This is a genomic window from Aeromonas finlandensis (genome assembly GCF_000764645.1).
Classification (GTDB): domain Bacteria; phylum Pseudomonadota; class Gammaproteobacteria; order Enterobacterales; family Aeromonadaceae; genus Aeromonas; species Aeromonas finlandensis.
In genome coordinates this window covers 1-57671 of record NZ_JRGK01000011.1, presented here as the reverse complement: position 1 = coordinate 57671, position 57671 = coordinate 1, and the positions used below count along the sequence as shown (strand labels likewise).

General features: G+C 59.6%; 52 protein-coding genes and 1 pseudogene (1 of these 53 running past the window's edge). 14 read left to right on the top strand and 39 right to left on the bottom strand.

The window, feature by feature from the left end:
• Positions 1-3, bottom strand: the 5' portion of a protein-coding gene (locus tag LD28_RS0100495) for a hypothetical protein (protein ID WP_033135077.1). The gene continues 420 nt to the left of window position 1, outside the view; 3 of the gene's 423 nt are visible here — the first part of the coding sequence; its start codon is at positions 1-3; its stop codon lies off the left edge, out of view.
• Positions 4-91: 88 nt separating this feature from the next.
• On the opposite strand from LD28_RS0100495, the gene LD28_RS0100490 reads away from it, so the two are divergent.
• A complete protein-coding gene (locus LD28_RS0100490; protein WP_033135076.1) occupies positions 92-760 on the top strand; it encodes a response regulator transcription factor in 669 nt (222 codons plus the stop codon).
• Positions 757-1986, top strand: coding sequence for a sensor histidine kinase (locus tag LD28_RS0100485; protein ID WP_033135075.1), 1230 nt, complete (start codon positions 757-759; stop codon positions 1984-1986). The genes LD28_RS0100490 and LD28_RS0100485 overlap by 4 nt, the downstream gene beginning before the upstream one ends.
• Before the next feature lie 141 nt (positions 1987-2127).
• Here LD28_RS0100485 and rimK read toward each other — a convergent pair whose 3' ends face one another.
• From rimK to metH, 3 genes are all read right to left on the bottom strand, one after another.
• Positions 2128-3024 carry a 30S ribosomal protein S6--L-glutamate ligase gene (rimK, locus tag LD28_RS0100480; protein WP_033135074.1) on the bottom strand — a complete coding sequence of 299 codons (897 nt, stop codon included), beginning with the start codon at positions 3022-3024 and terminating at the stop codon, positions 2128-2130.
• A 113-nt stretch (positions 3025-3137) separates the two neighbouring features.
• The gene (locus LD28_RS0100475; RefSeq protein WP_033135073.1) at positions 3138-4253 is read right to left on the bottom strand and encodes a Gfo/Idh/MocA family oxidoreductase; all 1116 of its coding nucleotides are present in this window, start codon (positions 4251-4253) and stop codon (positions 3138-3140) included.
• Between the two features lie 7 nt (positions 4254-4260).
• A complete protein-coding gene (metH, locus tag LD28_RS0100470; RefSeq protein ID WP_033135072.1) occupies positions 4261-7956 on the bottom strand; it encodes a methionine synthase in 3696 nt (1231 codons plus the stop codon).
• Between the two features lie 203 nt (positions 7957-8159).
• Here metH and LD28_RS0100465 point away from each other — a divergent pair, with 203 nt between their 5' ends.
• The 3 genes from LD28_RS0100465 (at position 8160) to melR (ending at position 11373) form a co-directional block, all read left to right on the top strand.
• The gene (locus tag LD28_RS0100465; protein ID WP_033135071.1) at positions 8160-9437 is read left to right on the top strand and encodes a cation:proton antiporter; all 1278 of its coding nucleotides are present in this window, start codon (positions 8160-8162) and stop codon (positions 9435-9437) included.
• Positions 9438-9929: 492 nt separating this feature from the next.
• Positions 9930-10106: a hypothetical protein gene (locus tag LD28_RS23505; RefSeq protein WP_005342935.1), complete on the top strand. Its 177-nt coding sequence runs from the start codon at positions 9930-9932 to the stop codon at positions 10104-10106.
• Between the two features lie 301 nt (positions 10107-10407).
• Positions 10408-11373, top strand: coding sequence for a transcriptional regulator MelR (melR, locus tag LD28_RS0100460; protein WP_050514227.1), 966 nt, complete (start codon positions 10408-10410; stop codon positions 11371-11373).
• Positions 11374-11443: 70 nt separating this feature from the next.
• On the opposite strand, the gene LD28_RS0100455 is transcribed toward melR, so the two are convergent.
• The 5 genes from LD28_RS0100455 to LD28_RS0100435 all read right to left on the bottom strand — a co-directional run bounded on the left by LD28_RS0100455 (position 11444) and on the right by LD28_RS0100435 (position 17538).
• The gene (locus tag LD28_RS0100455; RefSeq protein WP_156120053.1) at positions 11444-13021 is read right to left on the bottom strand and encodes a hypothetical protein; all 1578 of its coding nucleotides are present in this window, start codon (positions 13019-13021) and stop codon (positions 11444-11446) included.
• Positions 13022-13076: 55 nt separating this feature from the next.
• On the bottom strand, positions 13077-14480 hold the full coding sequence (gene melB, locus LD28_RS0100450) for a melibiose:sodium transporter MelB (RefSeq protein WP_033135070.1): 1404 nt from the start codon (positions 14478-14480) through the stop codon (positions 13077-13079).
• A gap of 44 nt (positions 14481-14524) precedes the next feature.
• A complete protein-coding gene (gene melA, locus LD28_RS0100445) occupies positions 14525-15877 on the bottom strand; it encodes an alpha-glucosidase/alpha-galactosidase (RefSeq protein ID WP_033135069.1) in 1353 nt (450 codons plus the stop codon).
• Positions 15878-16084: 207 nt separating this feature from the next.
• On the bottom strand, positions 16085-16588 hold the full coding sequence (locus tag LD28_RS0100440) for a GNAT family N-acetyltransferase (protein ID WP_033135068.1): 504 nt from the start codon (positions 16586-16588) through the stop codon (positions 16085-16087).
• Positions 16589-16716: 128 nt separating this feature from the next.
• Complete coding sequence (locus tag LD28_RS0100435) at positions 16717-17538, bottom strand: HDOD domain-containing protein (RefSeq protein WP_033135067.1); 822 nt, start codon at positions 17536-17538, stop codon at positions 16717-16719.
• Positions 17539-17707: 169 nt separating this feature from the next.
• Here LD28_RS0100435 and LD28_RS0100430 point away from each other — a divergent pair, with 169 nt between their 5' ends.
• Entirely contained in the window at positions 17708-17971 is a 264-nt protein-coding gene (locus LD28_RS0100430; RefSeq protein ID WP_033135066.1) for a hypothetical protein, read from the top strand.
• Between the two features lie 101 nt (positions 17972-18072).
• Here the strand turns inward: LD28_RS0100430 and aphA are convergent, their stop codons facing one another.
• On the bottom strand, positions 18073-18795 hold the full coding sequence (gene aphA / locus LD28_RS0100425) for an acid phosphatase AphA (protein ID WP_033135065.1): 723 nt from the start codon (positions 18793-18795) through the stop codon (positions 18073-18075).
• Positions 18796-18902: 107 nt separating this feature from the next.
• The gene (locus LD28_RS0100420; RefSeq protein ID WP_033135064.1) at positions 18903-19577 is read right to left on the bottom strand and encodes a Dph6-related ATP pyrophosphatase; all 675 of its coding nucleotides are present in this window, start codon (positions 19575-19577) and stop codon (positions 18903-18905) included.
• A 179-nt stretch (positions 19578-19756) separates the two neighbouring features.
• Here LD28_RS0100420 and LD28_RS0100415 point away from each other — a divergent pair, with 179 nt between their 5' ends.
• From LD28_RS0100415 to LD28_RS0100380, 8 genes are all read left to right on the top strand, one after another.
• Positions 19757-21073: an MFS transporter gene (locus LD28_RS0100415; protein ID WP_033135063.1), complete on the top strand. Its 1317-nt coding sequence runs from the start codon at positions 19757-19759 to the stop codon at positions 21071-21073.
• A gap of 130 nt (positions 21074-21203) precedes the next feature.
• The gene (locus LD28_RS0100410; RefSeq protein ID WP_033135062.1) at positions 21204-21926 is read left to right on the top strand and encodes a MarC family NAAT transporter; all 723 of its coding nucleotides are present in this window, start codon (positions 21204-21206) and stop codon (positions 21924-21926) included.
• A 159-nt stretch (positions 21927-22085) separates the two neighbouring features.
• Entirely contained in the window at positions 22086-22289 is a 204-nt protein-coding gene (locus LD28_RS0100405; protein ID WP_033135099.1) for a hypothetical protein, read from the top strand.
• A 194-nt stretch (positions 22290-22483) separates the two neighbouring features.
• Positions 22484-22687: a hypothetical protein gene (locus LD28_RS0100400; RefSeq protein WP_033135061.1), complete on the top strand. Its 204-nt coding sequence runs from the start codon at positions 22484-22486 to the stop codon at positions 22685-22687.
• Positions 22688-22950: 263 nt separating this feature from the next.
• Entirely contained in the window at positions 22951-23847 is an 897-nt protein-coding gene (gene murQ, locus LD28_RS0100395) for an N-acetylmuramic acid 6-phosphate etherase (RefSeq protein WP_033135060.1), read from the top strand.
• A gap of 95 nt (positions 23848-23942) precedes the next feature.
• Positions 23943-25397: a PTS N-acetylmuramic acid transporter subunit IIBC gene (gene murP, locus LD28_RS0100390; protein ID WP_033135059.1), complete on the top strand. Its 1455-nt coding sequence runs from the start codon at positions 23943-23945 to the stop codon at positions 25395-25397.
• A 102-nt stretch (positions 25398-25499) separates the two neighbouring features.
• The gene (locus LD28_RS0100385) at positions 25500-26573 is read left to right on the top strand and encodes a porin (RefSeq protein WP_033135058.1); all 1074 of its coding nucleotides are present in this window, start codon (positions 25500-25502) and stop codon (positions 26571-26573) included.
• A 41-nt stretch (positions 26574-26614) separates the two neighbouring features.
• Positions 26615-27250, top strand: coding sequence for a DUF2057 family protein (locus tag LD28_RS0100380; RefSeq protein WP_241462242.1), 636 nt, complete (start codon positions 26615-26617; stop codon positions 27248-27250).
• 72 nt (positions 27251-27322) lie between these two features.
• Here LD28_RS0100380 and LD28_RS0100375 read toward each other — a convergent pair whose 3' ends face one another.
• The 28 genes and pseudogenes from LD28_RS0100375 to LD28_RS0100240 all read right to left on the bottom strand — a co-directional run.
• Complete coding sequence (locus tag LD28_RS0100375; RefSeq protein WP_033135056.1) at positions 27323-28186, bottom strand: SIS domain-containing protein; 864 nt, start codon at positions 28184-28186, stop codon at positions 27323-27325.
• Between the two features lie 32 nt (positions 28187-28218).
• Entirely contained in the window at positions 28219-29667 is a 1449-nt protein-coding gene (gene tldD / locus LD28_RS0100370; protein ID WP_033135055.1) for a metalloprotease TldD, read from the bottom strand.
• Between the two features lie 133 nt (positions 29668-29800).
• The gene (locus tag LD28_RS0100365; RefSeq protein ID WP_033135054.1) at positions 29801-30622 is read right to left on the bottom strand and encodes a carbon-nitrogen hydrolase family protein; all 822 of its coding nucleotides are present in this window, start codon (positions 30620-30622) and stop codon (positions 29801-29803) included.
• Between the two features lie 19 nt (positions 30623-30641).
• The gene (locus LD28_RS0100360) at positions 30642-31229 is read right to left on the bottom strand and encodes a nucleotidyltransferase domain-containing protein (protein WP_033135053.1); all 588 of its coding nucleotides are present in this window, start codon (positions 31227-31229) and stop codon (positions 30642-30644) included.
• Positions 31226-31558: a Dabb family protein gene (locus LD28_RS0100355; protein WP_033135052.1), complete on the bottom strand. Its 333-nt coding sequence runs from the start codon at positions 31556-31558 to the stop codon at positions 31226-31228. The genes LD28_RS0100360 and LD28_RS0100355 overlap by 4 nt, the downstream gene beginning before the upstream one ends.
• Before the next feature lie 50 nt (positions 31559-31608).
• Positions 31609-35499, bottom strand: coding sequence for a YhdP family protein (locus LD28_RS0100350; protein WP_033135051.1), 3891 nt, complete (start codon positions 35497-35499; stop codon positions 31609-31611).
• Positions 35500-36969 carry a ribonuclease G gene (gene rng / locus LD28_RS0100345; protein ID WP_033135050.1) on the bottom strand — a complete coding sequence of 490 codons (1470 nt, stop codon included), beginning with the start codon at positions 36967-36969 and terminating at the stop codon, positions 35500-35502. It lies immediately after the preceding gene.
• Positions 36970-37064: 95 nt separating this feature from the next.
• On the bottom strand, positions 37065-37652 hold the full coding sequence (locus tag LD28_RS0100340; protein ID WP_033135049.1) for a Maf family protein: 588 nt from the start codon (positions 37650-37652) through the stop codon (positions 37065-37067).
• A 2-nt stretch (positions 37653-37654) separates the two neighbouring features.
• Complete coding sequence (gene mreD / locus LD28_RS0100335) at positions 37655-38140, bottom strand: rod shape-determining protein MreD (RefSeq protein ID WP_033135048.1); 486 nt, start codon at positions 38138-38140, stop codon at positions 37655-37657.
• Positions 38140-39030, bottom strand: a complete 891-nt coding sequence (gene mreC, locus LD28_RS0100330) for a rod shape-determining protein MreC (protein WP_033135047.1) — start codon at positions 39028-39030, stop codon at positions 38140-38142. The genes mreD and mreC overlap by 1 nt, the downstream gene beginning before the upstream one ends.
• Before the next feature lie 42 nt (positions 39031-39072).
• A complete protein-coding gene (locus tag LD28_RS0100325) occupies positions 39073-40113 on the bottom strand; it encodes a rod shape-determining protein (RefSeq protein WP_005340051.1) in 1041 nt (346 codons plus the stop codon).
• Positions 40114-40317: 204 nt separating this feature from the next.
• On the bottom strand, positions 40318-44724 hold the full coding sequence (locus LD28_RS0100320) for a DUF6701 domain-containing protein (protein ID WP_156120052.1): 4407 nt from the start codon (positions 44722-44724) through the stop codon (positions 40318-40320).
• A 137-nt stretch (positions 44725-44861) separates the two neighbouring features.
• The gene (locus LD28_RS0100315) at positions 44862-45287 is read right to left on the bottom strand and encodes an MSHA biogenesis protein MshP (RefSeq protein ID WP_156120058.1); all 426 of its coding nucleotides are present in this window, start codon (positions 45285-45287) and stop codon (positions 44862-44864) included.
• 37 nt (positions 45288-45324) lie between these two features.
• Entirely contained in the window at positions 45325-46248 is a 924-nt protein-coding gene (locus LD28_RS0100310; RefSeq protein WP_277619808.1) for a type II secretion system protein, read from the bottom strand.
• A complete protein-coding gene (locus LD28_RS0100305; protein WP_033135045.1) occupies positions 46248-46808 on the bottom strand; it encodes a prepilin-type N-terminal cleavage/methylation domain-containing protein in 561 nt (186 codons plus the stop codon). The genes LD28_RS0100310 and LD28_RS0100305 overlap by 1 nt, the downstream gene beginning before the upstream one ends.
• Positions 46795-47277 (bottom strand): prepilin-type N-terminal cleavage/methylation domain-containing protein, encoded by a 483-nt coding sequence (locus LD28_RS0100300; protein ID WP_033135044.1) that lies wholly within the window; start codon positions 47275-47277, stop codon positions 46795-46797. Before LD28_RS0100300 ends, LD28_RS0100305 begins: the two co-directional genes overlap by 14 nt.
• 65 nt (positions 47278-47342) lie before the next feature.
• Entirely contained in the window at positions 47343-47777 is a 435-nt protein-coding gene (locus LD28_RS23885; RefSeq protein WP_033135043.1) for a prepilin-type N-terminal cleavage/methylation domain-containing protein, read from the bottom strand.
• A gap of 14 nt (positions 47778-47791) precedes the next feature.
• Positions 47792-48463: a prepilin-type N-terminal cleavage/methylation domain-containing protein gene (locus tag LD28_RS0100290; protein WP_050514225.1), complete on the bottom strand. Its 672-nt coding sequence runs from the start codon at positions 48461-48463 to the stop codon at positions 47792-47794.
• A 76-nt stretch (positions 48464-48539) separates the two neighbouring features.
• Entirely contained in the window at positions 48540-49004 is a 465-nt protein-coding gene (locus LD28_RS0100285; RefSeq protein ID WP_033135041.1) for a hypothetical protein, read from the bottom strand.
• An 87-nt stretch (positions 49005-49091) separates the two neighbouring features.
• Complete coding sequence (locus tag LD28_RS0100280) at positions 49092-50312, bottom strand: type II secretion system F family protein (RefSeq protein ID WP_033135040.1); 1221 nt, start codon at positions 50310-50312, stop codon at positions 49092-49094.
• Positions 50313-50315: 3 nt separating this feature from the next.
• A complete protein-coding gene (gene mshE / locus LD28_RS0100275) occupies positions 50316-52025 on the bottom strand; it encodes an MSHA fimbrial ATPase MshE (protein WP_033135039.1) in 1710 nt (569 codons plus the stop codon).
• Positions 52026-52099: 74 nt separating this feature from the next.
• On the bottom strand, positions 52100-53194 hold the full coding sequence (locus tag LD28_RS0100270; protein ID WP_033135038.1) for a tetratricopeptide repeat protein: 1095 nt from the start codon (positions 53192-53194) through the stop codon (positions 52100-52102).
• Positions 53191-54081 carry an MSHA fimbrial biogenesis protein MshM gene (gene mshM, locus LD28_RS0100265; protein ID WP_033135037.1) on the bottom strand — a complete coding sequence of 297 codons (891 nt, stop codon included), beginning with the start codon at positions 54079-54081 and terminating at the stop codon, positions 53191-53193. The genes LD28_RS0100270 and mshM overlap by 4 nt, the downstream gene beginning before the upstream one ends.
• A gap of 92 nt (positions 54082-54173) precedes the next feature.
• Positions 54174-55847: a pilus (MSHA type) biogenesis protein MshL gene (gene mshL, locus LD28_RS0100260; protein ID WP_033135036.1), complete on the bottom strand. Its 1674-nt coding sequence runs from the start codon at positions 55845-55847 to the stop codon at positions 54174-54176.
• Between the two features lie 70 nt (positions 55848-55917).
• Positions 55918-56247, bottom strand: coding sequence for a SctD/MshK family protein (locus LD28_RS0100255; protein WP_033135035.1), 330 nt, complete (start codon positions 56245-56247; stop codon positions 55918-55920).
• Complete coding sequence (locus LD28_RS0100250) at positions 56240-56887, bottom strand: hypothetical protein (protein ID WP_033135034.1); 648 nt, start codon at positions 56885-56887, stop codon at positions 56240-56242. The genes LD28_RS0100255 and LD28_RS0100250 overlap by 8 nt, the downstream gene beginning before the upstream one ends.
• Entirely contained in the window at positions 56887-57480 is a 594-nt protein-coding gene (locus tag LD28_RS0100245) for a PilN domain-containing protein (protein WP_033135033.1), read from the bottom strand. The genes LD28_RS0100250 and LD28_RS0100245 overlap by 1 nt, the downstream gene beginning before the upstream one ends.
• Positions 57480-57671: pseudogene (locus tag LD28_RS0100240) on the bottom strand (MSHA biogenesis protein MshI); the annotation flags it as partial. The pseudogene LD28_RS0100240 and the gene LD28_RS0100245, both read right to left, overlap by 1 nt.

The following is a 57671-nucleotide window of genomic DNA, read 5'->3' as shown; positions in this document are numbered from 1 at the left end:
CATCGGGGATCCTCGGGGTTACACTGGCAAACAGGATGCCGTATCCGGTGTGAAAAGAGCGTGAAACGCTCGCCAACCAGGAGAGCAAAGCATGAAGATTTTGGTAGTGGAAGACAATCCTCAGGTGGCGGAAACCATCATGGATTATCTGGAGCTGGCCGGTCACCGCCTCGATTGCGCCTATCACGGTCAGGCGGCACTGCAACTGCTGGAGGAGCAGCGTTTCGACGTCATCATCATGGATGTGATGATGCCGCGGCTCGATGGCCTCAGCACGGTAGCCCGCCTGCGCGAGCAGGGGATCGCCACCCCGGTGCTCTTTCTCACCGCCCGCGACAGCCTGGAAGACAAGCTGGCGGGCTTCAAGGCGGGGGGCGATGACTATCTGGTCAAGCCGTTCGCTATGGAGGAGCTGGAGGTGCGGCTGCAAGCCCTCAGTCTGCGCGGTCCGCGCGGCGATGTGGGGGCCATCTGCTTTGGCGATCTGACGGTCGATGTCGCCAGCGGCCGGGCCACCCGCGCCGGTGAGCCCCTCAAGCTCGGCAAGATCCCGTTCCAGATCCTCGCGCTGCTGGCCCGCCGCGCCCCCGCCATCGTCAGCCGTCAGGAGATGCTCGACACCGTCTGGGGGGATGAAGAGCCCGACTCCGATGCCCTGCGCAGCCACATCTACGCCCTGCGCAACGCGCTGGACAAACCCTTCCCCACCCCCATGCTCGAGACCCTGCATGGGCAAGGTTACCGACTGGTGAGCGCATGAGCCTGCCGAGCCTGCGCCGCCGCCTGATCATGGCGCTCGGGGGCGCCGGGGTGGTGCTGCTGATCCTGCTCTCCGGCCTGATGCTGGTGGCCGAAGACAAGATGGAGGAGCTGAGCCTGCGCCACTGGCTGGAGGCGGAAGTGACCCGCTACAGCGATGACTGGCTGCGACTCGGCCCGGCGGCCGCAGCGCCCAGCCCGCGCCAGTTCTCCAGCTACTGGACCGAAGCGGGCCGCCTGCCCAAGTGGCTGAAGCCCTACCAGACCCCCGGCTTTTTCGAGCATCAGCTGGGCAAGGAGGACAAACACTTTCTGGTGGCACGCCACCCCTCCGGCAAGGGGATGCTCTATCTGGTGTTCAACGATGACGCCGATGACTACCTCGACCCCTACGAAGACAAGCTGCATCTGGCGACCCGGCTGATCGGGGTGACCCTGCTGCTCGCCTGCCTCGGCTTCGGCATCTGGCTGGTACGCCATATCACCGGGCCGCTGCAACGGCTGCAACACAGGGTCGCCCACCTCACCCCGGATCAGGCGGATTTCGAGCCCGACGCCCCCTGGCAGGAGCTGCGGGATATCGAGCTGGCGCTGCTGGCCGGTAAACAGGAGGTGAGCGCAGTGTTCGCCCGCGAGCAAGAGTTCAGCCGCTTCGCCAGCCACGAGCTGCGCACCCCCAACATGGTGATCCAGGGCTCGGCCGCCCTGCTCGGCAAGGTGACGGACTTGCCCACTCCGGCCGCCCGCGCCACCAGCCGCATCCGCGCCGCCGCTGACGAGATGGCGCTGCTCACCGAGACCTTCCTGCTGCTGGGCCGCAAGGAGGCAGTGGAGCGGCCGCTGCAACAGGTCACCCCGCTGATCCGTCAGGAGCTGGCCCGCCTCGCCCCGCTGTTGCAGCGGGAAGCCCTCGATATCAGGCTGAACCTGGACGAGAGCAGCGAAGTAAACGCCCCCCTCTCCCTGCTCGCCATTGCCCTCGGCAACCTGCTGAAAAATGCCCTGAGCTACGCCGATGGCCATATCGACATCGAACTGTGCGGCCCGGTACTCACCATCAGCAACCCGACGGCGGCTGCGCCGGATCAGATCCTTGGCTACGGCTGCGGCCTCACCATCATCCAGCGCATCTGCGAGAAGCTGGGCTGGCAGATCGACACCCGGCTGGAGGACGGAATTTTCAGCGCCCGGCTGGTGATGATCACCAGCGAACCCACAAAGGCATAGCCCCCTCATCCCCGGCCCTTCTCCCGCAAGGGGAGAAGGGAGACAACAGACACTCCCCGGCAAGACCGCTGCCCACCAGCCAGATAGCAACAAGGCGCCCGAGGGCGCCCTGTTTTTATCTGACGGCTGCAAGCCCGAGGCTCACTCCGCCGGTTTGTTCTTGCGGCTCGCCTTGAGTTCGAGGTACTCGATGATCTTGCCCGCTACATCCTTGCCGGAGGCGGCTTCCACCCCTTGCAGACCGGGGGAGGAGTTGACCTCCAGCACCAGCGGGCCGCGGGCGCTGCGCAGGATATCCACCCCCGCCACATCCAGCCCCATGATCTTGGCGGCCTGCACGGCGGTGGCACGCTCTTCCGGGGTGATCTTGATCGCCTCGGCGGTACCACCACGGTGCAGGTTGGAGCGAAACTCCCCCGGCTGGGCCTGACGGCGCATGGCGGCCACCACCTTGCCGTTGACCACCAGACAGCGGATGTCGGCGCCATTGGCCTCGCGGATATACTCCTGCACCAGAATGTTGTTGTTGGTCTGGATAAAGGCCTCGATCACGCTCTCGGCGGCTTTCTGGGTCTCGCACAGCACCACGCCAATCCCCTGGGTTCCCTCCAGCAGTTTCACCACCAGCGGCGCCCCGCCTACCATGGTGATGAGGTCGGGTACGTCGTGGGTGCTGTGGGCATAGCCGGTGATGGGCAGGCCGATGCCGTGGCGAGAGAGCAGTTGCATCGCCCGCAGCTTGTCGCGGGAACGGCTGATGGCCACCGAGCTGTTGAGCGCCATGGTGTTCATCATCTCGAACTGGCGCAATACGGCGGTGCCGTAGGCGGTAATGCTGGCCCCGATACGGGGGATCACGGCGTCATAACTTCCCAGCTCCCCACCCTCGTAGTGAATGGAGGGGTTGTGGGAAGCAATATTCATATAGCAGCGCAAGGTGTCGAGCACCTCGACCTGATGACCGCGCGCCTGCGCCACCTCGACCAGACGGCGGGTGGAGTAGTTTTTCGGCTCACGGGATAAAATGGCAATCTTCATGGAAATGACAGACCTGATAATCGGGCTGGAGAGTATAAAGTGCCACGGAGTGCTGACAACGCCAATCCTTTCCCCTCACCATTCGCCTTTTTGCAATGACCCGCCTGAAGGATTCAATGAGGCCCGCGTAACTGCTGTTGCAGGGTGAGCAACAGGGTGACCTCTTGCAACCGGCGCGCCGTGGCCCCGCGCCACCCCTCAACAGGCAGGGGAGCCAGCAGGGTTTGCGCGATGCAATCGCGATAGAGGGGCCCCTCATGTTGCCACTGCTGCACTTCTGCCGCCTCGTGCTCGCTCTGACCACCATCGTTATTGGCTCCGGACCGGTAATAGCGCAGCCACTCCAGATTGCCGCAGCGAAACAGTTCGACACGCCGCCCATCCTTGAGATGCAGCACCAGCCCCTTACGCTCGATACCCGGCCCGGCGTACTTGTCGAGCCAGAGGGTCAGGGGAACCCCGGAGGCGTCGCCACGCAGACAGGCACGTCCTTCGGCGCTCTCCAGATCACCACGGACAATGGGCTGACCAAGCCGATCGACCACCCCCTCTGCGACCAGCGTCAGCCGGTCATCACCGCCGAGGGCGACCAGCAGCTCGCGGATCATCGCCAGCAAGTGGGTACCGATATCGAGGATCACCCCGTCCGGGTGGCGCAATACCCGCCGATCCGGCTCGCCGGTGGCGAAGTTGAGGGCATAGGGACGCCCCTCGCCATCAATGCCGCACGGCTCCAGCAAGAAGCCCTCGACCGAAGCGACCTCTGCCAGCGTGACAGGCGCAATGGCACCAGACGGTGGAACATGGGATTGAGAATGTGGCTGCCAGCTGGCATCCAGCCCGCCGCCGAGCAGCCGCTGAACGGCGTTGCGGGCCATCCAGTGATCGAGCGCCAGCACCCGGGCGGCGATCTGCGGATCGGCCAACAGCTGTTGCAGCCTCGCCTGCTGGGCCAGTGTCGCCACCACCGGCTTCTCCACCAGGATCAGCGGGATCGCGCTCGCCAGCGCCTGCTCCAGCACCGGCAGATGCAGCAGAGAGGGAGTGGCAATCACCAGCCGATCGAGGGGCTGTGCCAGCAGGGCCTCAAGGGTCAACAGCGAGGTCACCCCCGGCAAGCTGCGGGCAGGGTCGAAACCCCACACCTGTACCTCGTCACTCAGGGCATTCAATGCTGGCAGATAGGCGGTCTCGACCACGGCCCCCAGACCGACAAAACCAATCTTCATTGGTACCTCAATTGAGATTAGGGGCGAGCCAGCGCTCGGCTTCTGCGAGGGTCATGCCTTTGCGGACGGCGTAATCTTCTACCTGATCGGGCTGGATCTGCGCCACCGCGAAGTATTTGCTCTCGGGATGGGAGAAGTACCAGCCCGACACCGCCGCCCCCGGCCACATGGCGTAGGATTCGGTAAGCTGCATGCCGATAGCCTGCTCCACCTCCAGCAGCTCCCAGATACTCCCCTTCTCGGTGTGCTCCGGGCAGGCCGGGTAACCGGGGGCCGGGCGGATGCCCTGATAGTTCTCGCGGATCAGCTCCTCGTTGCTGAGGGCCTCGTCGGGAGCATAGCCCCAATGCACCTTGCGCACCTGTTCGTGCAGGTACTCGGCAAATGCCTCGGCCAGACGGTCGCACACCGCCTGAACGAGGATGGCGTTGTAGTCATCGTGATCCGCCTTGTAGGCCTTGGCGATGGCCTCCTCACCGATACCGCCGGTCACCGCAAAGGCGCCGATCCAGTCCGGCTTGCCACTCTCTTTCGGCGCCACATAGTCCGCCAGACAGTAGTTGGGGAAGCCCTGCTTCTCGCTCTGCTGACGCAGATGGTGCAGCACTTTTTTCACTTCACTGCGCGACTCGTCGCTGTAGACCTCGATGCTGTCCCCCACTGCGTTGGCCGGGAACAGGCCGATAATACCGGCGCAGCGCACGCTCTGATCTTTCTCCAGTTGGTCCAGCATGGCGTTGGCGTCGGCAAACAGCTTGGTTGCCTCCTCGCCGATAATCTCGTCCTCGAGGATGCGCGGATACTTGCCCGCCAGCTCCCAGCTGAGGAAGAACGGGGTCCAGTCGATGTAGGGGCGCAGCACCGAAACGGGCACGTTTTCGAACTTCTGCACCCCAAGCTCGCGGGGCTTGGGTGGCTGGTAGCCAACCCAATCCAGCTGATGCCGGTTGGCGCGGGCATGGGCCAGACTGACCGGGCGGGAGCGCGGCTGCTTGCGGGCATGCTGATCCCGGGCAATCTCGTACTCCTTGTCGATACGGGCGACAAACGCCTCCTTGAGATCCGGGCTGAGCAGGCTCTGGGCCACCCCCACCGCGCGGGAGGCGTTGGAGACATAGACCACAGGCTCCGAGTAGTTCTGCTCGATCTTCACCGCAGTGTGGGCCTTGGATGTGGTGGCACCGCCGATCAGCAGCGGCAGCTTGAAGCCCTGACGCTCCATCTCTTTGGCCACGTGCACCATCTCGTCCAGCGACGGGGTGATGAGACCCGACAACCCGATGATATCGGCGCCGACCTCCCGCGCAGTCTTGAGAATCGTCTCGCAGGAGACCATGACCCCGAGGTCGACAATCTCGAAGTTGTTGCACTGCAGCACCACCCCGACGATGTTCTTGCCGATGTCGTGCACGTCCCCTTTCACGGTCGCCAGCACGATTTTGCCGTTGCTGGAGCCTCCCGACTTTTCCGCCTCGATATAGGGCTGCAGATAGGCCACCGCCCGCTTCATCACCCGCGCCGATTTCACCACCTGCGGCAGAAACATCTTGCCCGCGCCGAACAGGTCGCCGACCACGTTCATACCATCCATCAACGGCCCTTCGATGACGTGCAGCGGCTTCTCGGCGCCAGCGCGAGCCTCTTCGGTATCCTCTTCGATGAAGTCGGTGATCCCCTTGACCAGTGCGTGCTCCAGCCGCTTGCCCACCGGCCAGCTGCGCCACTCCTGATCCCGCGGATCCTCCGCCTGGGCACCGGCACCGCGATACTTCTCGGCGATGGCCAGCAGCTCTTCGGTGGCGTTGTCATTGAGGTTGAGCACCACCGCCTCGACCTTCTCCTTCAGCTCGGCCGGAATGTCTTCATAGATGGCGAGCTGACCGGCGTTGACGATCCCCATGTCCATGCCGTTCTTGATGGCGTGGTAGAGGAAGACCGCGTGAATGGCTTCGCGCACCGGCTCGTTGCCGCGAAACGAAAACGAGACGTTGGAGACGCCGCCGGAGATCATGGCATGGGGCAGGTGCGTTTTGATGTCCTTCACCGCCTCGATGAAGTCCACCGCGTAGTTGTTGTGCTCGTCGATACCGGTCGCCACCGCGAAGATGTTGGGATCGAAGATGATATCTTCCGGCGGGAAACCGACCCGATCCACCAGGATCCGGTAGGCGCGCTGACAGATCTCGAACTTGCGGGCGCGGGTATCGGCCTGACCCGCCTCATCAAACGCCATCACGATAACGGCGGCACCGTAGCGACGCAGCAATCTGGCCTGCTGGATGAACTTCTCCTCCCCCTCCTTCATGGAGATGGAGTTGACCACCGGCTTGCCCTGCACGCACTTGAGGCCCGCTTCCAGCACCTCCCACTTGGAGGAGTCGATCATCACCGGCACCCGGGCGATATCCGGCTCACCGGCGATGAGATTGAGGAAGCGCACCATGGCCGCTTCGGCGTCCAGCATCCCCTCGTCCATGTTGATGTCGATGATCTGGGCGCCGCTCTCGACCTGCTGCTTGGCAACATCCAGCGCCTCGTCATAGAGACCCTCCTTGATCAGCCGCTTGAACTTGGCCGAACCGGTGACGTTGGTGCGCTCCCCCACGTTCACGAACATGGATTCGGGGGTAATGATCAGCGGCTCCAATCCCGACAACCGGCAGGCCACCGGCAGCTCGGGCAGCACGCGCGGCTTGATGCCCGCCACGGCATCGGCCATGGCGCGAATATGGGTCGGGGTGGTGCCGCAGCAGCCGCCGACGATATTGAGAAAGCCGCTTTGGGCCCACTCGCGGATATGCTCCGCCATCTCGACGGCATCCAGATCGTACTCACCGAATGCATTGGGCAGACCGGCGTTGGGGTGGGCGCTGACGCAGGATTCGCTGATGCGCGACAGCTCCTCCACATACTGGCGCAGCTCGTCCGGGCCCAGCGCACAGTTGAGACCGAACGAGACCGGTTTGACGTGGCGCAGCGAGTGGTAGAAGGCTTCGGTGGTCTGACCGGAGAGAGTACGGCCGGAGGCATCGGTGATGGTGCCGGAGATCATCACCGGCAGGCTGTAACCCAGCTCCTCGAATACCCCTTCCACCGCGAAGGCGGCAGCCTTGGCGTTGAGGGTATCGAAGATGGTCTCGATCAGGATGATGTCGGCGCCGCCCTCGATCAGGGCATGGGTCGACTCGGTATAGGCGGCTACCAGCTGGTCATAGGTGACGTTGCGCTTGCCGGGATCGTTGACGTCCGGCGAGATGGAGGCGGTGCGGTTGGTCGGGCCCAAAACACCTGCCACGAAGCGCGGCTTGGCGGGATCTTTTGCCGTCCACTCATCGGCCACGGCGCGGGCCAGCCGGGCGGCCTCGCGGTTGATCTCGGCCGAAAATGCTTCCATCTCGTAATCGGCCATAGCGATGCGAGTGGCGTTGAAGGTGTTGGTCTCGAGGATGTCGGCCCCGGCAGCGCAATACTGCTCATGGATCTCGCGGATCACTGCCGGGCGGGTCAGCACCAGCAGATCGTTGTTGCCCTTGATGTCGGTATGCCAGTCGGCAAACCGCTCACCCCGATACTCTGATTCGCCGAGCTTGTAGCCCTGGATCATGGTGCCCATGGCCCCGTCGATGATCAGGATCCGCTCCTTGAGGCAGGCTTCCAGCTTCTTTGTTACGTCCGACTTTTCGTTAGGCTTTTGGTTAGACACCGCTCGTTCCTCTTACATCCATGCAACTGCGTAAACAGCATCCTAACAGCAAACAAAAAAAATGGAAATCTAGCCGTCTATCTATCCAAACAGACCGAGATATACTCATTTATAGGTAATGAGTAACATAGGGCCCGAGAGTACCCTATGCCCCTCCCGCATGGGGATACGTGCTTGCTGTCTACTAACGAGAAAAAATAACTATGAGCGTCTACTACACACTCTGTTTTCTGGCAGCGTTGGCGATCTTTATCGCCTTTGCCAACCAGTATGTTGTGAAGATCCAGACCACCATCGCCATCACCGCCGGTTCCATGCTGATCTCCGCGTTGCTGGTGCTGTTCGGTAAACTGGGCTGGTTCAATCTGGAACCTCTTGCCGTCAAAACCATGGAGAGCATCGACTTCCAGAACTTCCTGCTGAAGGGGATTCTGGGCTTCCTGCTGTTCGCTGGTGGCCTTGGCATCAACCTCAAGGCACTGCGCAGCCAGAAGTGGGAGATCACCATTCTGGCCATCATTGCCACCCTGCTCTCCACCTTCATCATCGGCTACGGCTTCTGGTTTATCGCCAAGCTGCTGGGTTGGGATCTGCCGCTGGTCTACTGCATGCTGTTCGGGGCGCTCATCTCCCCCACTGACCCGATCGCCGTACTGGCCATCGTCAAGAAGATGAAAGCGCCACCCCAGATCGCCATCCAGATCGAAGGGGAATCCCTCTTCAACGATGGTGTGGGTCTGGTGATCTTCGCCACCGTGTTTGCCGTGGCATTTGGCGGTGTAGAGCCGACCTTTGGCAGCGTGGCTGGTCTGTTCCTGCATGAAGCCCTCGGCGGCATCCTGTTCGGCGCCGTGATGGGCGTCATCGCTCATGTGATGATCAGCGCCACCGACGATGGCTCCCTGGAGCTGCTGCTGACCCTCTGTATCCCGACTGCGGGCTTCGCCTTTGCCAACATGATCGGCGTCTCCGGCGCACTGGCTATGGTGGTCACCGGTATCATGATCGGCAACTGGACCCGCCAATCCGGCTTCTCCGAGCAGAGCCGTCACCACCTGGACCACTTCTGGGAGTTGATGGATCAGTTCCTCAACGCCCTGCTGTTCCTGCTGATCGGTCTGGCGCTGGTACTGCTGGAGCTCTCCTGGCATGACTGGGTACTGCTGGTCATCGCGGTGCCGCTCTGCCTGGCTGCCCGCTTCATCAGCGTGTCGCTGCCCTATGTGGCCTTCCGCAAGTTCCGCACCTACAACTCCTTCTCGGTGCGGATCCTCACCTGGGGCGGTCTGCGCGGCGGTCTGGCCATGGCGATGGCGCTGGCGCTCCCCTCCGGCGTCATGATGATCCCGGAGCATGGCGTCGACCTGCGGGAAGTGATCCTGGTGATGACCTACTCGGTGGTAATGTTCTCCATCGTGGTGCAGGGCATGACCATCACCCCGATGATCACCGCGGCCAAGAAGGCCTGTGGCGACTACTGAGTCGACCGACGGTACTGATTGCAGAGTGAGAGAGGGCTCCCGTCGGGAGCCCTCTTTTTATGACGGATATTTACTACTGATAGAACTTTGATTACACAGAGGAAAAGCGCCCCTCCCCCGAGAACCGCAAATTATTGTTTGCTTTTTATTCATTTCGAGGAGAGAATGCGCCCCGGCTAGTTAATCAGCCCAGTTTATGTTCGCAATGTTTCAACGTTAGATGAATCCTGCCAGAACCCGCATAACCTTCCTCTGATTTACTCGCCTTGAGAACCGTCAGGCTGTCTGCCTGCGTTGCCCGGCTCTCACGGTGCAGACCCGATCTGCCCACCCAATTTGATTTATGCATCAGCATATTCCTTGAAAAGTGCAGACGCCCCTTAACCGGGCTGGGTATTCCTGCGCGCTTGTCGTTCACCCAATCGACCGCGCCCATTGACCTGACATTTGCCAATACAAGGAGCAAACACCTAATTTATATAGAGAAATACCATGATGAAAGCCGTACAAACACACAAGCCCCTGCGTCGTAGCAAACCCATCAACCTGCCCCCGCAAGAGCAGGATTCCGATGCGTTCCTGATCCAGTTCAGCACCCGCTTCAGCGGCGGTTTCGCCATCTCCTGTGATGGTATCGCTGGCGAGTTCTCCATCGAAGACCTCAACTGATCCTGCCTGCCCTCCGGCAGCGCCCGATGCAGACAGGCCGCAACTCACGGCGGCCTCTTTGCTAATCTCCCTCCGTTTTTTGCCTTTCGGCCAACAGCTCCCGCCCCGAACACCACATCCACACCTTCTGCACCCACCGCCTGCGCACGCCAAGCTGTGCGACGTCTGTGATCCTGTCTGCAATTTTTCAACCTCATCGTCACGTTTTCGTGGATAACTGAACGACCAGCACAGGCAAAAAAAGCCATTGATGGTACAAGCAGGGTTCATTCACCCCGGTTGAGAGCGATGGTTGATTGCAATGACGACAAAGCTTGAGCGCCCCTACTTTTCCAGCGTGCATGACTCAGGTTCAACAGATGAGGGACTGAGCAGCCCCCTCTCTCTCTACTCTGCTTACGAGGCTATCGATGTGGAGTTGCGGGCCCCCCACGAGATGGCGGGCTACCACTGGCACGGGCAGGTGGAGGTCAACATCCCGTTCGACGGGGATGTGGAGTACACCATGAATGGCCAGTCCTTCACCCTGGCGGCAGGGCATGCCGGGCTGTTCTGGGCGGCCATTCCCCATCAGCTGACCCGCATTGGCCATTGCACACAAATGGGTCTCATCAATATACCCATCCATCTTTTCCTCTCCTGGCCCATCAACCGGGATCTGCTAACCCAGATCACCCACGGCGGCGTCTTGCAATCACGATCGTCCATGCTGGTGAGCGAGTTTGAGCTGGCGCGCTGGGTCACGGAGAGCCGGATGGACGACCCCGGTCGCCAGCAGCTGGCGGCCGACGAAGTTTGCCTGATGCTAAGGCGCATCGGGCTGGATGGCTGGACCCGCATGCTGGCCAACCACAACAACCAGAGCGCGGCTGCGGGCGCCTCCAAGCACTCCCAGTTCCACGTGCAGCAGATGCTCGAATACATTGCCGCCCACCATGATGCCGCGCTCACCACCAGGGAGCTGGCCGACCATGTGGGGTTGCACCCCAACTACGCCATGGGGCTGTTCCAGAAAGTGATGCAGATGAGCATCAAGCAATATGTCACCGCCATGCGGATCAACCATGCCAGAGCCCTGCTGAGCGATACCGATCGCACCATTCTCGATATCGCCCTGACGGTGGGCTTCAACTCCAGCAGCCGCTTCTATGACACCTTTCAACGTTATCTGGGGCTGACCCCAAGCCGCTACCGGCAACTGAGCCGCACATGCCCTCTTTCTGACAACGAAGAAGCCCCCATCGAGAACAGCGAATCAACGCCGTAACCATTCGCACGCAGCAAAAAACGAGGGATGCACCATGCATCCCTCGTCACCACCACGTTGCGATTTACGCTCAAGGAACGCCGACACTCACCCACTGATTTGGCGGCACACTGACCTCCACCACACTCAGCTCGACACCGTTCAGACGCTGCGTCTGGGCCGGTCTGCGCTCACCATCCACCACTAATACAGGGTGATGACCGGGGAAGCGCGCCTCCCAGCGCAATGGTTGCGAGCCCTCCTGATAGAGTGCCGTCTCAACCCCTCCGGTATGACGTAGCGAAAGGCGATGGTTGCCCAGTGGCAGTTGCGTGATAGCAACCCACTCTATCGCGGCAGGCAACCTGGACAGGGTGGCAACCCGGTTGGCTGCCGCATCCGGCTCAATCCCCATCATCCCCTCGACGGTCTGCGACACCAGCGTAAAGGAGATCTCCGGATAGTCGCCATTGGTGCCCTGACTCGGCCGCTCGTGGGGCAGATCGCGCTTGGCCAGGATGTAGCGCATCCACTGCCACGCCTCCTCGTTGCGCTGATAGGGGAAATAGGTATCCGGCAGATAGGTGTAGGCCTCGATATTGGCGGGCGCCTCGGGTGTTGAACCTATCCCTCCCCCTACCTTTTCGCTGATAAAGTCGAGATAGCGGTCATTGCGCGGCCCCGGCTCTGATAACAGCTTCATCGGAATGAACCAGCTGTTCTCCTTGCCAAAATCGTTGTGCTTGCCGAGGTTGCTGTCGAGGATGCGGGCATAGTGGCCCTCCTCATCCCCCACAACCTTGCTCCACTCCCCATTGAAGTAATCCTTTAGCACCTGCGCTTTTTGATACCACTGTTGCGCAGCTTCGGATTCACCGCGCGCCTGCAGCATGGCGGCATAAGCCAGGGTCGCCTGATATTGGGAACCGATGGCATCGGCGGCCTCTATCGGGTGCTCGCCCCGTTCGTTGTAGGTGCAGGATCCCTCAAAGATCCCTCCCTTGCCTTCGGCGATCCCGTTGGGGTGCTGCTCGTCATGCAGGGCGATAAAGTCGGTCATCACCTTGCTATAAAAGACCCACAACTCCGGATCCTCGATATAGCGGCGATCCCCGCTCCAGAGGTAGGCACGATACGCCTTCTCTACCAACTCGAACTGGGCGGGCACCTCGCGCACGAACCAGCTGTCGTTCTTGTAATCGATGGTATGGGGAGAGCCGTCAAAGTTGAAGGCCCAGAGGGTGTACCACTTGCGCGCCTCGGTAGCGTTACGGGCAAACACCTTGAACATCGAAAAGTTCTCGGCGCGCCAGCCCGCAATCTCGGCACCGGCAACCTGATGGGCAAAATCGCGACCGTAAAACGCCGTTCGGTCGTAGTAACCGGCCCAGTAAGAGGGGAGATAATCGTGCAGACCCGTGCCATCCCCGTTCGGATGATGCTCGTCCTTGTTGGTCACGCCGCGCTGGCCGGTCATGATGAACTGCGCCGTCTTGGCTGCCGCCCAGTTGAACCCTTCCGCCAGTTCGGTACTGGAGGAGCTGAGATGAACGGTCGGTTGCGATGCCTCCACTCTGGCGGCCACTGCCTGCTGTGTGCAGAGGGTAGCGATGCCAGCTGCCATCATGGCGCATGAAAGCTTGGCTCGACGACTCATTGGATATCCCATGTTCCACTCCTTATGGATGGCGCCGACATAGCGTCGGCGCAGTGAATCGACCTGCTCAGCTGGCCATCGCCCGCACGGGTTCGACCTCGGCACTCTCGGGCTCGTATTTGCGCATCAGGTGTTCCACCACCTTGCGCTGGAATTGGCCATTGAGCTTGTAGAAGCGGAAATAGACAAACAGGGTCAGAGCAAAGAACACCGCAGGTAGTCCGACCATGATGAACTGCATGCCCAGCAGGGTTTCTGCACTTTGCACCGCATTGGGGACATAGCCGATCAGGGTCAGAATGATGCCGATAAAGAAACCGGCGAAGGCCGAACCTGCCTTGACCACCATGGTCTGCACCGAGTAGGCGATGCTCTCGTTGCGGGTGCCCAGCTTGTACTCACCGTAGTCGACCGTATCAGCGACCATGATCACCTGCAGCACCCAGAACAGGGCAGTGCCGATATTGAGCAGGATGCCGGAGAGGGCGATCAGCGGCACGTTCTGGGTATCGTACAGACCGACATAGAGCAGAGTCAGGCAGCTCAGGATCGGGCTGAGAGAGGCGAGAGCCCACAATACCCGGCGCGAGATAAAGCCAACCAGACGGGGGAAGACCATCAGGGTGATCAGATTCGCCACACCGGAGTACATCATGTAACTGGGGAAGAGATCCTCACGCCCGATGACATAGGTGAAGTAGTAGATGGCAAACGCGGTGATGATGTTGTTCGCCACGTTATAGCACAGGGCCATAAACAGCACGCTGGAGAGCTGGTCGTTGCGGAAGATCAGCTTGACCGAATCGATGATGGTGGTGCGCTCGGGACCAACCGCCCCGGGAGCGACTGCCGAGCTGTAACGCTCCTTCACATTGCGCAGAGTGACGATGGTCGAGACCACGAAAAAGGCGATGAGGATAAAGGTGAACATCAGAAAGCCGTGGGCCTTGTCTCCCTGCCCGAAGTAATCCACCACCTTGAGTCCGATGGCGCCGGTAATCAACCAGGCCAGACTGGCAAAGAAGCGGGGATAGGGAACCAGCTCCTCACGCTCCCGCTTGTCGAGAGTCAGGGTGGGCACCAGCGACCAGAAGGGAATATCCATCAGGGTATAGGTCATGCCCCACAGGATGTAGGTCACCGCCACATAGGCAATCAGGGCCGGGCCTTCGAAGTAGTGGGCACAGAACACCATCACCAGCGCGATGGAGTTGACCACAGTCCCGGTCAGGATCCAGGGTTTGAACTTGCCCCAACGGGATCGGGTGTTATCAACAATCCACCCCATGATGGGGTCATTGACCGCATCCCAGATCCGGGCGACGAGAAAGATGGTACCGACCGCCGCAGCCGATACCCCCACCACATCCGTGTAGTAAAACATCAGGTACATGTAGACGATGCCGATGGCAAAATCCTTGCCGAAGGCCCCGAAGCCATAGCTCAACTTGGTTTTCAGCGAGACGCTCATGGTTTATCTCCTTGGGGGTTAAGCCCCCCGCAGGGGGCTCTTGCTCAGCCGTGAATCCACTCCGGCAGCCAGCCGCGGTGAGCTTCAATCAGTTCGTCGATCAGGGCGTAGATCTCATCCATGCCAAGCACAGCCGCAGTGTGGGGATCGAGCAGGGCTGCATGATAAATGCTTTCCCGCTTGCGCTCGGTGATCGCCTCGGTGACCAGCGCCTGCACGTTGATGTTGGTGCTCATCAGAGCTGCCAGATGGGTTGGCAAGCGGCCGATGGCGGTGGGCTGGATACCGTTGGCATCGACCAGGCAGGGCACCTCCACGCAGCACCCTTCCGGCAGGTTGGTGATGAGGCCATCGTTTCTGACGTTGCCATAGATGACGCTGGGCTCACCGCTCCAGAGCGAGTTGATGATGACGCTCGCATACTCGTTTGATTCGGGCACCTCGACCCGCTCGGCCTGACGATAGGCGGTGAGGTCATCCTGCCAGCGGGCAATCTGCTCCACGCAGCGTTTGGGATACTCGTCGAGCGGCACCTTGTAGCGCTCGATGAGATCAGGCCGCCCCGGCTTGATGAAGTAAGGGGTGTATTCGGCGAAGTGTTCGGAGGATTCGGTAACGAAATAGCCGAACTTCTTGAACAGCTCGTAACGCACCAGATTCTGGCAACGCTGGTGATGGTGCAGGCCGGGTTTAGGGGCGGTACCCGCTTCATAAGCGGCCAGCAACTCGGGATAGAGATTGACGAATTCACCGCTCTCCAGCTGACGCTCGAGGCTCAGATAGAACGCCATGTGGTTGATGCCGGCGCAGCGGTAACGCAAGGTCGCCGGATCGATGTCGAGATCGCGGGCCAGCTCGTGCGCCGTTCCCTGCACCGAGTGACAGAGCCCCACCTGCTTGATATGAGGGAACTGTTGATACATGGCCCAGGTGTTCATCGCCATGGGGTTGACGTAGTTGAGCATGGTGGCGTCGGGGCACACCTCGCTCATCACCTCGCACACCCGCCACAGATGGGGGATGGTGCGCAGTGCCCGCATGATGCCGCCGGGCCCCAGCGTATCGGCGATGGTCTGCTCCAGACCGTGGCGTTTGCACACCTCGAAGTCGGTCACGGTGCAGGGCTCATAGCCACCGATCTGGAAGGCGACGATCACGAAATTGGCGCCAGCGAGCGCAGGTTTCAGCTCGGTGTGGCAGTTGAGTTGCCCCTTCGCGCCGCTGGAGTCCATCAGCTTGCGCACCACAATCTGGGACTCTTCCAGCCGCTGCGGATCTATGTCCATCAGGGAGATGTTGGCGTTTTTCAGGGCCGGTTTGTGAAACACATCGCCCAGGATGTTCTTCACAAAGATGGTCGACCCTGCGCCGATAAAGGTGATATTGGGAGTTCTCATGTCCATTGCTCCGATGACGGTGAAACCAGTGTGCCTACTATGCAGGGCGGGTCCCGTCAGGCGCGTCTCGCTTACGGAGCAGAGACTCCCAAAAACTCATATTTGATGGACTGGTTGGCAAGATCTTACAAATTGGGATACTTGTCTGCGAATGCGGGAGCTCGATCTGTCCACCGGGTTATCAAGGCTCATCCCCCAACAGCTCAGTTACACCCCTTGTTCCAGCAGCAGGCATTCGTCAGCATCTTCGCTCAACTTGACCAGACGACTGCGCACCAGCCCCAGCTTGGCCAACAGGCCGATGGATCGCTCGTTGCCCGGGGTGACGATGGCGACCACTTGGTCAATCCCCAACCGACTTTTGCCATCGGCAAGGGCGGCCTGCGCCGCTTCGATGGCATAACCCTGACCGCGATATTGCGGCAGGAAGGCGTAACCGATATCGACCTGCTCCAGGGTGTCGCGCTTGATCAAACCGCAGATACCGAGGCTGGCACCGTCCTCACTGCGCTCCACCAGATAGAGCCCGTGACCGTAGCGGGCATAGCTGACCGCTGGCCCCTGCTCGATATACTCCCGCGCCTGCTCCAGCGTGCGAACGCCCCGATCGCCGATGTAGCGATAAAAGTCGCCGTCATTGAGCAGTTCAAGAATGAAAGGGGCATCGCTGGCGATCATTTCGCGCAGGATCAGGCGGGAGGAGGCAATCATGGCAAGGGCTCTCAAACGGAAAGTGAAGGGCAAAGAGTGCCCCGTCACTCCCGGGCTGGCAAGCCTGTGGAACCCTCGGCAATGAAAAAGGGGCCACGTTGGCCCCTGATGAGATGGGAGAAACGGGCTCAGGCGGCCAGCAACCCGGCATAGCCATTACCCTGTTCACGCAGCGCGCTGAACTGGGCGGCACAATCGGCCCAGCTCAGTCCCAGGGTCTCTGCCACCTTGGTCGGCCACTCCGGCGGCGCCTCTTCACCCACATCAGATTGGGCTGCCAGCACGATCGCCAGATGGATCAAACCGGCCTCGGGGGAGAACTCCTTGGCCAGCATGGGATTGTAGTGATACTCCACCGCATTGCTGATGGTCTCGGGGAACTTCCAGTAGCGCGCCATGGCGGCCCCGACCTGGGCATAGTTGAAGCCGACCACCAGCTCCTCTGCCTTGGCCCGCCCCTTGTGCAGCTCCAGATCGTGGATGTGATGGACGGTGTTTTCCGGTAGCCCCACATGCATTACCAGTCGGCCGAGATCGAACAACAGGGCGCAGGTAAAGACCTCCTCCCCCTTCATCCCTTTTTTTACCGCCAGACGGCGAGCCAACTCAGCCACGTTGAAGACGCAGCCCCAGAAATGTTTGAGATCAATGCCGGGAACCGCAGTGACCGATTCGGTGAGCCCGCAGGCCAGCACCATGTTACGCACCATTGCCAACCCCAACCGCACCGCAGCTTCATTGACGGTGCCGATCTGGCGACTACTGCCGAACTTGGCGGAATTGGCCAGGCGCAGCAGCTTGGCGGAGATGACTGGGTCCTTGTTGATCAACTTGCTGATCTTGAGCAGATCCGGATCCTTTTCATTGAAGGTCTGGATCAAGTCGCGCATCACTTCCGGGATCTGTGGCAGGAGCCGGGGCTCAGCCAGCAGGGAATCTATCGTGGGCATAGGCGTGTCCATCCATGTTATCTGTGTTCCAACCTGTTTGCCTTGGCAAACTCCTCCTAATTATGGGTAACAAATTGCAGCCACACCGGATTGTTTATTCGCTGACCGTTCAAGGTGTTAGCCCCATTCAGGCTATACTGGCCGCCACATTCACTGTTGCGGATATCCCATGAACGACTCTCAAGAATTTTTTGACGAAGCTGCGCTGCTGGAGATGGTGGAGAACCAGCTCAACGATGGTCACCCGCCCCATGTGAAGGCGACCCTGATGCGACTAGTGATGAAGGGCACGCCGCGGGAAGAGGCGCTGCAGTATATCGCCTGCGCCCTCGGGGCCGAACTGATGGCGATGGAGGCCGATCAGGGCCCCTTCAATCTGACCCGCTACGGCGAGTTCCTCGACAGCCTGCCCGAGATGCCGTGGGCTGACTGATACCGTGAGCTGACTTAAGGTGACCAACCTTTTCATGGCTCACAAAAAACAGAAGGGCGGGTGCCAATGGCCCCGCCCTTTTTGCATGGATCCGCAGTGGATCAGAACTGGGAGTTGATGATCACCTCTTCCCCCAGCGCCCCCGCCAGCGGCAACGGCTGGTAGCTGGAGTTGGCCGAGCGCAGCAGACGAATGCCGCGAATGCCGACCTCCTGCGCCGCCTTGATATCACCATCAGAATCACCGTAGAAGATCTTCATCTGCTTATCCTTGAGCCACTGCACCTTGGTGTTCTGGCCAGGATGATCATCGGCAAAGATCACCGGATTGAGCTGGGCATCCGGAATGTTCATGGTCTTCTGCAGAGTCTTGGTCACGGTCTCGGTCTTGGTAACCGGGCGGCCGGTGACAAAGTAGATGTGATCACCGCGCTTGAGGTGCATGGCGATGAGCGCCTTGCCCACCTCTTTCGGAATACTGAACTCATCCCAACCGTTGTTCATCTTCTCCCAGAAGGCCGGATTTTTCAGATAGCTCTGATCCTTGGGGGAGTACTCCATCCTGCCACGGTAAAAACCCGGGCTGGAGAAGAGCAGGGTATCGTCGATATCAAACCCGACCGCGATCGGGGGCAGACCATCCAGGCTCTTGGCAATCTGTTCCACCGAGACCCAGTGAATGGGGGCCTGCTGGGCCAGGGTGACGGTAGTGACACCGGCAGGAACCGGCTGAACGGTCGCAGCCTCACTCGCTACGGCAGACAAGGAGAAGGCAGCAGCCAGCAGGGTCGCGAGCAGCGCCGGACGAGCAGAGAAGTGTTTCATAAGGAAGTGTCGTCATCTTCAATCAAAGGAGGGGGCCAATAGTGCCCCCATCCTCCTCAACAAACTGTGAGTCACCCAGCAAAAAGGGAGCGTTTGAAGCCCAACAATTAATCGTCGATTGGTAGCAGATCGGTAAAGACAAAACCGTCGCGCAGCACAGTTTCTCCCACCCGGATCCCGAGCGGACGGGAGAACATGGGGCCATCATAGGCCAGGGTGTGAAACTCGCCATTCTCGCCGCACGGGTCGACCCCCTCCGGCAGCGCCGCCAGCAGAACCTCGTCAAAATCGTGACCACCCAGGCTGGCATCCAGCTTGTTAGGGTCGAGGGCGCTGATCCGCGCCTTCAACCCTGCGGCCACCATCTGCGGCGCCAGCTCGCGGGTACTACTGCCCCACAGCGGAAAAAGCGGCTCGATACCTGTGCCTGCCAGCTGCTTTTCACGGTAGGCGCGCACATCCTCAAGGAACAGATCGCCAAAGGCCATGTGGCGGATCCCCTGTGCCACCACATCGGCGATAAAGCCGGTCATGATGCGGGCGTAATCCTCGTTGCTGCAGGGCCAGGGCAGATCGATGGTGATAAGGGGCAGCCCGACGCAGGCGGCCTGCTCGGTCAACAGCTGCTTGCGCACCCCGTGCATCGCCACCCGCTCGAATGCCTGATTAAGGGTGGTAAACAGCCCCACCACCTCGATGGCGGGATCTTGCCGCAACTGGTGCAGTGCCCATGCGCAATCCTTGCCGCTGCTCCAGGAGAGCAGTACCCGTTTCTTTTCCATCATTCCTCCGCCAGCGGGGCACTCTGGTTTTTCCCAAAAGTTGCCCCAAAAAGATGCAAGACAGTGTTGCGAATTGCGCGATTTACACACAAGAGGCAGGCAGCATACTCTCGATCACCTGCATATGCCCCTTGCCCGGGGTGACAATAACTAAAAAAACCGATGGGAAACATACGGATATGACCACAACAGCACAACAACACGATCACACCCGCCCCCTCAATCGACAGGATTACAAGACCCTGAGTCTGGCTGCCCTCGGCGGTGCGCTGGAGTTTTACGACTTCATCATCTTCGTCTTCTTCGCCGTGGTCATCGGCGAGCTGTTCTTCCCGGCCGATATTCCCGAGTGGCTGCGCCAGTTCCAGACCTTCGGCATCTTCGCCGCCGGATATCTGGCCCGCCCGCTCGGCGGCATCATCATGGCCCACTTTGGCGATCTCATCGGTCGCAAGCGGATGTTCACCCTCAGCATCATCATGATGGCGCTGCCGACCCTGTTGATCGGTCTGCTGCCCACCTATGCAGTGCTCGGCATCGGCGCCCCCATCGCCCTGCTGGGACTCCGCATCCTGCAAGGCGCGGCCATCGGCGGTGAAGTGCCGGGGGCCTGGGTATTTGTCGCCGAGCACGTCCCTGCCCGGCGGATCGGTGTCGCCTGCGGCACACTCACGGCTGGATTGACGGCCGGCATCCTGCTCGGCTCTCTCATCGCCACTGCGGTCAACAAGAGCCTGACCCCGGCCGAAGTGAGCGAGTGGGGCTGGCGGGTGCCCTTCCTGCTGGGCGGTATCTTCGGCATCGTCGCCATGTACCTGCGTCGCTGGTTGCACGAGACCCCGGTCTTCGCCGAGATGAAAGCCAACAAGACCCTGGCCGACGAGCTGCCCCTCAAGGCGGTGCTGCGCAACCACAAGAGCAGCGTGGTGGTCTCCATGCTGCTCACCTGGCTGCTCTCCGCCGGTATCGTGGTGGTGATCCTGATGACCCCCACCTATCTGCAGAAGGTCTATGGCATCAGCCCGGCCGACGCCCTGACCGCCAACTCGCTGGCCATCATCGCCCTGACCCTCGGCTGTATCGTCTATGGCCGACTGATCGACCTGCTGGGCAGCGGTCTCACCTTCATGTTCGGCTCCCTGCTGCTGGCAGGCTCCAGCTACGCCTTCTATCACGGTCTGGCTGCAGGTACGAGCCAGCTGGTGCCGCTCTATATGCTGGTGGGCTTCGCGGTCGGGATTGTCGGCGCCGTACCTTATGTGATGGTCAACGCCTTCCCGCCGGTGGTGCGCTTCTCCGGCTTGTCGTTCTCCTACAACGTGGCCTACGCCATCTTCGGCGGCCTCACCCCGATGGCGGTGACCCTCTGGATGAAGAACGACATGCTGGCCCCCTCCCACTATGTGGTGAGTCTGTCGGTGCTGGGTTTTGCCATCGGCCTCTGGCTCTGGTTCCAGCAACGGGCCATCCGGCAACAGCAGCCCCAACCGGCCTGAGCCCAAGCCCCGAACCCGGTTCGGGGCTTTTTTGTACTGCTGGTGTTCAGGTTGGCCAACATAAGATAGCCTCCCTCCGGGTCGGCCAGCTGGCCGACCCCTGATTTTCACTCTTTAGCCGAGGCTCAACATGTTCTTTCAGGTCGTCTTTCTCGCCTTGCTGGCGCTGCTGCCCATGGTCAACCCGCCCACCACGGCCACCCTGCTGCTGGGGCTGAGCAAGGGGATGTCGCGCGAACACGTGCGCCGTCAGGTCAACCTGGCCGCCATCTATCTGTTCTGCACCCTCTGCATCACCTTCTTTATCGGATCCTCGATCCTGGATCTGTTCGGGATCTCCATTCCGGGCTTGCGACTGGCCGGAGGCCTCATCATCGGCTTTATCGGCTTTCGCATGTTATTCCCGGCCCCCAGTCAGGCCAACGGGGTAGACATCAACCAGAGCATCGCCTTCGTACCGCTCACCATGCCCAGCATGTGCGGCCCGGGGACCATGGCACTGGTGATCAGTGGGGCCGCCCAGATTGCCGAGCTGCCTGACGAGTACAACCGCCTCACCATCTACGGCGCCATGGTCACCGCGTTCGCCCTGATGAGCCTGATCAGCTGGGGGGTATTGAAGCTGGCGGATCCGGTCTGCAAGATCCTTGGCGCCACCGGCATCGACGCCATGACCCGCATCATGGGCTTCCTGCTGGTCTGCATGGGTATGCAGTTCTGCATCAATGGCATCAAGGAAGTGGCACAGGACCCGGTATTCCACGGCGGCCAGGCCGTGCAAACCGCGCCGGCGCTACCGCAGGTTTCCGGCACGTTTGATCAGTTGCCGCAGAAGCCCGTCAGCTCTGATTGAAAACGGTATCAAAAAGTCTCTGACGATCTGCACTGATCTTGTTCCTGATCATGTTATTGACACACAAATGAGTTAGGGTGTTTTTCATACAGACTATGTTCAGACGGATGCTGATAGGTTTGTTGATGAATACCCACTCAATTTCAGGAGAGTATGCTGATGGACAAGATGCTGACCGAAATAGGGAGCCATAGCCTGTTTCACGAGTACCTGAACGTGGTTGGGATTGCGAGCCCATCCCTCGCCAATATCGAACAACGCTGGGAATACAAAGATCAAGAGCAACTGGTCGCCAAGATCCAGGTCGATAAACAGGGCAATGCCCGCTACTTCATCGATGCCCGCGCCATATCCGTCAACTGATACCGAATAGCCCACCAGCCCCGCTCCACTGAACGGGGCTTTTTGTTGTCAGCAACCCCGTAATCAACGGCAAGCCTTGCCACAGCTGTGACTACAAACAACCAACTTTCTGTTCGTTTTTCATACAGCAGACATTCAGTTCAACACGGCTATCTTGTCCGGAGCCCCCCCCCTTAAGTCAGAAGAGTATCAAAATGACCAAGATGCTGACCGAAATTGGCAGTCATAGCCTGTTTCACGAGTACCTGAACGTGCTCGGCATTGCCAATCCAGCCCTTGCCAACGTAGAGCAGCAGTGGGAACACAAGCAGCAAGAGCGGCTGATCGCCAAAATCCAAATCGACAAACAGGGCAAGGCCCGCTACTTCATCGACGCCCGCGCCATCTCGGTCAACTGATACCGAATAACTCGCCAGCCCCGCTCCACCGACCGGGGCTTTTTGTTGCCTGCACGATGGGCAAATCCAGTGCCACCTCATACCCCCCTCTCTGGTAGTGATGGTCTCATGAAAGAATTTTCACAACTAAAAATAAAAAATAAATGGAATAATTAATTATGCGAGATTGATCTCATAACAAAAATCAAAAATCGAGCATGATAATCAGCATCAAGAAGGATGATTTACGCCGGGAATGGCGACGACCTGAAGTAGAGGAAACGATGACCATTGACCTATCAAGCATGATTACTGAAACCCGCAATCCAGCCAGCATCGAGATCGATCAGCTCCCGACACTAGATATGCTGCGGATCATCAATCAAGAAGATCAACACGTTGCAGTGGCTGTAGGCCAACTGCTTCCCGAGATCGCCAAGGCGGTCGATGCTATCGCCGCGGCATTTGGCAAAGGCGGCCGCCTGATCTACATCGGGGCAGGCACCTCCGGACGTCTCGGCATTCTGGATGCCAGCGAATGCCCACCCACCTATGGGGTCTCTGCCGAACTGGTCGTCGGCCTGATTGCCGGGGGCCACAAGGCCATCCTGCAGGCAGTGGAGAATGCCGAAGACGATACAGAGCTCGGAGCCAACGATCTGAAAAACATCCACTTCAGTGCCCACGACGTGCTGGTGGGTATCGCAGCCAGCGGGCGAACCCCCTATGTGCTGGGCGCCATGCGGTATGCCAGGAGCCTGGGTGCAACGGTGTGCAGTATCAGCTGCAACCCAGGCAGCCCGCTCACCAAGGCGGCCGACATCAGCATGGTCGCAGTGGTCGGACCCGAGATAGTGACCGGCTCCTCCCGCATGAAAGCAGGCACAGCCCAAAAACTGATCCTCAATATGCTCTCTACCGGCGCCATGATCCGCACCGGCAAGGTCTACGGCAATCTAATGGTGGATGTGGAAGCAACCAACGCCAAGCTGGTGGAACGCCAGAAGCGTATCGTCATGGAAGCAACTGAATGTGACCGAGACTCGGCCGAGCAGGCCCTTGTCGCCGCAGACAACCACTGCAAGACCGCCATCGTGATGATCCTGGCCAATATCTCCGCCAGCGAAGCGCGCGAGCGACTGCAGAGCAGTGGCGGCTTTATCAGCAAATGCACTGATTGATCGGCCGACCGCACATTGGCCGAGCCAGCAATGGCAACACGATAACAACATAAGCGGGGCATCCGCCCCCTCACATCAGACTGACTGGGTTCTTTATGGCAAAAATAACTGACACCATGATTGGCCAGATCATCCAGGCCATCGGCGGCGGGGATAACATCACCAACTGTGGCCACTGCATGACCCGCTTGCGGCTGAGCCTGGCGGACAGCCTGCATGCCGACCGCGATACCATCAAACGGATCGCCGGGGTGATGGGGGTGATTGAAAGCGACAACCAGTTCCAGATCGTGCTTGGCCCTGGCAAGGCCCAGACTGCCTGCGAGATGATGAACGGCATGCTGAGTGCAGACGCTGATACCCTAACCGCCCCCCGCCCGCAACCAACGGATCTTGGCGACATCGCCGCCGCCAACAAGCAGGCGCTAAAACAGAAGCAGAGCAGCGCGGCGCACCGCTTCCTGGCCAAGTTTGCCACCATCTTTACCCCGCTTATTCCCGGCTTTATCGCTGCGGGTCTGCTGCTCGGCTGCGCCACACTCATCGAGCAGACCCTGCTGCTGGAAGGGCAGCAAACAGGGGGTATGCTGGCCGAATTTGTCGGCTACATGAAGCTCTTCAGCAAGGGATTGTTCAGCTTCCTCAGCATCCTGATCGGCTACAACGCCCAGAAGGCGTTTGGCGGATCCGGGGTCAATGGCGCCATCCTAGCCTCTCTGTTTGTCATGGGGTATGACCCCCAAGCCAGCAGCGGGATCTACTCCGGCATCAGCGACTTCTTCGGTCACCAGATCGATCCGCGCGGCAACATCATCGGCGTGTTGATCGCCTGCATCATCGGCGCCTCGGTGGAACGTCAGGTTCGGCGCTTCATGCCAGACAGTCTGGATATGATCCTCACTTCCTGCATCACCCTGCTGATCATGGGGGCCGTCACCTTTATCCTGATCATGCCCCTCGGCGTACAGCTCTATAACGGTATGTCCTGGCTCTTCATCAACCTCAATGGCAACCCGTTCGGTACCGCCATTCTGGCCGGCCTGTTCCTCATCTCGGTGATGTTCGGTATCCACCAGGGGTTCGTTCCCGTCTACTTTGCGCTGATGGATGCCCAGGGCTTCAACTCCCTGTTCCCCATCCTGGCGCTGGCCGGCGCTGGACAGGTAGGCGCAGCACTGGCGCTCTACAGCCGGGCAGGCAAGGATTCACTGCTGCGTACTCAGGTGAAGGGCACCATCATCCCGGGCATTCTGGGGGTCGGTGAGCCGCTCATCTACGGCGTCACCCTGCCACGGGTCAAACCCTTCATCACCGCCTGCTGCGGTGGTTCACTGGGCGGCTTCGTGGTTGGCCTCATCTCCTGGATGGGTCTACCGGTTGGTCTCAACACCGTCTTTGGCCCCTCCGGTATCGTCGCCCTGCCGCTGATGACCTCCGCCCAAGGGATCTTTCCCGGCATGATGGTCTATGCCGTCGGCCTCGCCGTCGCCTACCTCGGCGGCTACCTCTTCACCCTGATGTTCGGCTGCAAGAACGTCGATCTGAGTTAATCCCTCCTCTGGATTTATAGCCAAGGTCTGGCCCCGAGTAATCGGGGTCATGGCCGAACTCATCCCGGCTCTGGCACAGAGCCCATACAGGAACGATAAGAAATGAAAAAATCCATGCTTGCTCTGGTTCTTCCCGCTCTGCTCGGCGCAGGTTCTGCCCACGCTGCCGTCATCTATCAGGCTGACGATGGCTCCAACGTCGACCTCTATGGCCGTCTTGGCTTCAATATCTCCGACAAGAAGAGCGGCAATGATCAGGGTGACTTCGATGGCCGTATCGGCTTTACCGCCCGCCAGACCGTCAACGAAGATGTTGCAGTGATCGGCATGGCGCAATATCAGGTTAATGCGGCCGAATACGCCAACAACGTGCAGAAGAACAGCAGCGACCTCACCGCCCGTTACGTCTGGGCAGGGATCGATGGCGGCCAGTGGGGCAAGGTGACCGGCGGGCGCGTCTCTTCTGGCCTAATCATGTTCACCGATATTGGCGATGTGTTTGCCGCCTCCGATGTATCTATGGCCCGTCAGGCCAGCAAGGTGGACTCCACCGCCGTGCAGGTGTTCCGTCAGGATGGCACTCTGCAGTACCAGAACACCCTCGGCAATCTGGATCTCTCGCTCGCCTACATCCTTGGTAACGACACTTCGGATCTTGATTACGGCTACAACGGCGCCCTGCGCTATACCTTCGATCTGGGCAGCGCTGGCAAACTGGCTCCGGTCGTGGCTTATCAGCAGACCAAGGCCGCCCAGAGCAGTGGCAGCAAGGTAGATCCCAATGCAGACGAGTATCGCTTCGCCGGGATCGGCACCCGCTACTATCTCGGCCCTCTGATGATGGGTGCGCTCTATGCCAAGGATCAGGTGACCTATCGCGATGGCCGTGCCGATAGTGAAGACAAGGTGTGGGAGCTGACAGCGGTGTATGACATCAACCAGAAGTGGGCTGCCCGCGCAGGCTATCGTCACCTCGACAACGAGGGGGGTGACAAGATGGCACTACGCGACACCACGCTGGAGCTGCAATACAAGCTCACACCGCGCTCATCCCTCTACAGCGCCTATGTGTTCCGCGACGGTGAAGATGGCCTGGCTGGCAGCACCATCACCAGCTTTGGCGGCAGCAGCAACAGCGAGAGCTTCTATCACCTCGGTCTGCGCTACGAATTCTGATCTGGTTGCCGGCCAGCGGGCCGGCACCGTTATGGAGTCTCATGATGGCACGATCCTCTCTGTTCTCTCCCTTACTGTTATCCCCCCTGCTTGCCCTGCTGCTCGGCATGCCGGTACAGGCAGCCCGACTGGAATTGGCCGACAACCTCACCCTGCTCGCCTCGCCACATGGCAAACCCTCGGCCTTTACCCGGGCCATTAATCTCCCGGCGGGAGAGGCCCGGCTGCTGGTACGCTTTGACAGCCCAAGTGACCCCCGATCCACTAACGAGAGTCAGGGTCGCGTTACCTCAGCCCCCCTGCTGCTCACCCTCACAGCACCATCACAAGGGACGTTCCAACTGACCACCCCAGTGCTGACCAGCCCCTCGGCTATCCGCCAGCTTGCCGCCAGCCCGGCCCTGCTGCTGAGTGACGACAAGGGCACCTCACAGCCGATGGCACTGCAAGCCCTCCCACGCAGCCAGGATGGTCTGGGCACCGATTACCAGACCCTGCTGGCGAGTCACACGCCAACAGCGAGCCCAGCATCCATTACCTCGGCACAACCCTCCACCACCATCCATACCACCTCGGATCTCACGTCGGAGCTGGCGGATGCTACCCTGCGGGAACTCTATCTGGCTGCCGATGCAAAGCGGCGCAAAGCCTTTATCCTCTGGGCCCTTGACCTGTAGCAGACAACAAAAAAACCACCCGAATAAGGTGGTTTTTTTTGTTGTGCGGATTATGCAGCGGGAGAGCTGAGCTCACTCCTTGTTGAGTCGGTCGATAGCATCCCGGGTACCGTCAATCAGGGCCCAGGCCCGTTCATCTCTGCGCTGCACCAGACCGAGGAACAGGATATCGGTAATGGTGTTCTGGGCGGTGCGGGACGAAATCGAAGAGATGCGCAGCTCGTTCTCCTCCGCCACCGTATCCAGCACCATATCGGCCATCTGGCGCAACTGGGTTTGCCGGAACGAGGTCACGGCAATCAGGGTGGCGCCATTGCGCTTGGCCAGCTCGGCGGCCGCCAGCACATCACGGCTGGCACCAGAGTAAGAAATGACCAGCTGCACATCACCCGGCCCCAGGGTCTGGGCGATGGAAATCTGCACATGGCTATCCTGGGCAAACAGGGTGGTTACACCGATCTTGAGCAGCTTGTACCAGAGATCCTTGGCAGTCAGTGCCGAACCGCCAATCCCCACCAGCTGCACCCTGCCCGCCTGATCGATGGCATCAAGCACCCGCATCAAGGCCTCGCTGTCGAGGGCCTGGGTGGTCTCGATAATGGAGTTGATCTTCTCCTGCGCCAGCTTCTTGGCCATTGTCTCCAGATCGTCGTCACGCCCGATGCCATTGTAGAGATCGCCGACATTGTCGGTCTTGATGGCATGCTTGCGCCCCAGATCCTCGCTGACCGCCAGCTTGAAGGCGGTGAAGCCCTTGAACCCGATCTTCTGGGTGAACTTCACTATGCTCGACTGGCTCACCTCCGCCTGCTGGGCTAACTCCTGGGAGGAGAAGCTGGTCACCTGCTCCGGACAGGAGAGGATATAGTCGGCAATCTTGAGCTCGCTGGGGGAGAGCTGGCTCCTGATATTGGATATTTTCGACAGGGTAAGCATGGTTTCTCTCTGTTCTTGTTCTGCGGCGAGGCTTACTGGGTGCCACCCACGGTGAGCTGGTCCAGCTTGAGGGTGGGCTGGCCGACACCGACCGGCACGCTCTGCCCCTCTTTGCCGCAGATGCCGACCCCACGATCCAGCGCAAGATCGCTCCCCACCATGGAGACCTGACTCATCGCCTCGGGACCATTGCCGATGAGCGTAGCCCCCTTGATGGGCGCGGTGATCTTGCCATCCTCGATGAGGTAGGCCTCGGAGGCGGAGAAGACGAACTTGCCGGAGGTGATATCCACCTGGCCGCCGCCGAAGTTGGGAGCATAGATGCCCTTTTTCACCGAGGCGATGATCTCGGCCGGATCATACTGACCCGCCAGCATGTAGGTGTTGGTCATGCGCGGCATCGGCATGGCGGCGTAGGATTCGCGGCGCCCGTTGCCGGTGAGCGGCACGCCCATCAGGCGAGCGTTCTGCTTGTCCTGCAGATAACCCTTGAGGATACCGTTCTCAATCAGCACGTTGTAGCCACCCGGCGCCCCCTCGTCATCGATAGAGACGGAGCCACGCCGACCCGGCAGGGTGCCGTCATCGACGATGGTGCAGTGTTTGGAGGCCACCTGTTCGCCGATGCGGCCAGCAAACGCGGAAGAGCCCTTGCGGTTGAAGTCCCCCTCCAGACCGTGACCCACCGCCTCGTGCAGCAACACGCCGGGCCAGCCGGAGCCCAGCACCACCGGCATGGTGCCGGCTGGCGCGTCGATGGCCTCCAGATTGACCAGTGCCTGACGCACCGCTTCGCGCACATAGCCAAACGCACGGCTCTCCAGCCCGTCCAGTTCGAGGAACCAGTCGTAACCAAAGCGGCCGCCGCCACCAGCACTGCCACGCTCGCGGCGATCGCCCTTCTCGGCGATCACGGTCACCGACAGACGCACCAGCGGACGCACATCGGCAGCCAGAGTGCCGTCGGTGGCGGCCACCAGGATCTCTTCATAAACACCGCTGATGGAGGCCATCACCTGATTGATGGCAGGATCCAGACTTCTGGCGAACTTGTCCATCTGCTCCAGCAGGGCGATCTTCTGATGCTTGTCGAGAGTCTGCAGCGGATCCATGGCCGGATAGAGCAGGTTCGCTTCGGTGCGAGCCCACGCCTTCACCTTGCCGTGAGCACCGGCAGCGGCGATGCCGCGAGCGGCAGTCACCGACTGTTGCAGGGCCAGCAGGCTCAGCTCGTCCGAGTAGGCGAAGCCGGTCTTCTCGCCGCTGACGGCGCGCACCCCGACCCCCTGATCGATGTTGTAGCTGCCATCCTTGACGATGCCATCTTCCAGCATCCAGGACTCGTGCCAGCTGCGCTGGAAATAGAGATCGCCGAACTCCACCTGATGGCTCATCAGGCTGCCGAGCAGCTGCTGCAGGCGCCCTTCGTCGAGGTCGTTCGGGGCCAACAGGGAGGCACTAACCTGGCTCAATAGACTCAATCTTCTTCTCCACTCTCGTAACGAGATGTTTTAAATCGTCTTGCCGACGGGTCGGCAACAAGCCACACCATCACAACAAACGGGCATGCTCCAGCACGGGCAAACGGCTGCGTTTCAATTTTTCACCACACCATCAGAGCAAACGGGCGTGTTGCAGCACTGGCATGGTGCGTTTCAATTCGTCGATAAATCCAGGCTCCATCTTCGCCAGCACGGTGCCGCGCCCGGACTCTTTACAGGCCAGCACCCGACCCCAGGGGTCGATCACCATGCTGTGGCCCCAGGTCTGGCGCCCCGTCTCGTGGGTGCCGCCCTGATTGGCTGCCACCACGTAGCACTGGTTTTCGATGGCGCGGGCCCGTAGCAACGGCTCCCAGTGCGCCTCGCCGGTCACGGCGGTAAAAGCGGCTGGCACCAGCAGTACGCGGGCACCGGCACCGGCCAGCTGGCGGTAGAGCTCGGGAAAGCGCAAATCATAACAGATCGAGAGGCCAAGGGGACCAAAGGGGGAGTCCACCAGCACGGGAGCCTCCCCCGCACTGAAGGTCTCCGACTCCCGATAGCGACCGTGATTGTCCGCCACATCCACATCGAACAGGTGGATCTTGTGGTAGTGGCCCTTGAGCTCACCGCTTGGATCAAACACCAGCGAGCTGGTATGGATATGATCGGAACCGGCGATGGTAGTCGGCATAGCCCCGGCCACCAGCCAGATGCCAAAGTCGCGGGCCCACTCGGCCAACTGCTGCTGGATCGGCGCAGCTCCGCTCAGATCGGGGCCAATCGCCTCGGCGCCATCCAGATAGCCCTGCCGCTCGCCAAACAGGGCAAAGTTCTCCGGCAGCAGCACCAGCAGTGGCCGCTCTTTGGGCAAGGCCGCCAGTTCGGCGGCAATCTGCTCCCGGTTATCGCGCCAGTGACGGCCAGATACCAGCTGTATTGCGGCTAACCACATGACTCTCTCCTTGTCCGCGTTAATCGCGATCCACAATATTCGGGTCTTTATCCATCTCGGCCAACAATTTGCGCAGATGATGTCTGACCAATCCACGCTGGCCCCGCTCCGCCCATTTGAGGCAATCGAACAGCTCCCACACCAGCCCATCCCCTTCGGCCATATAGGCGGGAAAGTCCCAATGGCTGGGCGCCGGGCCAGCTACTTCCAGCGCATGAAGGGAGGCGGTTTTGTCGAATAGTGGCAGGTAAGGTTTGGCAAGAGGGTACTCAACCCCTCGATCCAGGATGTGGATCTCGATGCTGGACATGTCGAGGAAGATGAACCGCCAGTAAGAGGCAGTATCGTCATGACTACCTTGCCAGCAGTGAAAGATGGGCCGATCCCCCACAATGGTGTGCACCAGTTCGCCTCCCTGCTTATGAAAGCCCGGCTCGGCCAGCAGCAAGAGATCAACATCAGAGACCCGGTCTGCCTTACCCTTGGCGAGCGACCCGACGACCACACCGGCCTCGATGGCGGGATGGGCTGCGCCATGTTCAATAACCGAGTCCAGCAGTGCACGTTGCAGTGGCGGGATAGCTGACCAGTGCTTATCAACCATCATAACACCCCCTCAGCCACAACCCGATCCCCCGCCTGCAGGGTGTAATCCAGCACTATGATGCGCGCCAGCACCGGGCGGAAGATGGCCTTGAGGGCATCGTGATCCGGATGGGGCAGATAGCGCTGGCGGGCCGCTTCGTCGGCGAAGGTCATCAGCACGCTATGAGTAAACCCCTCGGCCCGCCCCTCCGGGCTGTCATCCTGGCCCCACTCCACGGCGGTCACGCCGCTGACCTTGGCCGGTATGGCGAGGAAGGCGGCCCTGACGGCGGCAATGTCAGCGGGGAGTGCATCGGGCTTGAAGGTGATCAGCAGAATATGTCGGATCATGGCTCTCTCCTTGAGCGTGAGCAGGTCGAGGCAATGGGCAGACGCCAGTATCAGGGCTGGCGCGGGCTACCCGATTGTGGATTCAGCAGGAAAGGGGTGGCCGCTGGCAGCGTGGGCGCCGCCGCATCGACCGCCTCTTTCTGCTGCTGGTTGAGCTTGATGCGAGCGCGATCCCGCCCCGCCTCGATCAGCTTGGGTGCGTCGAGCGGGCCCGAGATCCGAAAATCGATGCGGGTCACCACATCCACCACCGGCTCCAGCAGTTTGGAGAGGGCCAGCACATAGAGACCCGTAACCGGCGTGATGGAGAAGGCGGCCACCACCGGCAGAGTGCCACCCAGATTGGGGGAGAAGCTCAACTCGTAGTCGAGCTGCCAGCGCACCAGATCGGCGATCCCCTCGCCGCGCAGATTGCCTGCCGCCCCCTTCATGTAGAAGTCATCGTTGCTGACCTGCCCCTGCTTGATGGTGGCAGAGGCGGACATGGATTCGAAGTAGAAGCCCTTGTCGAACACATCGCGAAAATCGAGGCGCAGTTTGCGCAGCAGGGAGTCGAGACTGAGCAGGGAGAGCAGCCGTGCCCCCTTGTCGTTGACCTCCCGCAGGGTGCCGCCCTCCAGCTGATAGTTGGCACTTCCCCCCAGGGTCGGCAGGCTCGGACGATAGGGCACATCCTGCCAGTTCAGATCAAAGGCAAGCGAGCCGGGAGCATCGCCGATGGGCGAGGTGTAGCCGAGCCGCTTGAGCAGCAGCTCGCTGTTGTTGCTGGTCAGCTTGCCACGGGCGCGGGTCTGCATCCGGTTGCCATCAGCCAGCCAGTCGACGCTGCCGGTAAGCTGACTGCCTGCCAGCCGCACATCCAGCCCCTTGAGGGTCACCTTGTTGGCGCCGGGCACCAACTCCCCTTTCACTTCACCGAGCGGCAATGCGCCAAAGCGGCAATCGACACAGCTCACCTGCAGCCAGGGAATGGAAGCCATGATGGCGTTATCCTGCTTCGCATCGGGATCCGGGCTGAGATCCGAACTCTTGCCGGACCAGTAGATGCGGGCAAACTTGGCATCTACCGGGCGATTGGCCACTGCGGGCAGACGGATCACCCCCATCACGTCGGGGCTGTCGATCATCACCTCAGTCGCCTGATTGGTCGGCCCCACGGTGAAGCGCGCCGCCTTGAGGGTGGCACTGCCGATATAGGCGCGGGCCAGCTGACCATCCACCCACCACTCCTGCGGCAGGAAGGAGGGGCCGACCACCGCATTGCCGGTCTGGTTCTGCGCTGGCAGCCACTGCTTGAGCCGCGCCAGCCAGCCGCCCACGTCGGCCTCCTGCTGGTTGATGGCAAGCAGCATGGGGGCATCGCGCAGCACCCGAGCCCCCGGTTGACCCACATCGACCCGCACCCGGCTCAGATAGGGCACCCCTTCGCCGTAGACCAGTCGGGTCTGCATATCCACATCGGCACCCAGCACGGCGCGAATGTCGGCGCTGCCATCCCGGCCACGGGCGATCACCTTGAGCGGCAGACGACTGGCACTGCTCTTGGCCAGCGGCAGCGGCAGATCCAGCCCCATCCCCTGCAGGTTGGAGTCAAGCGCCAGCTGGAAGCTGAACGGCTTGCTCTCGGGCAGGGTCAGCCCCAGCTTGCCGCCCCAGTTGCTGCGGCCGTTGAGAATGCCGTATGAAGAGATGGCCGCCGGTTGGCGTCGGCTATCCCACTGCCCCTTGAAATCGAGGTCGACCTGATAGCGATCCGGATGCTGGCGCCCCTGATAGTCGAGAGTCAGCGGCTGGTTCCACAGGCTCGCCTTGAGGTTACTGAAGCGGGTCTGCTCGTTGTCATATTCGAGGCGGCCCTGCACCTTCTCCAGCGGCAGATCCAGACTGGTGACCCGCACCTTGTTGTTGCTGAAGATGGCATCGCCGCTCGCCTTCACTTCGCTCTCGCCATCGAGAGGAATATCGAGCTTGACCGAACCGGCCATCGGGCCGCGGATCTCGATCTCCCGTAGCGCCTGTCCCACCGAACTGCCGAGCGGGGAGTCCTGCAGGTAGTCGCTGATGGCCTTGCCCTCGCCCTGCACATTGGCATCAATATAGAGGTGGGCGCCGGGGGAGAGATCCGGGATCCAGGCATGCACCGAGTCGGATCTCGCCTTGCCCAGCATGGTGGAGCGGCTGCGCATATCGAGACCGGCATTCTGGAACAACAGGTCTATCTGCAGGTCTGTGAGCGGTTGCCAACCGGGGAAGAACTCGTAGGTGGCCTGCTCAAGGGGCACCGCCACCTGGAAGATGCCCTTGCCGTTGTCATAGGGGAAATCCCTGAACTCGCCATACCAGAGCAGGTCGGCACCCTTGGCCTTGCCCCCCTTGATGGCGCCACTCAGGTAATCCACCAGCGCCTTGTCCATCGCCTGCAACGGGAAGTAGCGATCGGCATGGCCCGCGTTCTTCACATCGATATGGCCGGTCAGGGCCAGGAAGGGGTGCTCGAACAGCTCGAGGCGAAAGCGGCTGGCCAGAGTCAGATCCGGGTTATCCAGCGCGATATCCTGCCCGTAGATCACCCAGCCTTGCGCCTCACGCCACCAGTCGAGGCGGGCCGCGAAGCTGTCGACCGGGATCGGCATTTTGAAGTGACGGGCGGGGTCTACCTTGTCGTTCGCCAGCGCCAATCTGGCGCTGCCCCCCTTGGGGGTGAGCCAGAACTCGCCGTTGAGATCCTTCATCCCGGGTACGTCGTGCCAGGCGTTGAGGCCCACGTTGGCGATCTGGCCACTGAGGGAGACATCCTGCCAACCGGCATCGGCCTGCAAGGTCAAATTGGTCAGCTTGCCCTTGGGCTTGGTCTGCTTGAGCAGTTCGCTCTGAGCAGGATAAATCGCGGAGACCAGCTGGCTCAGCTGGGCGAGCTGGTCGAGATCGATCTGCGGCACATAGCCCTGCACCCGCTCGCCGATCCGCTCCAACTGCAACCGGCTATGCAGCCAGGGTTTGTCATCCAGTTTGAAGATCACATCGTGGCTGGCCAGCTGCCAGTTCTGGCCATCGCGGCGCAGCTGGATCTTGCCACCGTCGAGCCCGAGGCGGTGGAGCGCCTGCTGCTTGGGATCTTTCCAGATCAGGTAGTTATTGCCAAAAGCCAGCAGGGTATTGCCCAGCTTGCCACTGTCGAACTCGCTCCAGAGCTGAAAGTCGAGCTGACCGGCGACCTTGGGGTCGCCAGCATGGATCTTGGCCAGTGTCGGGGTGATATCGAGCTGGCGGGCCCCCAGATAGAGCTGCCCCTTGAGGCGATCGAGCCGGGCGGTCGGGGCGTCCACATCCAGAATCAGATCGATGGTGCTCTCGCCCACTCCGTTGATGAGGTAAGCCTTGCCGACCCCCTGATGGCGCTTGCCACGGTTCTGCCAGCGCAGCTGGGCGATGTCGAGGGCGCGCAGATCACCGAGGGAGGTGGTGACGCTGAGGCGGGTGTTGTGCACATCGAAGGTGGAGAGCTGGGTCAGCAGAAAACGCAGCAGGGCCCCTTGCTGGGGATCCCCTTCCGGCTCGCGGCTGTTGGCGGGCTGGCTGAAATCGAGGGTGATGTCGCCGTCGCTGAGGATCAACTCGCCAAACACCGGCTTGAGCTCGTTGATGGTGCGCCAGAAGTCGAGATGCACCCAGGCTTTGCCGAGCTGTACGGTAAAACGCCCCGAATCCGGGGCGATGGCGAGTTGCTGCAGTTCGAGGGCGGGCCCGGACTGTGTCCAGTCCAGCCCCACTTGCTCCACGCTGACCTTGAGTTGTGAATCACCCAGCAGAGTGTTGAGCAGGCTCTCCCGGTATTGATTCAGCAAAGGGCCCCCTACCCGCACCAGAGTGACCAGCATGGCCATCAGTACGAACAGAACCCCCAGGGCCAACCAGCCCCGACTCAGCCAGCGGTAGACCAATTACATCATCACCACGTCGAACTGCTCCTGACCACAGAGGGGTTCGCTCACTACCCGCACCTGCTTGCCGATAAACACCTCCAGCTCCGCCAGACTGTGGGACTCCTCGCCATGGAGGTAGTCGGCCACGGCCGGGGCCGCGTAGACGGTGAACTGATCCGCATCGTAGGCGCGATTGACCCGGATGATCTCCCGCAGGATCTCGAAGCAGACCGACTCCACCGTCTTGACCCGACCGCGCCCCTTGCACTCGGGGCACTCGGAGCAGAGCACATGCTCCAGGCTCTCGCGGGTACGCTTGCGGGTCATCTCCACCAGTCCAAGCTGGGAGAAACCGTTGACGTTGGTCTTGGCGCGATCCTTTGAGAGCGCCTGCTCCAGACTGTGCAGCACCCGACGGCGGTGATCTTCCGACTGCATGTCGATGAAGTCGATGATGATGATGCCGCCAAGGTTGCGCAGGCGCAGGTGACGGGCGATGGCCGCCGTCGCCTCGACGTTGGTATTGAAGATGGTCTCTTCCAGATTGCGATGGCCGACAAAGGCGCCGGTGTTGATATCCACCGTGGTCATGGCTTCGGTCTGGTCGATGATGAGGTAGCCGCCAGATTTCAGCTCTACCTTGCGCTCCAGCGCGCGCTGGATCTCGTTCTCCACGTCGTAGAGATCGAAGATGGGCGACTCGCCGGGGTAGTACTCCAGCTTGCTGGCCAGCTCCGGCACGTACTCTTCGGTGAAGCGCTTGAGCTGATCGAAGCTCTGGCGGGAGTCAACGCGGATCTTGTCGAGCTCGGCGCCGACAAAGTCGCGCACCACCCGAAAGGCCAGACTGGGATCCTCATAGAGGATCTTGCAGGGGGGGTACTTCTGCTTGCGCTCGAGGATCTTGCGCCACAAGCGCTTGAGGAAGGCGGCATCCTGCTCCAGCTCCTGCTCCCCGACCCCTTCGGCGGCGGTGCGGATGATGTAGCCACCCAGATCATCCACATAACCGGCCACGGTGCGCTTGAGGCGCTCGCGCTCGGCTTCCGACTCGATACGCTGGGAGACGCCGACGTGGGCGCTGCCCGGCATAAAGACCAGATAGCGGGAGGGCAAGGTGATATCGGTAGTGAGACGGGCACCCTTGGTACCCAGCGGATCTTTCACCACCTGCACCATGATGTCCTGCCCCTGGCGCACCAGTTCGGCGATGTTGCCGACCTGGAACTGCTCCTTCTCCTTCACCGCAACACACTCGGTGTGGGGGACGATATCGGAGGCGTGCAAAAAGGCTGCCTTGTCCATGCCGATATCGACGAAGGCTGCCTGCATGCCGGGCAGCACCCGGCTGATCTTGCCTTTGTAGATATTGCCCACGATGCCGCGCTTGGCCTGACGCTCTACATGCACTTCCTGCAGCAGACCGTTTTCGACCAGAGCAACCCGGGTTTCGGAGGGGGTAACGTTAACCAGCAGTTCTACCGACATAAGTAACCTTGCCTGTTCCAGTTTTGAATTCTATAAAGCCAATCCGGTACAACGCGCGCAAGGGAAAAACGCAGCAGAGCACAGCTGACGGGAAATTACTTGAGCTGTTCCAGATGATGCTTGATCAACAGGTCAGTTTCCAGCAGGGGCAGACCGACCACGGCGCTGTAGCTCCCCTCGATGCGGCTGACGAACTTGCCTGCAATACCCTGAATGCCGTAAGCCCCGGCCTTGTCACAGGGCTCACCGGTCTGCCAGTAGGCCTCGATCTCGGCCTCGTCCAGCTTGCGAAACGCCACATTGGTGGTGACCAGACGCACGTCACAACGATCCTTGCTGGCCAGCGCCACCGCCGTCATCACCTGATGCACCTTGCCGGAGAGAGACTCCAGCATATCTTTGGCATCCAGCAGATCGGACGGTTTCTCCAGCACCCGCTCACCCAGCACCACTATGGTGTCGGCACCCAGCACCGGCAACGCCGTCGGCGCAGCAGCCACACCGGCCGTGGCCTTGTCACGGGCGAGGCGGCAGACATAATCCTGCGCCTTTTCACCTTCGTTGCGCTGCTCGGGCACATCCAGCTTCAACACCTCGAAACGGTAACCAAGCTGGGTCAGCAGTTCACGGCGACGGGGAGAGCCAGAGGCGAGGTAGAGTTGCAATTCGTTGTTTTTATTCATATTTACCTAATGTTAAAGCGACGCCGCACTTTACGCAGCACCAGAAACACCCAGGGCCATATTAACATCGTCGTCAACGTCGACCAAAAATAGGAGAAGTTGAGGCTGGCCTGGCTGAACAGGTGCTCGGCCCAGAATACCGTCATCTTGCCCACCAGCGAGAGGCCACCGATGATCAGTGCCTGCTGCCAGAGGGAGAAGTTGCGGATCTTCTGGAACTGGAAGGCCGCCAGATAGGTGGTGATGGCCATCGCCATCGCCCGCACGCCGAGGGTGCTGCCGAGCAGCACATCCAGCAGCAGGCCGGCCACCCAGGCGGTGCCGACGTTGGTCCGGTGCGGCAAGGCCAGCGCCCAGTAGATGAGCACCATGGCCAGCCAGTCCGGACGGAAGGGGTCAAATTCGAAAGGAAGGGGCAGGATCGAGAGGCTCAAGGCCAGCAGGATCGAAATCCAGATCCAGATCCTGCCACTGGCGGGTTGTAACATCAGCGCGTCGCTCCTGCGGCGGACGCAGCCGGCGCGGCAGCTTCGCCATCCTCATCATGCACTTCAGGCTTCTTGTCGGTCCACAGCAACAGCAGGTAACGCAAGCGATCAAGCTCGACCAGCGGCTTGGCCTCGACCTGGGCGAAAGGCTTGCCTTCCACATACTCGGAGCGGGTCACCGTCGCCACCGGATAACCTTCCGGGAAGCGGCCGCCAAGACCGGAGGTCACCAGCAGATCGCCCACCTGAATATCGGTATTGCGCGGCAGGTTGCGCAGCTCCAGCGTATCGAGCTCGCCACTGCCGGAGGCGATGGCGCGCAAGTCGTTGCGCAGCACCCGCACCGGAATACCGTGGCTGGTGTCGGTGATGAGCAGGACGCGACTGGTGGTGGAGCCCACATGGAGCACCTGACCAATTACACCCTGATCGTTGATCACCGCCTGGCCGTTATAGACGCCATCCAGCGCCCCCTTGTTGATCAGCACCTGATGGCTGAAGGGGTCGGAATCGACAGACAGCAGCTCGGCCACCATCTTGCGGGACTCCTTGTGCACCGGCGAACCGAGCAGCTCGCGCAGACGCTGGTTCTCGTGCTCCAGATGATCCATCTTGAGCAAACGGGCACGCAGGGTAAACAACTGCTGCTCCTGCTGCTTGGTCTGCTCGATGAGATCGGCACGGGTCTGCACCTGGGTCGACATGGTGTCGAGCAGGGTGCCGGGGGCATTGGCCATGTATTGCAGCGGACTGACTAACGAACTGAGGTAGACGCGGACATGGGTAAACACACCGAAGCGGGAGTCCGCGACGATGGCAGCGATGGAGATGATGACGGCGAGAAACAACCGTAACTGAAGCGAAGGGCCTCTACCAAAAATGGGTTTCATGGGTCGTCAAAAAAGAGCCGGCACGCTGGCCGGCTTTGGGTCTTATTCGTAGTGGAACAGATCGCCACCGTGCATATCGATCAACTCCAGCGCCTTGCCGCCGCCACGGGCCACACAGGTGAGGGGATCTTCGGCCACGACGACAGGAATACCGGTCTCTTCCATCAGCAGACGGTCGATATCCTTCAGCAGCGCACCGCCACCGGTCAGCACCATGCCGCGCTCGGAGATGTCGGAAGCCAGCTCCGGCGGAGACTGCTCCAGCGCCACCATCACGGCAGCCACGATTCCGGACAGCGGCTCTTGCAGCGCTTCCAGGATCTCGTTGGAGTTGAGGGTGAAGCTGCGCGGTACACCTTCGGCCAGGTTACGGCCACGCACTTCGATCTCGCGCACCTCTTCGCCCGGATAGGCAGAGCCGATCTCGTGCTTGATGCGCTCGGCGGTGGCTTCACCGATCAGGCTGCCGTAGTTGCGACGCACGTAACTGATGATCGCTTCGTCAAACTTGTCGCCACCGATACGGACGGACTGGGAGTAAACCACGCCGTTCAGGGAGATGATGGCCACTTCGGTAGTACCACCACCGATATCAACCACCATGGAACCGGTCGCTTCGGAGACCGGCAGACCGGCACCAATGGCAGCAGCCATAGGTTCATCGATCAGGTAAACCTCGCGAGCACCGGCGCCCAGTGCGGACTCCTTGATGGCGCGACGCTCAACTTGAGTGGAACCGCACGGCACACACACCAGCACACGCGGGCTGGGGCGGAAATAGTTGTTGTCGTGAACCTGCTTGATGAAGTGCTGCAGCATCTTCTCGGTCACGTAGAAATCGGCGATCACGCCATCTTTCATCGGGCGGATTGCGGAGATGTTGCCCGGGGTACGGCCCAGCATCTGCTTGGCGGCATGACCGACAGCAGCGACCGATTTGGCGTTCCCGCGCTCTTGGCGAATGGCGACAACTGAGGGTTCGTTAAGGACGATCCCTTGATCTTTTACATAGATCAGGGTGTTGGCAGTTCCCAAATCGATCGACAGATCGTTGGAAAAGACGCCTCTGAGCTTTTTGAACATGGCTACGGGAAATCCTAAGAATTTGGAGGTGCAGAAAACCGGCTAACTTTACCAATGCCCACCCCAATGGGCAAGCGCTCAAACTGTCGCCAATCAATCAAGCGCGACAAAAGTGCGAGTCATCACTCACTCGCCCGGGCTTACAAACGCTAATAAACAAGGATTTAGGGGGGCGAATTTCCACCATCCCCCCGCCATCACGATTCAGTGCAATATTTCGCGCCGATAAATAATTCGATCATTACCCCGGCTGGAGCCGAAAATGGCCTCCCCTTGCAGGGTAATTGGATCTGACAACCAGAGCGGCTGCGACGGCTGTTTCGATAAATCGACCTTGTAGGGAATGCGTACCGAGATGTCCGGCTTGGCAAACTGGAACAGGATCTCGCCATCTTTCGCGAGTGCAGACTCAGCACCCGGTGCCGAGCTCCCCAGCCCCAACCTGATCTTGCGACCAGTCCCCAGATTCAGGTCGCGAGTGGTCGCATCAAATGTCTGGCTCGGATTCAGGAAGGTGAATCCCTGATTGGCCAGAGAGATCTGAGTACATTGATCCAGCTTGTTCAACTGCCAGTTGCCCGCTTCGTAATATTGCATCTGCAACGGCACGGCCAACGGCGCAGAGGCCAAGCCAGCCGCCGTGCCAGCCTGCAGGCGACCGTACAACAGCTTTTGAGTGCCCAGCAGCACCGCATTACACCCCGATCCGGAACATGCCCCAGCTACAGCAGTATTCATATTTGGATTAGCCAACAGTGTATTGCCGCCATCCTTATCATCGACTTTGATACCAAAGCTCAACGTGGCAAAAGGTGCTTCTGGACTCGCCGCACGATCAAAGCGGGTATTCAGCCCGAAAGGTGACTGCTGATTTATACTGGCGACGCCACTTGCCCAACTGAGCGAGGGCGACAGTGTAATACGCTGGTCACGCGCGACCCCATCCAGAGCATTAGCCGCCACCATCTCAGCAACACCTTTAGCAAACGCCCCCTTATAGTTTTGTGTCGTCCCTTTCTGCAAATTGCGCGCAGTGAGGACAAAACCGCTGGCAAAGGGCTGACTCATGTATGTAAAGGCATTGCAGGCAGGCGTAATAAAACCACCACTCAAACTGTAATCCCAAGGAACAAAACGGCCCACTGGCTGGCTCTGAGCTGATGGGATGGTGTAATTGAAATAGCCGTTGGCAGTCGGAGTCGCCGTCATCCGGAACACTCCCACCTCGCTCACTGTCTGGCTAATGGTATTGACACTGTTGGTCGCTGCCACGTGGTTATAGGTGGTAGTACCCAGCGCGGCATTGGTGCCCGGGTTCGGCGCCACCAGCGTACTGCCAAGAGCAATATTGGGCAGGACAAAGTTGGGCGTAGTCTGATTCCCTGCGCAGATATCCCCATCATTGGCCGACTCCCAAGCCATCGCCTTGATATCTACCTGAAACGTCTCCCCCGCTTTTTTGAATACCGGGCAGCTGCTATCACCTGCCGCGCAGACCCCTTGCGGGGGCATAATGCACAGACCAACCGGACGCGCCACAAACTGATCCGCGCCGAGCATCACCAGACCCGCCGTCTCACCACTGCCATTATGGCGAGCATAGAGCTGCACCTGACCCGCATCGGGGTAAGCCACCTTTTTCAAGATCGCTTTACCCTGATTATCGAAAGTCAGGTTGAGGGTGGTGGGCGTTGGCGAAGGAACACTGGCAGCATAGGTAGCAATGGCGTTGCCATCGATGGAGATCTTGCTGCCAAAGTTATTGGTATTTGGATTGCTGTACGTTCCCCAAAAACCGACCGACCTCCCCCCGGTAAATCCGGGCACACATTGCTTTGTAATGTCATCTTTTTTAACCGCACTGATAGTCACATCCTGAGGCTGGTTGGAATAGGTATCCAGCACATCAAAGATGAATCCGCTGTCGGCAAAGCTGAGAGTACAGGCCTGAGTTGTCGGTGCGCCGTTACCGACCTTGCACAAGGTCTCACTGAGTGGTTTGACAGCAGGTACTGAATTGTTCACGCCCAACGTGACTTGGGTCTGAGTATTGTTACGCAACAAAACTTTGCCCGTTCCACCGGTAAAGGTCACTGTATTGCCACTCACATTGTTGGCACCAGACAGTGGGTACCAACCACCATCCTGAAGACTCTGTGGCAACAAAGAAACAGCAACTTGCTCGGTAATCAGCAGACTGCAATCTGGATTTGCACACGCCTTGATGGTGATCTCTTCCGGGTTGCAGGTCAGAGGTTGACCCGAATACTGCAACTCGAAATGATCTACCTGAACGCCTACCTCTCTTGATTTCAGCGCACATATTTCCACGTTATCGAGTTCATGAATATTGGTCAGGGCACCTGTAGAACCGGTCAGGGACACATAAAAGTCTTGCGGTAACGGGCTTTGGCCCAACGCAGGCTCCAGCGCATCAAACGAATCAATAAGAGAGATAAACCCGCTTCCCGTATCACGCTCCACTTTGACCATCGCACGTCCACTGGTTCGTGAATCAATCGTCAGACGGTAACGGTGGTTGGCGCTACCGTTGCCATCTACCTTTGGACTCAGGCAACTGGTGTTAGTGTTGGTTGTTCCATTATTACAGGTGCCTCGCAGATAGTTGTATCCGGAAAAATTGGATCCCGAGCCACGCACGACAACCGATTGCGGGCGATAGCCCACACTCCCACCGCCCCCAAAAGATGAGAAGTTGCCATACTCATCCAAGCCAAACCCGAGCCAACCACCAGCAAACCCGGGTGAGTTACTCGGTTGATAATGGCCATACCCCAAGGGCCCCCCAGCAGCGCCAGGCTGTGGGGTCACCGAAGCGTCAGAAAGCACAACTGTCATACCATCTGCCCCAGTGATCGTGCCACCATAGGCGTAGTGATTAAATGTCAGCGTCACCAGATTGCCAGCAGCAGGAAATAACCGCTGATAAGTCGCAGAGGTTGCTTGTCCCGTGCTGGCTTGGGTCATCCGTAAACGTCGGTCTGCCGTAATGGATGGTATAAATCCGCCAGCACTCTGCTTGACGGCCCACCTATCACCGAGCGGCTGGGAGAAGTCATCGGTCTCACAGCTCAATGTCGAGCCACCACAGGGATGGCGTTGACTATATAAATCTACGATCTGATTATCAGACAAGGCTGCGCCATAAATGGCAACCTCATCAATTCGCCCATTAAAGCTGCGGCTATCAATATAATCTCGGCCAATCTCCAAATTTTGTGTATTGGTTCCTAATGAACTGGCATCATTGCCCGTAGCCGTATCAGCGACCCCATTGATATATATTTTTTGACGTTGATTATTAGCAGCCATTGCATCATAGCGAATGACTATATGAGACCACGTATTTAACGGTATTTGGGTGTTTGTTGTTAGTGTCTGGTTCACACCAGAACTTCTTTCCCAATACCAAAACACTCTACCTAGACTATCCAGATGAAACTCATAGTTACCATCTTTTGACACAATGGAATACAGGTTGCCAGCCGATGGTCGACTTACCGGATATACCCAAGCAGAAACAGTTAGCTGAGTTGAAAATGACAAGCGAGAGTCATGCGGCACCTCAATGTATTGGCTACTACCACCAGTAAACTCACCATAGCCACAAGTACCAAGATTACTAGAATTAACTGGCAATGCTGGTGACACAGTATTTGTTTTCGCCCCCCTCATTGCGCGACCATGTAGCACATCAGCAACGGAGTTTTTGACTTCTCCTGCAACACCAGTCCACTTATTCTCTTCAAGCTGATACAAGGCAACAGGTGCCGGGGCACAAGCATTAACCGGATTTGACACAGGTAAGCACGTACCGGTCACAGAGCTGTTGTTGACATTAACTACTCCACCTGCATTATTTGTTGCGGCGGTCAAATTGCCATAAACCGTAGAATTGGTAACAGTGATATTATTTGATGTGGTCGAGATAATGACAGGGCTTCCCTGAGACCCCAGTTGACTACCAGTAGCATTAAAAGAGCTAGCCCCAGAAACACTTCCACTGGTCATATTAACTGAGTTGAATGTCACTGGATTATTTGAGCGCATGGTAATATTACCACTATAAGTTCCGCCAGACATAGTCACAGAACTATTTGCACTGATATTTCCTGATAACTGAACATTGGTCACGCTAACAGAATTGCCTGTGCTGGTTATATTACCCTGAACGACCCCAGAGTTTAGCGATACATTCCCGCTGGTCGTAATATCACCATAAAGATAGATATTATTGAGTGTGATATTTGAACTGCCAGCTAAAACATCACCATATATAGTATTTTGATATCCTTGAGATATAATACCACCAAAACCAGCTTTAAGAGTTATTCTGCTTGAGGCACTGCCAACTTTGTTATTTGTGAGAGAGATTCCGCCATCTGCACTCAGCGTGGAATTTTGATTGGCGACAATCACATCACCGTCGTTTAATGTTACCTGACCATTACCACCAGTACAGGTGTAAACATTCCCTAACTTTTGCCATGTGGTATTACATGGTGGATATTGATTGAGGGACAAATTATATTGTTGCGCCACAGCTGAACCGCAGAAAAGTAATAAACCAACCAACCATTTAAAATCCATCACTTTTCCTCTCCACTTATATCATCTGCCGCAATATCGATTGTCAGTACCAAGTGCAAGCGGATGACTTGCCCTGAAACAGCGAGAACGACTCCAGACCAAGCGACTAACACAACCGATATCATCACCATCACGGGTCATGGAGTTCCTCCATCATAAGCTTCCACCATCAGGGTTCTGCTCACGGCAAAATCAGGGTTGGCACTGTTGAGGTCCGAGCTACCACAGGTTCCGACACTCTCGAGACGATAGCCATTGGTCACAGATCCGTTGTAGGTCACTGGTACCATGGCGCAGCGGATCACAGCCTGGCAGTTGGTCAGCCCGGGATTGCTGGCAAAATTCAGCGTGCTGGTTGCAGGGCACACAGCGGGTGGCGTTGACTGTGCAAGGGTGCGATTAGGAAACAGCCGATAGAGCGCCACTTCCAGCCCGCTCTGGGCTGCCAGCAGGGCACGCACACTGCGCACCTCCACCGTATTTTTCTCGCCACTGTCGACCAGAAAACGGCCCATAGCAGCCGCCAGCAGCGCCATCACCACAATGACAAAGAGGGCAATCATCAGGGCGCTGCCCCGCATTCGACTGAAAGCGTGTGGATCAGGGGACATTGAACACCCCTATCTTATGGTTGAAAGTAACCGACTCCCCTTTGCGTTCGAAGACAAAGCGCATCCCAAACTCCCCTTCGGCGTTAAACGCTGAGGTTTCCCGATAGAAAGAGCCAATACGAAGAGAATCAGCCATCAGCACGCCCTGCGCAGGCAAAGGTGTCCCGATGGCGGCACTGGAACGGGTTATCGTGCTTCCCTCCACACAGTAACGGACCTGCTGGTTGGCAAAGTAGACCCGACTACCCGGCGAAAGGCCAGCCAGACTCTCGGTACTGGTATAGCGGATAGTTTGCGCCCCGGATACGGGAGTCAGCACATCCGTGACCTTGGCGACACAGCGCCCATAATCGCAACCAGCAGTGAGCGAACCGGCATTTTTGTCCGGTACCGGAAATACGATCAGCTGATCATCTTTTTTGACGGCGTAGGCATCCACACTCAACGGATTGGCAGCAGAGGCGGGGGTCGCCATCACCAGCTCAAGGGTGGCCACGCTCCCCGACATAGCGCGGTTAAGCGCCAGGTAACGACTGGAGGTGCTGATGGGCCAGAAACGCAGACAGGCGCCCGAGTCGACCCATGCCCCACCAGCTGTCTCGATCCGCTCCGACCCAGGCACGGCATCACGCAGTTCGCGGTTAAGCCGCTCCATGGCAAAGCGGGCATCGCTCATCAGCTGCTCACGGCTGCTGGCATCGCCATAGATCTGGGTGCCGATACCGATAAACTGGCTGGTAAAGGTCGCCATGATGCCGAGCAGCAGGATCACCATCACCAGCTCGACCAAGGTAAAACCGCGGGCACGGCCAGGTTTGGCGCAGTTTCGATTAGCCGGGAGACATAATTGGACGCCGGAAACGTGACCGGACATTGGAACTCGGTCGCAACATTGAACAGTGGAGCAGTCCATCAGTAGTTCCCCCGGTAGAAGGAGAAGTCGAGCAAGCTCTGATCCGGCAACTTGATCTGCAAATCAATGCGCTTGCCCACTGAGCAGGGCACGGCGCAACTCTTGAAGGTACCATCGCTGAAATCGGCAGCACTGACCGCAATCTTGACCTGATAGTTGCGATACTCCTCGCTGCTGATCCCTGCCGCAGTCTGGGTCAGCGTGTTGGCATCCACCCAGTTACTTGCGGTATCAAAATCATCCACATCGTTATAGGCATAAGGGGCGGGCTCACCATCAGGGCCATAACTGCCGGAGCAAGGGGAGATGGTCACCCCCGCGACCTGCTCGCCACAGCGATAACGACCACCGTTATGATCCGACTGTTCATCAAACGACTTTTGCAGGATCTCGCCAGAGAGGCGCTGGGCCAGCTGGGCGGCACGCACCTGCTGCACCGGGTCCACCGCCTGCGGCGCCTGATTGATGAGCAACCCCAAAATACCGGTCAAGGCAACCGCCAGCAACACAATGCCGACGATCAGCTCAATCAGGGTAAAACCGCGCTCAGGGGCTCTCATGAATAAACCCCTCTGACTCAATCTTGATGCGGCTGGTCTCGCGACCATCGCTCACCAGCAAGGTACAACCGGTGGCACAACTGCCTAGCGGTCTCCCCATCTGATCGAAGCGGAGCAAGAAATTGATGCTGTTATTCAGGGAAATAGTCATCCCCGTCGAAGCGGTAACCAGCCGACCACGCGTTCGCAGATTGTCGGTCCAGCCACTGTTCAGATCATCGCTGGCGGGACACGTTGCATAAGTGCGGTGGGCAAAACGGGGAGAGGCCACCACCAGCTGGGTACAGCGGTTGGTGGGCTCATGCATATTGACGGTCTGTACCAGCCGCAGCCGGGTAAGCAGCTCGTCACGCACAGTTTGAGTTTCAAAGCCGCCTTTGCCCAGCCATTTGGGCATGGCAAAGGCGGCCAAAATCCCTAGTAACAGGATCACCAGTACCAGTTCGATGAGGGTAAAGCCTCGTTGCATCCCAGTTCCTGTTTGTAAACAGTGAGGCGAGGTAGTTACCTCGCCTCACTTAAGCTACCGGTAAATCAGCATCCACCACCCAGAGTGGTCGTGGCACCAGCTGTACTGGTAGCGGGTGCATATGTCACTGTGCATTTGGAACCGCTGGTAGCAAATACATAGTTGGAACCAGATACTGCACCAGCCCAAGAACCATCAATGGTGACTGCACTCTGGATGCCTGCACTGGTCGCCGCCGGATAGCCGTAAACAACAGCAATGCTGGTACCATCGCTGCTACTGACAGACGCTGTTGCACTACGCTCAACACCAGCCAATGCTGATTTGCTATAGACCAGTTGTGCAGAACTGCTAACGGCAGCCTGTACGCCCTGAGCCGCAGACTTCTTGGCATCATCCTGCAGATTCAGGAACTTGGGTGCAGCGGTCACCGCCAGAATACCCAAAATGATAATCACGATAACCAGTTCGATCAGGGTAAAACCCGCCTGTTTTTTCATTTCACTTTCCTCTGTCAGTTAATATTGGTGGTCACCTGACCGGATGCCGGACGGTAACTGAAACTCATAAATGCATCAGTCTTACCTTGCGGATCCTGATACTTGCCATCACTGCCCTTACTCAAACTATTGACCAGATAGTAACGGCAGACCGAATCCAGTCCATTACTGCTCACAGTGGCATAGTATTTCAGGTCATTCCCGCTACCGCGCACTTCATTGAAGCTGGCCGTAGCCTTGGGCGGGTTTTGCAGTAACCCCTCCCAAATATTGAGACAACGTTCGGCTGTCAGATTGGCCGGGTCCACATCCGGATTGCCACTGGCGGCGGTATCCATGGGATAGCCGGGCGACAACTCGCCATTGCTGATCTGGCTGTCGGTCGGTGTGGTGAGATAGAAGCGGCTGCCGTCATAGAGCACGGTATTGAGACTGTCCTGCTTGGCTCGCCCTTCTGCTTCCCACTGGGCACGCACCAGCGACACCCCGGTGGCAAAGCCCCCTGATACGCCCTCCACGCTGGCTTTTTTGGCCTCGTCGGTCACATCGAGAAAGCGGGGCAGCGCCGTTACCGCCAGGATCCCCAGAATCACGATGACGATCACCAGCTCAATCAGGGAGAAGCCGACAGCTGGTCTTGTCATCCCGTTCTTTGGCATTGATGGTGCCATTGGTTTCATTGTCATGCTCCCTTGTAATGGCCGACATTATTTCATGCAGACCTAAAAAAATCATGTAGTTGGGTCATATGATTGGCTTCATTCAAGGCTTTTTCATCACTCGCCCGTCAGAAAACTGATAAATCAGCCAATAGTCATTCCAGCCAATCTCGCAACCACGGCCATCGGGACTAGCCAAAAATTGCAAAGGGGGCAACCTACCCTCTGCCGCATCTCCTACCAGAGTCCGCCACAACTGGCGGCAATTTTCCGAAGGGGATTGCAGCGGCACCAGCCCCAGGGGCCAACCCCGGGCGTCAAACTGCCACCCCTTGCCAGCCACATGCAAGATCTGCGGACGCCGCTCATCAAGCCAAAGTCCGTGCAAGCGTTGTGCCCGCTCGGCAAATTGCGCCCCCAGCAGGGTGAGGGTGAGCTGCTGCGCCTCTTCTCGGTGGCCCTGATAGCTGCGCACCAGGGTCGCAACGATCACCATCAGCAGGATCAGTACGGCGATCCGCCGATACCCCGTCAGCCAGCGATCATCCTGTTGCGTCTGTCTGCTCATCCAGCCCTCGACTCCACCGCTCACCTGCCACCAATAGCTCGCTTCATGTCCCACCACTCAGGAGTGAAGCAACCTAATAACAGCGGATTATTTGCCTCTTACGGCTCGCATCATGTCCCACATCGGAGTGAAGATACCCAGCGCCAGGATCAGCACCATCACCGCCACGATCCCGATCAGGATCGGTTCGATGCGGGCGGTCAGGCTCTTGAGGTCATAATCCACCTCCCGCTCGTAATACTCGGCCGCTTCGTGCAGCAGGTCATCAACCTGACCGGTCTCCTCCCCCACGGCGATCATCTGCATCACCAGCGGGGTAAACAGGCCGCTGCTGCTGGCTGTGCGCAGCAGGCTCTCGCCCCGCTCGATACCGGCGCGCATATCCCGCACCCGCCCCGCCATATAGGCGTTATCCACTGCATCGGCCACTAGTGTCAGCGCCGTGTTCAGCGGCACCCCGGCTTTGAGCATCATGGAAAAACTGCGGGCAAAACGGGCCAGCAGGGAGCGCTCGATGATGGTGCCGACAATCGGCAATTTGAGCTGCCAGCGGTGCCAGGTCAGCTTGCCCTTGGTGGTGGCGACCCAGCGGCGCCAGCCAAACACCATCCCCGCCAAAATGGCGAGCAGCAACCACCAGTAGTGAACGAAAAAGTGCGAGGTGGCGAGCAGAATGCGAGTCGCCAGCGGCAACTCCACCCCGAATTTGGCAAACATGCCGGCAAACACCGGGATCACCATGATATTGAGGATCACCATGGCGAAGCCGATGGCGATCAGCACGAAGCTGGGGTAGCGCATGGCGGTCTTGATCCGCTTGCGGGTCTCCAGCTCCAGCTCGAAATAGGTGGCGAGCTGCAAAAAGGCCTCTTCCAGCTGACCGGTGTTCTCGCCCACATGGATAATGGCGACGAACAGGCTGTTGAACACCCTGGGGTGCGCCTGCATCGAGCTGGAGAGCGGGCGGCCGTTGCCGAGATCCTCCCCCAGCGAATGAAGCGCCCGCTTGAGCGGCTTGCTGTGAGTGCTATCTTCCAGCCCGGCGATAGCGCGCAGGATAGGAATACCCGCCCGGGTCAGGGCATACATCTGGCGGCTGAAGATCACCAGCTCATCCAGCTTGACGCCCCCTTCCAGCAACAGCGACCAGTCGATGGCGGCGGATTTGGCCTTACCCGGTTTGAGCTCGGTCGGCATCACCCCACGGCGCATCAGCTGCTCGGCGGCGGCCATCTCGTTGGCCGCGTCGACCACGCCACTGGTGGCGTTGCCCTGACTGTCACGCCCCTTGTAGGCAAAGTTAGCCATCGCTTACCCCAAATCCTCGGCCAGTCGAAGCACCTCGTCCACTGAAGTGATCCCCTGACGGGCATAATCAAGAGCAGTGAGGGCCAGCGGCCGATAGTGTTGATGTTGGCGGGCCGCCTTGGCGAACCCTTCTGCATCGTTGCGGCGCAGGGCATCCATCATCGGCTGATCCAGCTCCAGCAGCTCGTAGACCCCGATCCGGCCGGAATAACCGGTAAAGTTGCAGCTCTGACAACCCCGCCCCTTGTGATAGGTATGCTGGCCGGGCGCCTCGCCGGAGAGCACGGTGAGCCAGGTGGCCTGCCCTTCGTCCGGCGCCTTCTCCTCGACGCAGTGCTCACACACCCGCCGCACCAGCCGCTGGGCGACCACCGCCCGCAGGGCGCTCGCCACCAGATAGCCGGGCGCGCCCATGTCGATCAGACGCAGGGCACTGGTCACTGCATCGTTGGTGTGCAGGGTGGTCAGCACCAGGTGACCGGTGATGGCGCCACGCAGGCCAATCTCCACCGTCTCGTTGTCCCGCATCTCCCCCACCAGCAGGATGTCCGGATCCTGACGCAGGGTAGAGCGCAGCACGTGGGAGAAGGTGAGGCCGATCTTGGGGTTGACCTGCACCTGATTGACGCGGGAGAGGCGGTACTCCACCGGATCTTCTACCGTGATGATCTTGTTGCTGGACTGGTTGAGCTCGGAGAGCGCGCCATAGAGCGTGGTGGTCTTGCCGCTACCGGTCGGGCCGGTCACCAGGATCATGCCGTGCGGGCGTTTGAGCTGGCGGCGGAAACGGGTCAGGATCTCCGGTGGCATGCCGGTCTCGGCCAGTGACAAGATGCCAGAGGATTGATCCAGCAAACGCATGACTACCGACTCGCCATACTGCACCGGCATGGTGGACATCCGCACATCCACATCACGGCCGCGCACCTTCATGTTGAAGCGGCCATCCTGTGGCAACCGCTTCTCGGAGATATCGAGCCCCGCCACCAGCTTGAGACGCAGCACCAGCGCCTGGGCGATACGCACCTCGTTGAGGATATTCTCATGGAGGATGCCGTCGATCCGCTGGCGAATGCGCAGCACCTTCTCGTCCGGCTCGATGTGGATATCCGACGCCCCCACCTGTACCGCATCCTCGAACAGGGAGCGCAGCAGCTTGGCCACCGTCGCCTCCCCCTCGTCATTGGCCCCCAAATTGCTGGAGCCCAGCTCGAAGCCAGAGTCCTGATACTCCTCCTGCAGCTGTTCTGCGAAGCTCTCGATCTCGCGGGTGCGGCGATAGAGGCGGTCGAAATACTCCAGCAACTGCCCTTCCCGCGCCACCGCCAGCACCATGATGCGCGGGCTGAGCAGGGCGGCGATAGCATCCAGTGCGCTCAGATCCGCAGGATCCGACATCGCCACCGTCACCTTGTTGTCGGTGAGGTTGACCGCCAGCGCCCGATAACGGCGCGCCTGCACTTCGGGCAGCAGCGGCACCGCCGCGGCATCGATAGTGAGGTTGTTGAGATCGAAGAAGGGCACATCCAGCTGGCGGGCAAGGAACTGCAGCAGTTGCACCTCGCTGATAAAGCCGAGGTCGATGAGGGTGGTGCCCAGCTTGCGACCGGTCTGACGCTGCTGCTGCAGGGCAAGTTGCAGCTGATCATCAGAGATGATCTGCTCTTGTACCAGCAGGTCGCCGAGGCGCATTTTCAGTCTGGGTTGTGCCATGTTTGCTCCGATGTCTGTTACTTCACACCCGTTACCGCATCCGATTAGGCTTTGCTAATCTGACCTGCTGTTTATCAAGGGGTTAGTTGGCCAATACGTTGCTCCAGCCAGCTGGTCGACGCTTCGCCGAGGTTGCCGTGCAGCAGGGCGTTGCGATAGGCATCGAGCGCCCGCTGGCTGTGGCCCTGACCATCCTCGGCCACGCCGAGGCCAAGCCACCAGCGCCCCTGATCCGGCTGCTGGCGCAGCAGCTTCACATAGAGCGCCGCCGCATCGGCATTCTGGCCCAGCTCCTGAGTCAGCCCGGCCCAGGTGGCGTAATAGTCCATGTTGCTGGCGAGATCCGGCTGATAACCGGACAACCAGCCAAGCGCCTGCTGCTGCTGCCCCTCGCTGATGGCAAGGCGAGCCAGCAGCAGACGAAAATCGGCCTGCTGGGGATCGAGCCGGATCCCCTCCTCCAGCAGCTGGCGCGCCTCGGTCAGGCGACCCTCGCCGTAGAGCAAACCCGCCAGCTGCTCGCGCGCGCCCTGGTTGTAGGGGTCGTGGGCCAGCACCTGATAGTAGTTGTCCTGCGCATCCCGCAGGCTCCCCTTGGCCATGGCGGTAGTCGCCTTGCGCTCCGCCAGTGCCGCCAGCTCCTTGGCCGACAGCTCCACCGTATCGATCTTCAATACGCTCGGTTTGCGCGGCGCGCTGGCGACCGCCTGCTGCTCTGCCGCCAGTTCGGCGTAGAGCTCGGGTTGCAACTCTTCATCGGTAGGGGTCCGCTCATCGACCTCGCTGGAGGCATCAAAGGGCGTACCGTCGCCGGTGTCGCCCGAGTCACTCTCCCCTGCCTCGTCCTTCACCTCATCCTGACTTGGCAGCGGCAGGGCGGCTGCTACCTCGACCGGCTCGGGCTGGCTGACTGGCGCGGCGGCCCTTGTCACCACATCGGGGGCCACCGCATCGGGGGCGACCACTTCGCTGGCCGCCGTGACGGTATGGGTCTGCTGCCAGTAGATCCAGGTTCGCCAACCGAGGATCCCCAGCGCCAGACCGCAGATCAGGGTCAGCAGCAACATCCACCATCCCTGCTGGCGTGCAGGGGCAATATAGACGGCAGCCCCCTCGGATCCTTGCTGGCGCTGATCCAGATCTTTCAGCATCTGGTTGATGACACTCATGGCCAGACTCCATAAGCCAGGGCACACCCCAGCAACAGTAACAGGGGCCACCAACGCCGTGGCGCAAAGCGGCTGGCATCGTCGGTATCGCGAATGGCGAGCCGCACCAGACGACTATCGATCTGACGCACACCCTGACCATAGGCCAACATCAGGCACTTCTGCGCCAGAATATTGATGAGTCTCGGGATCCCCCGCGATGCTCGCCACAACAGGCGCATGGCGTGGCCGGCAAACAGTGGTGCCCCGCGGTAACCGGAGACCTGCAATCTGTGTTCCAGATAGGCGCGGGTCTCGTCAAAACGCAGTGGGCGCAGGCAGTAGGAGAAGCCAATCCGTTGACGCAATTGACGCAGATGAGGCTTGGCCAGTCTGGCATCCAGCTCTGGCTGACCGAACAGCACGATCTGCAGCAGCTTGCTCGATTCGGTCTCGAGATTGCCGAACAGGCGGATCGCCTCCAGGGTCTCATCCGGCAGCGCTTGCGCCTCGTCGATCAACACCACCACCCGACTGCCCTGCTGGTGCAGGCTGATCAGGTGACGATGGATGCGATCGGTGAGATCCAACTCGCTCTGATCCCGCACCGCCAAGCCAAGCTCCAGTGCCAGCGCGATGCGCAGCTCGGCCGGCGTGAGGTGTGGATTGGGCAACCAGGCGAGTCGCACCGGGCACGCTTCCGAGCCCAATTCGCTTAGCAACTTGCGGCAGAGCAGGGTCTTGCCGGTGCCCACCTCGCCGGTCACCTTGATAAAACCCTCCCCTTGCGCCAGCGCCCAGTTGAGCACCTGCAGCGCCTCTTCGTGAGGCGGCAGGCCGTAGTAGAAGCCGGTATTGGGGGTAAGGCTGAACGGTGCCTCCTGCAGGCCGAAGTGGGTCAGGTACATGAGACATCACCTGCCACGGCGAGCAAGCGGCCTGTGCTGGCAAGGCAGCACAGGCCGTTCGGGATAAGGGTGACCGCATCTGGTGTCATGGTTCAGCCCTTGGCCGGATACCACTTGTCGAGCAGCTCGGAAGAGCGTTGCAGCTCGTTTTGCCAGGTGTCTTTCTCCACCACGGTCGGTTTGAGCATGATCACCAGCTCTACCTTCTTGGTGCTCTCGCGGCGGTTGGTAAAGGCTTCTCCCACCCAGGGGATGTCACCCAGCAGCGGTACCTTGCTGACGATCTCCTGCTTGTCGGTCTTCATCAGACCGCCGATGACGATGATGTCGCCGTTATTGGCCTGCACCACGGTATCGGACTCGCGGATCGAGCTCTTGGCCAGCGGCAGCTCCAGCGGCTCGGCCGTACCGACTTTGATAATCTTCTTCTGCTCTTCGGTATCGATAACAGAAGGATGAATATGGAGCAGCACCCGACCCTCTTCATCGATCTGCGGCGTCACGTCCAGCGCGATGCCTGAGAAAAAGGGGGTCAACTCCACATTGGGGGTCACGATAGGCTCGGCCCCTGTGGACGTGGTGGTAGAGGTCGAGGCATTGGTGACGAAGTACTCGTCAGTCCCCACCTTGATCACCGCCTTCTGGTTGTTGGTCGCGGTGACGCGCGGGCTGGAGAGGGTATTCACATCGCCCTGGGTCTTGAGCAGATTGACCGCCACGTTGAAGTTGCCGTCAGAGATCTTGAAACCGGCGCCGCCTCCCAGCGCACTGAAAATCTGGTTGGGGGTGGTGGGCAGCTGGGAATTAGCCGCCGAACCGCCGCCTGTGATCCCCTTGCCGCCATCCCAGCTGGCGGATAGACCGCTCCAGTCCACCCCCTGCTCGTACCCTTCGTTGAGGGCGACTTCGATGATCCGCGCCTCCAGCACCACCTGACGCTTGAGGTGACTCTCGGATTGATTCAGGAATTCACGCACCGCCTTGAGCTCATTCGGATAGGCGCGGATGGTGACCAGACCCGCCTGCGGGCTGGTGATCACAGCGCGCCCATCGCCAGAGCCAATCAGGGTCTGCAGAGAATCTCGCAGATCAGTCCAGTAGTCGCTGTTGGTATCCGTCTCGATACGGGTGCCATTGCTGTTGTCGCCATTCGAGTTGTTACTGGAGGAGGTGTTGGTGCTGCTGTTGTTCGACGAGTTGTCGAAACTGCTGCTGTTACTACCGTTGTTGCTGTCATTAGCGGTCACCCCGCCGGTGCTGACCGAGGTACGGGAGAGGCCGCGACGGGACATCATCAGGTAGTTGACCGGGATGGTCTCGGTGCGCAGGCCAGCCGGATAGATATGGAACACATTGCCCTTGCGCTGTACGTCGAAGCCGTACATGTCGCCCACCACCGCCAGCACCTCCGGCAGGGTCACATCCTTGAGCTCGACGGAGACCAGACCGGCAACCCCGGGATGGACCGCGACGCTGTAACGAGAGCCCTTGAACAGGGAACCGAAAAACTCCACCGCCTCCACATCATTGGCCGCAATTCGCAACCGCTTCTCCGGCATACCGACCGGCACCTGTGGCCGGTTCAGTTGCAGCAATTCGCTCTGCACCGATTTGGGCAGCGTCGTCAGAGGGGCAGCCTGCGTCTGCTGTTCGTTCATGGCGTGCTTGAGCGCATCCTTGGCCTGGGTCGGCTCGGGGTGCTGATACGTGGTACAGCCTGCGGCCATCATGGCCACGGTGATCAGACAGAGACGGTGTTTTTTCATGTAATTAATGCACCCTGACTTGCAATTAAACTCGATAAACCAGGCTTGCCTCCCGTGAGGCAAGACCGACTCAAACCCGGATCTTGCTGGCAAACAGTGTCACTGCGTGGCGTTTTCCCGCCTTTTCCAGTACCACGGCATCGGCATTGATGGATAGCAGCGTATAGCCGTCCACCTGCTGGCCGACCCGATAACTCTTGCCATTGAGCACCGCCAGTGCGGGGCCATTGCCCAGCATGATGCTCTGCAATTTCGGCAAACCGGAACCACTCTGGCTGGTCACACTCGACCCGGTCACCACGCCCGCCAGCGGCGCGGTGGGATCCTGCAATACCTCGACCTGCTCCGCCTGCACCAGCAGGCTGAACAGGCAACAGCACAACGCAAACCATCTAGCCACGGATAAACTCCTTGCTGGTACTCAGGGTGTAGATCTCCATCTCCACCACCGCGCCGGGATAGGCTTTGACCTGATAGTCGAACTGCTTCCAGTAGAAGTGGCGCGGCAAGGCTTCCAGCGCTTTAAGATATTGATACACATCAAAATAGCCGCCTTCAAGCTGCAGCCGGATACCGTGCTTGTAGAGATTGACCTTCTGCTCCCCCGCCATCAGCGGAGTCGGCTCCAGCGAACTGAGGGCCAGCATATGGAGATTGGCGGAGCGGGAGAGCAACGCCTCCAGCACCAGCGGCATCTCGTGGGCCGGGATCAGATCGACGGTCTGGGCCTTGAGCTCACCATCAACCCGGGCCAGATCGGCGTCGACCTGCGCCAGCTGGTCGTAAACCCCCTGATTGGGATCCCGCTTGAGCCGGGCCTGTTTGCCGAGGTTCTCCAGCTCCATGATCTCGAGGTCGCGCTCGGCGGCGCTCAGGGCCATGCGATCCTGACGTAGCCGGGTATCAGCCCCATCGAGCCATCCATAAACGCTGGCGGCGCCCAGCAACACCAGACCGGTCAGCAGGATCAACACCCGCTCCCGCTGGCTCAACACGGCGATACGCTGGCCCCACTCCTGCCATTGTGCTTTCAGGTTCATCAGGGTTTCTCCCGCGCAATGCCGCTCAACTGGAAGGTCAGACGACCCTCTTTGTCACGGCTCAGGGTCAGTTCACCAAACTCCTTGCCCACCAGACTAGGGGTCTGCTTGAAGCGGTTGACCCAGGCTGGCACATCCTGACTGCGTCCGGCAAAGCCGGAGAGGTTGATCCGCCCTTCGTTGATCTCGATGCGCTGCAACGAGAGGTTGCTGCTGCGAATACGGGACAAGTCCGCCATCACGCTGGCGTAACCCTGGGATTTTTGCAGGCTCAGGCTGCCCAGCTGGCGCATCAGCCCCTGTTTGGCAGTCAGATCCTCCTGCTTGTTGATAAGTTGCTGCTGCAAAGCGGGATCCGCCTGATGGCGGGCCAGCTCGGCATCGAGTCGTTGCGCCTCGCTACGCTTGAGCTCCAGCTTGGCATTAACCTGTATCAGTGCCCGGCTGACCTGCTGCTGCTGCCAGCTGTAACCGACACCCGCCAGCAGGATCAGCAGCAGCGCGCAGCCCCATACCAGCGCCATCTGATTGAGGCTTGCCCACTGTTGTTTGGGGCGAAACTCTGCGCCATAGAGGTTGATCTGACGTTTCATCACGCATCCTCCCCGATGGCGGCAGCATAGGCAGACAGGTACTCGACCCCGGCCAGGACTGCTTTGTTGGCCATGGCAGAGACGGCAAAACCGAAGGTTTGCTCCATGTGGCGTACCAGGGTACCGATAAAGGGCGAGGCGACCGCAAACTGCATCTGCCCCAGCTCCGGCAATTTGAGCTGACCCGCCAG

Coding starts and splice junctions, on each gene's coding strand:
- mreD (WP_033135048.1), bottom strand. CDS start 38,140: ATGTTACAACCCGCCAGTGGCAGGATCTGGATCTGGATTTCGATCCTG.
- rng (WP_033135050.1), bottom strand. CDS start 36,969: ATGTCGGTAGAACTGCTGGTTAACGTTACCCCCTCCGAAACCCGGGTT.
- LD28_RS0100300 (WP_033135044.1), bottom strand. CDS start 47,277: ATGCAACGAGGCTTTACCCTCATCGAACTGGTACTGGTGATCCTGTTA.
- LD28_RS23505 (WP_005342935.1), top strand. CDS start 9,930: ATGATGAAAGCCGTACAAACACACAAGCCCCTGCGTCGTAGCAAACCC.
- LD28_RS0100430 (WP_033135066.1), top strand. CDS start 17,708: ATGAACGACTCTCAAGAATTTTTTGACGAAGCTGCGCTGCTGGAGATG.
- LD28_RS0100440 (WP_033135068.1), bottom strand. CDS start 16,588: ATGATTGCCTCCTCCCGCCTGATCCTGCGCGAAATGATCGCCAGCGAT.
- aphA (WP_033135065.1), bottom strand. CDS start 18,795: ATGAAACACTTCTCTGCTCGTCCGGCGCTGCTCGCGACCCTGCTGGCT.
- LD28_RS0100325 (WP_005340051.1), bottom strand. CDS start 40,113: ATGTTCAAAAAGCTCAGAGGCGTCTTTTCCAACGATCTGTCGATCGAT.
- LD28_RS0100420 (WP_033135064.1), bottom strand. CDS start 19,577: ATGGAAAAGAAACGGGTACTGCTCTCCTGGAGCAGCGGCAAGGATTGC.
- LD28_RS0100305 (WP_033135045.1), bottom strand. CDS start 46,808: ATGAGAGCCCCTGAGCGCGGTTTTACCCTGATTGAGCTGATCGTCGGC.
- LD28_RS0100435 (WP_033135067.1), bottom strand. CDS start 17,538: ATGCCCACGATAGATTCCCTGCTGGCTGAGCCCCGGCTCCTGCCACAG.
- LD28_RS0100315 (WP_156120058.1), bottom strand. CDS start 45,287: ATGATTGCCCTCTTTGTCATTGTGGTGATGGCGCTGCTGGCGGCTGCT.
- LD28_RS0100485 (WP_033135075.1), top strand. CDS start 757: ATGAGCCTGCCGAGCCTGCGCCGCCGCCTGATCATGGCGCTCGGGGGC.
- melA (WP_033135069.1), bottom strand. CDS start 15,877: ATGAGAACTCCCAATATCACCTTTATCGGCGCAGGGTCGACCATCTTT.
- LD28_RS0100400 (WP_033135061.1), top strand. CDS start 22,484: ATGACCAAGATGCTGACCGAAATTGGCAGTCATAGCCTGTTTCACGAG.
- LD28_RS0100375 (WP_033135056.1), bottom strand. CDS start 28,186: ATGCTTACCCTGTCGAAAATATCCAATATCAGGAGCCAGCTCTCCCCC.
- murP (WP_033135059.1), top strand. CDS start 23,943: ATGGCAAAAATAACTGACACCATGATTGGCCAGATCATCCAGGCCATC.
- LD28_RS0100270 (WP_033135038.1), bottom strand. CDS start 53,194: ATGAGTGTCATCAACCAGATGCTGAAAGATCTGGATCAGCGCCAGCAA.
- mshL (WP_033135036.1), bottom strand. CDS start 55,847: ATGAAAAAACACCGTCTCTGTCTGATCACCGTGGCCATGATGGCCGCA.
- mreC (WP_033135047.1), bottom strand. CDS start 39,030: ATGAAACCCATTTTTGGTAGAGGCCCTTCGCTTCAGTTACGGTTGTTT.
- LD28_RS0100365 (WP_033135054.1), bottom strand. CDS start 30,622: ATGTGGTTAGCCGCAATACAGCTGGTATCTGGCCGTCACTGGCGCGAT.
- LD28_RS0100340 (WP_033135049.1), bottom strand. CDS start 37,652: ATGAATAAAAACAACGAATTGCAACTCTACCTCGCCTCTGGCTCTCCC.
- LD28_RS0100415 (WP_033135063.1), top strand. CDS start 19,757: ATGACCACAACAGCACAACAACACGATCACACCCGCCCCCTCAATCGA.
- LD28_RS0100290 (WP_050514225.1), bottom strand. CDS start 48,463: ATGACAATGAAACCAATGGCACCATCAATGCCAAAGAACGGGATGACA.
- LD28_RS0100245 (WP_033135033.1), bottom strand. CDS start 57,480: ATGAAACGTCAGATCAACCTCTATGGCGCAGAGTTTCGCCCCAAACAA.
- LD28_RS0100475 (WP_033135073.1), bottom strand. CDS start 4,253: ATGAAGATTGGTTTTGTCGGTCTGGGGGCCGTGGTCGAGACCGCCTAT.
- LD28_RS0100410 (WP_033135062.1), top strand. CDS start 21,204: ATGTTCTTTCAGGTCGTCTTTCTCGCCTTGCTGGCGCTGCTGCCCATG.
- LD28_RS0100250 (WP_033135034.1), bottom strand. CDS start 56,887: ATGAACCTGAAAGCACAATGGCAGGAGTGGGGCCAGCGTATCGCCGTG.
- LD28_RS0100320 (WP_156120052.1), bottom strand. CDS start 44,724: ATGGATTTTAAATGGTTGGTTGGTTTATTACTTTTCTGCGGTTCAGCT.
- LD28_RS0100310 (WP_277619808.1), bottom strand. CDS start 46,248: ATGGACTGCTCCACTGTTCAATGTTGCGACCGAGTTCCAATGTCCGGT.
- LD28_RS0100465 (WP_033135071.1), top strand. CDS start 8,160: ATGAGCGTCTACTACACACTCTGTTTTCTGGCAGCGTTGGCGATCTTT.
- LD28_RS23885 (WP_033135043.1), bottom strand. CDS start 47,777: ATGAAAAAACAGGCGGGTTTTACCCTGATCGAACTGGTTATCGTGATT.
- melB (WP_033135070.1), bottom strand. CDS start 14,480: ATGAGCGTCTCGCTGAAAACCAAGTTGAGCTATGGCTTCGGGGCCTTC.
- LD28_RS0100280 (WP_033135040.1), bottom strand. CDS start 50,312: ATGGCTAACTTTGCCTACAAGGGGCGTGACAGTCAGGGCAACGCCACC.
- LD28_RS0100385 (WP_033135058.1), top strand. CDS start 25,500: ATGAAAAAATCCATGCTTGCTCTGGTTCTTCCCGCTCTGCTCGGCGCA.
- mshE (WP_033135039.1), bottom strand. CDS start 52,025: ATGGCACAACCCAGACTGAAAATGCGCCTCGGCGACCTGCTGGTACAA.
- LD28_RS0100285 (WP_033135041.1), bottom strand. CDS start 49,004: ATGAGCAGACAGACGCAACAGGATGATCGCTGGCTGACGGGGTATCGG.
- LD28_RS0100380 (WP_241462242.1), top strand. CDS start 26,615: ATGATGGCACGATCCTCTCTGTTCTCTCCCTTACTGTTATCCCCCCTG.
- rimK (WP_033135074.1), bottom strand. CDS start 3,024: ATGAAGATTGCCATTTTATCCCGTGAGCCGAAAAACTACTCCACCCGC.
- murQ (WP_033135060.1), top strand. CDS start 22,951: ATGACCATTGACCTATCAAGCATGATTACTGAAACCCGCAATCCAGCC.
- LD28_RS0100355 (WP_033135052.1), bottom strand. CDS start 31,558: ATGATCCGACATATTCTGCTGATCACCTTCAAGCCCGATGCACTCCCC.
- mshM (WP_033135037.1), bottom strand. CDS start 54,081: ATGTACCTGACCCACTTCGGCCTGCAGGAGGCACCGTTCAGCCTTACC.
- LD28_RS0100360 (WP_033135053.1), bottom strand. CDS start 31,229: ATGATGGTTGATAAGCACTGGTCAGCTATCCCGCCACTGCAACGTGCA.
- LD28_RS0100405 (WP_033135099.1), top strand. CDS start 22,086: ATGGACAAGATGCTGACCGAAATAGGGAGCCATAGCCTGTTTCACGAG.
- LD28_RS0100490 (WP_033135076.1), top strand. CDS start 92: ATGAAGATTTTGGTAGTGGAAGACAATCCTCAGGTGGCGGAAACCATC.
- LD28_RS0100455 (WP_156120053.1), bottom strand. CDS start 13,021: ATGGGATATCCAATGAGTCGTCGAGCCAAGCTTTCATGCGCCATGATG.
- melR (WP_050514227.1), top strand. CDS start 10,408: ATGACGACAAAGCTTGAGCGCCCCTACTTTTCCAGCGTGCATGACTCA.